Origin of the sequence: Streptacidiphilus albus JL83, assembly GCF_000744705.1 — a bacterium.
Classification (GTDB): Bacteria; Actinomycetota; Actinomycetes; order Streptomycetales; family Streptomycetaceae; genus Streptacidiphilus; species Streptacidiphilus albus.
Window position 1 is genome coordinate 8,628,835 of record NZ_JQML01000001.1, and the last position, 56,464, is coordinate 8,685,298.

Sequence of the window (56,464 nt, forward strand, 5' to 3'; positions counted from 1 at the left end):
GCGTGGAGGTGTCCACCGACGGGACCGACTTCACCACGGTGTACTCCGGGACCGGTACCTCCTCCCCGGAGACCGCCACCTTCGCCGCGCAGACGGCGCAGTACATCCGGGTGGTGCTGACCGCGGCGAGCACCACCAGCTGGTGGTCGATCGACGAGTTCACCGTCTACTCCAACGGCTCCGGCGGCAGCACCACCCCGCCCCCGGCGACCGGCGGCAGCCTCGGCTCCAACGTCTACGTCTTCAACACCGGCATGTCCGAGGCGTCGATCCAGAGCCAGCTCAACACCATCGCCAACGCCCAGGTCTCCAACCAGTTCGGGACCCAGCGCTACTCCATCCTGTTCGACCCCGGAACCTACGGGACCGCCGCCGACCCGCTGGACTTCCAGGTCGGCTTCTACACCAGCGTCGCCGGGCTGGGGCAGAACCCCGGCCAGGTCGTCATCAACGGCTCCATCAACTCCTACAACCAGTGCAGCGGCACCACCTGCAACGCGACCGACAACTTCTGGCGGTCGGTCTCCAACCTGACCATCAACGTGGCCGGGAACACCGGCTGCGGGGCCGGTGAGGACTTCTGGGCCGCCTCGCAGGAGTCCCCGCTGCGCCGGGTGCAGGTCAACGGCAACCTCTCGCTGATGGACTACTGCGTCGGCGGTCCCGGCTACGCCAGCGGCGGCTTCATCTCCGACTCGGTCTTCAGCGGCGGCACCGTCACCAACGGCTCGCAGCAGCAGTACATCGCCCGCAACAGCACCATCGACAGCTGGAGCAACGCGGTCTGGAACCAGGTCTTCTGCGGCGACAACGGCGCTCCGGCGCAGAGCTTCGCCTCGAACTCCGGCGACAGCGGCGGCCCCAACTCCTACACCACCCTGGCCACCTGCCCGCAGACGCAGGAGGAGCCGTACCTCTACGTCGACTCCTCGGGCAACTACAACGTCTTCGTGCCCTCCGAGCAGACCAACTCCAGCGGTCCGACCTGGACCAACGGCAACACCCCCGGCACCTCCCTGCCGTTCAGCTCCTTCTACGTGGTCAACTCGGCCAGCACGGTGGCACAGATCAACGCGGCGCTCGCGGCCGGCGACAACCTGCTGGTCACTCCGGGCGTCTACAACGTCCCGTCGACCATCAGCGTCACCCACCCCGACACCAAGATCGTCGGTCTCGGCTTCCCCACCCTCATCCCCACCAACGGCAACGTCACCATGAACGTGGCCGACGTCAGCGGCGTCAACGTGTCCGGTCTGATCTTCGACGCCGGCTCGACCAGCTCCCCGGCGCTGCTGCAGCTCGGCACCCAGGGCTCCACGGTCAGCCACGCCGGTGACCCGGTCAGCGTCGACGACGTCACCTTCCGGGTCGGCGGCGCCGAGGCCGGCACCGCGAACACGGCCTTCGTCGACGACAGCAACAACTCGCTGATCGACGACGTCTGGGCCTGGCGCGCGGACCACGGCGCCGGCGCCGGCTCCTGGACCTCGGACCAGGGCAACACCGGCGCCGTCGTCAACGGCAACAACGTCACCGCCTACGGCCTCGCGGTCGAGCACTTCCAGCAGTACGAGACGGAGTGGAACGGCCAGGGCGGCACGGTCGTCTTCTTCCAGAACGAGAACCCCTACGAGGTGCCCAACCAGGCGGCCTGGATGGCCAGCTCCACCCAGGACGGCTACCCCGCGTTCTACATCCCCAACAGCGTCACCTCGTTCCAGGGCTACGGCATGGGCAGCTACTCCTACTTCAACCAGGGAGTGAACATCCAGAACGCCATGGCCTTCCAGGCGCCGCAGACCTCCGGCGTCCAGTTCCACGACCTGCTGACCGTCTGGCTCAACGGCTCGGGCAGCATCAACTCGGTGATCAACGGCACCGGAGCGGCGGTGAGCTCGACCAACGGCGGACCCAGCGACGTGGTCTCCTACCAGTGAACCGACCTGCCGGGGGCAGCGGCACCGTGAGCTGACCCACCGCGCACCGGCCGCGCCGATCCGCCCCATCCGGGCGGGTCGGCGCGGTCGCGTCCGGGCAGGTCCCGGAGGCGGCACCCACCGCACGGGTAATACGGTATGTCCGAGAACGTCTACTTTCCGCACGCGCTCCGAGGGAGTCCCGGCGCGGTCCGCACACCGTCGAGCGGGAGGGGCAGGCCGATGGGAAACCAGGACGACAGCACCACCGCGCCGCTCCGCGCGGACGAGGTGCTGGGCGCCGTCGGCATCGGCGTCTGGCGCTGGAACCGCCCCGAGGAGGTCCTTGAGGTGGACGAGGTCTGCGGGCGGCTGTTCGGGGCCGAGGCCGAAGGGGGCCGCCTGCTCAGCCGGCAGATACGGGCCCTGGTCGACCCCGAGGACTTCGTCCGGGTGCGCGCCACGGCGCTGCTCGCCATGACCGAGCAGCGACCCATGGAGGCCCGGATCCGGGTGGTCGGCGCCGACGGCCGACTGCGCCGGGTGCTGCGGCTCCAGCTCGTCCCGGCCGCCCCGGCCGGGCCGTACCCGCTCCAGGGCACGGCCCTGGAGGGCCACTGGACGGACGACTGCAGCACCGGCCCCGACCACCCCGGGGCGGACCGGCTGCTCGGCGAGGCCCCGCCGAGCGAGCCGCTGGACGGGCTGGCCGCCGAACTCCTGCAGATCGAGCAGCTGAACCGGGCCCCGAGCAGCCTCGGCTCCCGCCCCCCGGCGCACCGGCCGCCCGCCCACCGGCCGCCGGCGCCGCCCGCGCCGCCCGACCTGCGCCGCTCGCGCGAGGCGTTCCTGCTGGACGCCGGGCGCGCGCTGGCCGAGGCCGGTACCACCAGCGAGGTGCTGCGGGTGGTCGCCTCGCTGTCCATGCCCGGCTTCTCGCCCGACGGGCTGGCCGTCTTCGGCTTCGAGGGCGGCGTCCTCACCGTGGTCGGCCAGCACGGGCACCGGGAGGGCGACGAGAACCCCTTCCGGATGCCGCTGGACACCGCCTACCCGGGCGCCGAGGTGGTGCGCACCGGCCGGGCGGTCTACCTCTCCAGCCCGGAGGAGTACCAGCGCCGGTTCCCGGAGACCTGGCCGCTGGCGGCCGGCTTCGGCCGGCACTCCTGGGCCTTCCTGCCGCTGGTCACCGCCGGGCGGACGACCGGCGCGTGGCTGGCGGCCTTCCGCACCCCGGTGCGGTTCAGCCCCGAGGAGCGCGCGGTGCTCTCCACCGTCGCCCGGATGCTCGCCCACGCCCTGGAGCGGGCCCACACCAACGAGGCCGAACGGGCCCTCTCCCGGGGCCTGCGCCGCAGCATGGGCGTCGGCGCGCCCAGCCTCGCCGGAATGACCCTGGCCACCCGCTACGTGCCGACCGGCGGCGGGCTGATGGTCGGCGGCGACTGGTACGACGTGATCGACCTGCCCGGGGGCCGGGTGGCCCTGGTGATCGGCGACGTCCAGGGGCACGACGTGCACGCCGCGAGCATCATGGCCCAGCTGCGCACGGCGGTGCACGCCTACGCGGCGGAGGGGCACCGCCCGGACGCGGTACTGGCCCGGGCCTCGCACTTCCTGGCCGGCCTCGACGACGACCGCTTCGCCACCTGCGTCTACCTGGAGGCCGACCCGGAGCGCGGCGTCCTGTCGATCGCCCGGGCCGGGCATCCGCACCCGGTCGTCCGGATGCCCGACGGCACCTGCCTGATCCGGCACGTGGCCGGCGGGCTGCCGCTGGGGCTGATGCCGGAGGAGGAGGACTACCCGGTGACCGACGTGGTGCTGCAGCCCGGCGAGGTGATGCTGCTCTGCACCGACGGGCTGATCGAGACCGGCGGGCACGACATGTTCAGCGGCTGGGTCCGGGTCCGCGACACCATGTCGCCGGGACCCGCCGACGACCTGGAGGAGATGGCGGACAACCTGATCCGCGCGGTCCACGGCCCGGCCTCGCACAGCGGCCCCGGCCACCTCGCGGACCGGCGCGAGGACGACATCGCCCTGCTGCTGGTGCGGCGGGACCAGGACGGGCACCGACCCGCCCCGCCCGCGCGGCAGCTGGTGCTCACCGTGGCCCAGGACCAGCCGGAACGGATCTCCGGCGCCCGCGAGGAGCTGCGGGCGATCCTGCACGACTGGGCGGCGGCCGACCATGTGGACGCCGCCGAGCTGCTGGCCTCGGAGCTGCTGGCGAACGTCCTGGTCCACACCGAGCAGGCGGCCACCCTGGTCGCGGTGGTGACCGGGACGCCCGGCAGCCGCACGCTGCGGCTGGAGGTCGCCGACTCCAGCGACGAGCTGCCGCACCGCCGGACGCCGGGGGAGATGGCCTCCTCCGGGCGCGGCCTGGTCCTGCTGGACCTGCTCGCCGACCGCTGGGGCGTCCAGCCGCGCGGCCACGGCAAGGTGATCTGGTTCGTCCTGGAGGAGCGCCACGGCCACTGAGCGCAGCCGGGCCGCAGCCGGACCTCGGCCAGGCAGTAGGCTGCCGCGCGACCGCGTCCGCTCCCCGGCGGGCGCACCGCACAGCACGAACGGGAGTCCGCCATGGAACTCGGCGAAGAACTGCTCACCCTGCTCCGGCAGCCCAGCACCTGCTACCTGGCCACCACGATGGCCGACGGCTCGCCGCAGGTGACCCAGACCTGGGTCGACACCGACGGCGAGCACGTGCTGATCAACAGCGTCGAGGGCCATCTGAAGACCCGGAACATCGCCCGCGACCCCCGGGTTGCGCTCACCGTCTCCAGCCCGCAGAACCCCTCGCGCTACTTCCAGGTGCGCGGCCGGGTGCTCAAGGCGACCACGGACGGCGCGGTGGAGCACATCGAGGAGCTGGCGCAGAAGTACCTGGGCAAGCCGTACCCCTGGTACGGCGGCCGGGACCAGGTGCGGGTGCTCTTCGTGATCGAGCCGGAGCGGATCAGCAGCCAGGGCTGAGCGGCCCGATCGGGCCTCGGTCGGCCCGGGTGAAGGCCAGCGAGACGTTGTGGCCGCCGAAGCCGAAGGAGTTGGCCAGGGCCGCGTCCCAACTCCCGCTCCTGGCGGTGCCGGAGACCACGTCCAGGCCGACCCCCGGGTCGAGCCGGTCGAGGTTCCTGGTCGGCGGCAGCGAGCCGTCGCGCAGCGCCAGCAGGGCCACGATCGCGCCCAACGCGCCCGAAGCGCCCAGCAGATGGCCGGTCATCGACTTGCTCGCGGTGACCGCGGGACCGGTGCCGACGGCCTCGGCCACGGCCTGCGCCTCGGCCAGGTCCCCCTGCGGGGTGGAGGTGGCGTGGGCGTGCACCACGCCGATGTCCGCCGGAGCCAGTCCGCCGGACTCCAGCGCCAGCCGCATCGCCCGGCTCTGGCCCGCCGGGTCCGAGGCGGTGATGTGGAGGGCGCTGGAGGTCACGCCGGTGCCGGCCAGTCGGGCGTGGGCGCGGGCACCGCGCGCCCGGGCGAAATCGGCGCGCTCCAGCACCACCACGGCGGCGCCCTCGCCCAGCACGAAGCCGTCGCGGTCCGCGTCGAACGGACGCGAGGCCGCGCCGGGGTCGTCCTGCCGGGTGGACAGCGCGGTCATCTGCGCGAAGGCGGTCAGCGGCAGCCCGCGCAGACAGGCCTCGGTACCGCCGGCGACGACCACGTCCGCCCGGCCGAGGCGGATCAGGTCGAGCCCGAGGGCGATCGCCTCGGCCCCGGACGAACAGGCGCTGACGGGGGTGTGCGCGCCGCCCCGCGCGCCGAGTTCGATGCTGACCCAGGCGGCCGGGCCGTTGGGCATCAGCATGGTGACGGTGTGCGGGGAGACCTTGCGCGGCCCCGAGCGCTCCAGCACGTCGTCCTGGTCCAGCAGCGAGCGCACCCCGCCCACGCCGGTGCCGATCACCACGGCCACCCGCTCCGGGTCGGCCTCCGGCCGGCCTGCGTCCGCCCACGCCTCCCGGGCGGCGACCAGCGCGGCCTGCTCGCAGCGGTCCAGCCGGCGGGCGAGCGGCCGGGGCAGCTCGGTCGCCGGATCCACCCGCATCGGCGCGGCCAGCCGCACCGGCAGCCCCTCGGTCCAGTCGTCGTCCAGCAGCACGACGCCGTTCTCGCCCGCGAGCAGCGCGGACCAGGTCGTCGGCAGGTCGCCGCCCAGGGGCGTGGTCGCCCCGAGCCCGGTGACCCAGGCACCGCTGTCGGTCATCACGCTGTCAGTCGTCACGCTTCCAGTCATCACGGCAACGCCCTGCTTCCGGTGGTGCTGTCCGGCGACCGCGGGAGTGGCGGCGGTCGCTGCTTCCGCTGCCGAAGCTAGTCAACCAACCAGTTGGTTGGCTATGTAGGATCGCCCCATGAGAAGCGGGGGAACATTGGTGGGGACCCGTGCCCGGCTGCTGGCCGCGGCGCGCGCGGAGTTCGCCGCCCACGGCATGGGCGGGGCCCGGGTCGGCCGGATCGCCGAGCAGGCCGGCGTCAACAAGGAGCGGATCTACGGCTACTTCGGCAGCAAGGAGCAGCTCTTCGCGGCCGTGGTCGCCGAGGCGCTGACCGAGCACGCCGAGCTGCTGGGCCTGCCGGAGGGCGATCCCGGCGAGTACGCCGGCCGGATCTACGACCTGCACCGGGGCAACCCGCAGCTGCTGCGGCTGATGATGTGGGAGTCGCTGCACTACGGCACCGGCGGGCTGCCCAACGCCCGGCAGCGGGCTGAGCGCTACCGGGCGACCGTCGACGCCCTGGCCGCGGCCCGGGGGAGCGGGTCGGAGGAGACCACCGGGTCGCCGGCCACCCTGCTCGCGCTGATCGGCATCGCCGTGCTGCCGGCGGCCTTTCCGCAGCTCACCCGGCTGGTCCTGGGCCTGCCGGAGCCCGGGGCGGGGTCGGCGGCGGGGTCGGCGGCGGAGGCCGGAGCGGACGCCGAGGGCTGGGACGACGCGGAGCTGCGGGCCGGGATCGTCACGCTGGCCCGGCGGATGACCGCCCACCCGTAGCGCCGACCGTCCCAGCGGGCGGGTACCTCCCCCTTTGGGTACATTCGTGAGCAGTCTGCGCCAGCGCCAAGGGCCGTGACGGGAACCAGGAAAGACGGCACGCCACCTTCGGAAAGGGTCTCCATGTCCCCCGCTCTCAGCAATGCCACTCTTGCCGGGCTCCGCCGGCCGCGCCCCTACCCCGCCGTGTCGATCCTGATGCCGACCCACCGGCGCGACCGCGACAACGCCCAGGACCCGATCCGGCTGCGCAACCTGGTGACCGAGGCGAAGGACCGGATCCAGGCCGACCCCGCCGTCTCCCGGGCCGACCGGATCGACCTCTTCGGCCAGCTCGACCAGGCCGTCGAGCAGATCGACCCGTACTACGCCGAGGAGGGGCTGGCGCTGTTCGTCGCGACCGGCGAGCACCAGTTGTGGACCCTCGACCGGCCGGTGCCCTCCCGGGTGGTCATCTCGGACACCTTCCTGACCCGCAACCTGGTCGCGATGCAGGCGGCGGACCAGCGCTACTGGGTGCTGGTCGTCTCGGCCGACCACGTCACCCTGTGGAACGGCGAACGGGAGCGCGCGGTCCAGGAGAAGAGCGGCGCCTTCCCGCTGGGCCGCAGCCTGGAGGACCCGGACTCGGAGCGCAAGGAGCGGATCGGCGACCTGCCGAGCACCTTCACCGACGAGCTGACCCGGCAGTTCCTGCGCGAGGCCGACACAGCGCTGGCGGCCGTGCTCGCCACCGAGCCCCGTCCGGTGTACGTGGTCGGCGAGGCGCAGGCGCTCGCCCTGCTCGACGACGTCGGCACGGCGGTCAAGGGCGCGGTCGCCCGGGTGACCCTGGGCGGCCTGGCCCAGGGGCCGGCCGAGGCGGTGTGGCACGCGGTCCAGCCGGCCCTGGCCGCCCACGCTGCCGCGGAGGTCGCGGCGGTGGAGCAGGAGTTGGAGAAGGCGATCGGCCGGAAGGACTTCGCCGCCGGGATCGACGAGGTCTGGCAGAAGGTCACCACCGGGCGGATCGCGCTGCTCGCGGTCGAGGACGACTACCGGACCACCGTCCGCGACGACGGCGACCACCTGGTCCCGGCCGAGTCCGGCGAGGAGGGCGCCCGGGACGACATCGTCGACGAGGTCGTTGAGCGCGCCCTGGACACCGGTGCCCGGGTGCGCTTCGTCCCCAACGACACCCTGGCCGGGTCCGGCCGGATCGCCGCCGTCCTGCGCTACTGACCGACCGCACCTCCTTCACCGGGCCCGGCCGACGGTCACTCCGACCGCGGCCGGGCCCGGACGTCGCGGACATGGGCGCGCTCGCCCTGGCGGCCGAAGAGGCAGAGGAACTCGACCGGCTCGCCGTCCGCGCCGCCGAACCAGTGCGGGGGGCCGGCACGGACTTGGGGGATGCCTTTTGGACGGCGTCTTGGTGCGCCTTGCGGTCGGCCTCGGCCTTCTGCACGCGGGGACGGGGTACCGCCTGCTGGGTATGGCGCTGCGCCGCTGGGACGAGGGGCGGAAGACGTGGGTGCGCGACGGGGAGGACTTCGCCGAAGGGCACTAGGCCAACCCGGACCGCTTCGCCATCGCCACCAGCTCGGGCCTGGAACGCTGGTGCATGACCATCAAGACCCGCACGACCTCGCGCGCCATGGGGTGCACTTCGGCCATCTGCGGTGCCACCCGGAACGCTTCCTTCAGGGCCTCTTCGGCTCCGCTCAGGTTGTCCAGGGCGAGCCGGGCACGGGCGGTGTCGATGTAGAGCCGCCCCGTCCGGTTGGGCGTCAGCCCGGCCGGAGGCTTGCGCAGCAGCGGGGTTGCCAGGTCGTCAGCCTCTTGCGGGTTGCCCAGCTCGATATGGGCGGCGAGCTGGTACAGGACGGTGTTCCCCGCACCGAACGTCAGGTTATGCCGCAGCACGTCCTTCGGTGCATTGAGCCGGCGGGCAAGCTCCGCCGCGTGGGTAGCGTGCGCCTCAGTTGCGAGCTTGTCCTTCGCACGGGAGGCCAAGACCACCCCACGAAGGTGTAGAGACCCCAGAGGCACTAGCTTCTCCGGCCCCATCTCTTCACCGCGTGAAGCCGACTCGAACTGCACGATGGCCCGGTCTACAACCGCCAGGCCGTCCCCGTAGTCCCCAGCGCTCTGGTAGGTCCCGGCCTCGTTCCACGCCGTTGCGGCCTCGGCCTCAGGGTTCCACGTCTGGTGGGAAGCCCAGGCTTGCCGGGACACGACCATCTCCGCGAGGTCCGGCTGCCCGAGGCGGTGCGCAACGGCGTAGGCGCACCCGTAGGCGTCGGCCACCTGTCCCCACGCGACCGCATCGCCGTCCGAGGCGTAGGCAGTGGCCGTCGCCTCACCCAGCAGCCTCGGGAGCACACGCAGCATCTCCGAGTAATGCGTTCCCGTCCGCAGCTCAGCCAACTTAGCCAGGCTCGCGGCCAGTTGATCCGGGGCGGGCACGTCGAACTTCGGCAGGTTGTACCGGCGGACAGCTCCGCGCAGGTTTTCCAGGTGGGCCCCCTGCTCATTGGGGGCCGCGAAGGGCTGACCATAGATCCGCGCAGTAGACACCCGCAGCGCCTTCGCGGCAGCAGCCACTATCGGCGGGGTCGCGGGGCGCAGTCCCACCTCGATCTTGCTGAGGTAGGACACGGTGATGCCCATCTCTCGGGCAAGACGAGCCTGGCTGAGATCCCGGGCCTTCCGCAGGACCGCGATGTTCTCACCAGCGGTCGGCTCTGTGCTTTCCATATGATCAGCGTTCCACTTCTGGTGTGTCACCCGTGTGAACCCGGCCGAGGCCGTTACGCGTTGTGCAAGCTTTGTGTGAACTGATCTTGCTGGGCTGTCGTTGACTGGTTGTCAGGCAAAGAGAACGGAGAGTGGCTATGGCAACGAGCACCAACGGCCCGCAGGCCAAGGATAAGGGCAGGTCGGCCCGCGCGCAGTTAGCTAAGGCTGCCCTGGCGGGGCAGCGGGAAACCATCGCGGAAGTCGGGTGGTCGCTGTGATGCGGCTCCGCGTGTACGTGATCAACCGCGAGACGGGCGCAACGCGGGAGCTGCGTGTCATGGAGTACGAGCCCACGGGCTTCGTGAACCTGTTCGGGTCAGAGGCGCTTCTCCCCTGCCACTGCCCGACGTGCCAGCCGGCCCGCCCCATCGACGCCCGCGCCGAACGCCGAGCCCTTGAGGCGAGGGCGTCGTGACAACCACCGTGGGCCTGCCCCGCTGGCAGCGGGCTGAGCGCATCCGGATCGGGATGCAGACTAACCGCGAGTACGCCAGAGCGCTCAAGGCCCGGTGCGCGCGGGCCGAGGCCGATCACCGGTCCCGGCTCGCCGAGTGGGTGAGCGCATGAGCTGGCTTGAACGGGAGACTGGTGGTCAGCAGGACATTGTGACACGTGGTCAGTGCTTTCTCTGTGACCGGTACTACGGCGCGCGGGACCTGGCCATCTGCCTCGGCGACGTCCACGAGCTGGCGTCGGCGCAGAAGCGGATCGCCATCCACATGTCGGCCGTGTACCACCTGGACGCCCCCAGCCTCGCCTGGTGAGTCCCCACCGACTCGCGCCACCCGGTCGTGGTCCCCCCACGGCGCGGCCGGGGGCGGGACACCAAGACTCCACGATCGAACTGGGAACACGGGGCATGGACGACCAGACCGAATACAGCACCAAGGCGCGCCCGCAGGCGGCGACAGACCGGACCTACGTGGCGCGGCTGGACTTCCTCACCGCCATGCATCTACTCCGTCTGGAGGCGGCTGACGCTGCCGTCGTGGTGAACTCCGTTGGAGAGGACCACATCCGAATCGGAATCGTGACTGTCCCTGTTCCGGAGACGGTCACGGAGGCGCTGAAGCTGCTTCACAAGGCCCGCGCAACCGGCCGGGATAGGAACCACGGCGGATGATCTCTATCGATCTAGGTGTACAGCAGCGAAGCGTGGCCGAGGAGGATGCCCGACTCTGGGGCACGAACTTCTGCTGGTTCTGCCTCGAATGGCTGCCGGTCCGATACCTCGGCCCGATCCATACGCCGGGTGGCACGGCCCCCGTCTCCGGGTGCGCGCCCTGCTTGGAGCCCCGTCTCCAGATGGCTGCGGACTACGCCGCTCAACCCGACGTCGCCGTACTCAACTACCCGGAGCACGCGCGGAGGGAACAGCAGGTATGAGAGACCCTGACAAGCGCCGTATCCCGCAGGCGATTTGGGACGCGACCAAGACCGCATGCGGAGGCCCCCGCCCGGCGTCTCTGTCCTGGCCGGCCGAGGCTGCACCACCCACCTACCATCCGAAAGGCGCGAACCAATGTGCGGAACCTGCGGAAAGCCCTGCTTCATTGGCCCTGATGGGCAGCGCTGGTGTCCAACCCACGGCCCGCAGTAGCCCCATGATCGGCCCCGGCTGTCCGCCTCCCCCGTGGCGGATTGGCTGGGGGCTCCCCAGGAATCCTGCACCGGCCACGCGGCTGTCCACCGTGGACCGGGGCGGGCACCAACTCCGGCGGGCGATCCCGCCGGGGCACGACGTCGCCCGACGTACCCATAGGGGTTCGAGGCGACCAAGCACCCCCCGGTACGCAACCGCGCGCCGGGACGACCAGCACGGAGGTAGAGAAGATGGACGGCGGCGGACACGGCGGCGGCTCGGGCGACGGCAAGGGCGGCGGCCAGCAGGACGACAGCAACAGCGGCGCGGGCCACGGCGGCGGCTCCGACGAGGGTGGCAACACGAGCGACGGCCAGGGCCCGGCGACCGGTAGATGACCGAGACGCATGAGGAGGCGGGCCCCCAGGGGCTCGCCTCCGCGCTGGTGGCCAGCGGCGCGCTTTCATCGGACTGGCTCCCGACCTTCAACGCCGTACCGCGTGAGCTGTTCGTGCCGGATCGCATCTGGCCGGGCATCGCGGATGGCACCAAGCAGAACCCAGTAGTCGATCGGTGGGAGGACGCGGCGGCCTGGCGAGGGGCGGTCTACTCGGACATCCCGCTCACCACTCAGTGGGACGACGGCGACCACGACGGGGACGGCCTCGGCACGACGCCGAGTTCGTCCAACTCCCTGCCGAGCATGGTGTTCACCATGCTGCAAGACCTGGACGTCCGGCCCGGTGACCGGGTGTTGGAGATTGGAACCGGGACGGGGTGGAACGCGGCCCTTCTGGCTCACCGGGTCGGGGACGCCAACGTGGTGTCGGTCGAGTTCGACGCTGAGGTTGCCCGGGGCGCGAAGGCGAACCTCGGCAGGGCACGGCGAGACCCGGCCGTGGTTGTGGCAGACGGCCGGGCGGGGTGGGTCATGCGCTCGCCGTACGATCGCCTGATCGCGACATGCTCTGTGCTGGAGATTCCTCCGGCCTGGCTGGAGCAGATGGCCCCGGGCGGGGTGATCGTCGCCCCGTTCGGTACCGAGTACGGCGGCGAGCACATCGTGCAGCTGACAGTCAGCGGCGACGGGACCGAGGCACGCGGAAGGTTCACCCGTAGCTCTGCATTCATGAGGATCCGTCAACAGCGCACGGAGCGGCCACTCTTCGCGGAGTACCTTCACGGCGCGAAGTGGCCGGCCGGGGCGACCCGGACCACGACCAAGCTCCGCCCCCCGGACACCGGCGGATGGCTCGCTCAGTTCGTCATCGGGGCCGGGGTGCCCGCCGCGTTTTGGCGGCGGGAGCAGTACGAGAACGGCGCGTACACGCTCTGGCTCTACAGCCGGGACACGCTCTCATGGGCTACCGCCGACCACATACCTGACCGCACCGAGTACGAGGTGTACCAGTCCGGCCCGCGCAAGCTGTGGGACGAAGTGGAAGCCGCCTACCACTGGTGGGCCGAGCGGGACCGACCCAGCTACGAGCGGTTCGGGCTGACAGTCAGCCCGGACGGGCAACAGCTCTGGCTCGACACGCCGGACAACCCCGTCCCTCAGCAGCACTGAGCAAGTCCGCACGACCAGGAGTCACCATCCACGACACCGTGCTCCGCGCCCGCCGCCGCGCCTGACACCGGGCCTGACGCGAAAATCGCGGGCGACGCCGGGCCCGCTGTGGCAGGGTACGGCTCGGTCGGGACCGGCCGATCCCATCCGTCCCAGGAGCGTTCGATGGCAACACCCGCACGGCTGATCCCGCTGCTGCAGCAGTACGACTTCGCGGTGCAGCGGCTGGTGGACCGGCTGTCCGGTCCGGTGCTGGACAGCGGCAACGGCGTGGGCGTCCCCGTCGGAGCGCTCACCGACGAGGAGTACCGCTGGGAGCCGGTGCCGGGCTGCTGGTCGATCCGCCGCCGCGCGGACGGGCCCGGTCCCCGGGCCACCCTGCTGATCGGCGCCGGTGAGTGGGGGCGGGACTCGGCCGGGAGCCCGCACCCGGTGCCGCCGCCGTTCACCACCCTCGCCTGGCGGATGGGCCACCTCAGCGAGATGCTGACGCTCCGTGCCGACCACACCGACGGCAGCCGCTCCCGCAGCCGGGACGACCACCGCTTCGCCGGTGACGCCCTGGGCGCGGTCGCCGACCTCGTCGCCGCAGCCGCCGCCTGGCGCGCGGCGCTGCTCGCCGCCGACGACGCGGCCCTCGACACCGTCGGCCACAGCGGCTACCCCTACGGCAGCGACCCGGAGGACCCCTTCCTGGAGACGGTCTGGTGGGTGAACCAGGAGGTGCTGCACCACGGGGCCGAGATCGCCCTGCTCCGCGACCTCTACCGGGACCGGCCGTGAACCGGCGAACGAAGGGATGAGCGCGGTTCGGGCCTCCGCCGGAAGGTGTGGACCCGACAGGAGATCGTCGTCCGGGCGGTCGTGGGGATGACGACCCCGCGTGTGCCGTGCGAGCCTGGTCGGGTTGCGGCGGAAACCTTCCGAGGGGATGCGGCGGTCCGAGATGGCAGTGAGGCGTCCTCCGGCGATCGCTCTCCTGGTCCCGCTCAGCGCGGCGCTGGTGGTGCTGGCCTTCGCGACCGTGCCCGCGCTGCGCTACAGCCTCACCACCTTCGCCCACCTCAACTGGGCCTGGCTGCCGCTCGCCCTGCTCGCCGAGTCCGGCTCGATGGCCGCCTTCGCCAGGAACCAGCAGCACCTGCTGCGGGTCAGCGGCAGCCGGATCACGCTGCGCTCGTCCCTGGCGATCGCCTACGCCAGCAACGCGCTCTCGCTCAGCCTGCCGGTGGTCGGCACCGGGCTCGGCACCGCCTTCGCCTACCGGCAGTTCCGCCGCCGGGGTGCCGACCACGCCTCGGTGGGCTGGGCGCTGACCGTCTCCGGCATCGTCTCCTCGCTCGCCTTCGCCCTGCTGATGTTCGTCGGGGCACTGCTCAGCAACAGCACCGGCGCCACCGCGCTCGGCTTCGGCGCCGCCGCCGCCACCGCGCTGCCGATGGTCGCGATCCTCGCGGCGCTGCGCTTCGGCGCCGTCAACCGGCTGATCAACCGGCTGGTCGGGCAGGCGGTCGGGCTCTCCCGCCGGTTCTTCCACCACCCGCGACCCGAGGCGGCGTCGGCCTTCGCGGAACTGCTGACCCGGATCGGCCGACTGCGGGCCACCCCGCTCCAGTACGCCTACGCCTTCTCCCACGCGCTGCGCAACTGGGGCGGGGACTGCCTCTGCCTGGTCTGCGCCATCGCGGCGGCGGGCGGACCGGTCCCCTGGCACGGGGTCCTGCTCGCCTACTGTCTCGGCGTCACCGCCGGCAGCGTCGGACTCACCCCCGGCGGGATCGGCGTGGTCGAGGCCGCGATGACGGCCGGACTGGTCAACGCGGGCCTGCCGGCCTCCAGGGCGGTGCCGGCCGTGCTGCTCTACCGGCTGGTCAGCCTGTGGCTGGTGATCGCGATCGGCGGCCTGGTGGCCGCCGTCTCCGCCCGCCGCCGGCCCCCCGAACCGAGCGGGGACGCACCCGCCGCCACCCGTCCGGTCCGGGTGCCGGACCACGACGGGGACCACGGGCTCGACCACGCCCCGGACCACGGTCCGGGCGCGGTGCGCTGAGGCGGGCGGAGAGACCGGCGCGGCCGCCGGCGGCAACTGACCCGCCGCCGTGCAACACCGGCGTCCCGGGTCTGCCGTTCTCTCGCGATCTGCGCGACAGTGGCCCCGGTACGGACCACGGCGGCAGCAGCAGGACGAAGGAGTCGACAATGACCGTGCCAGCCAGGACCCCGGCGGACAAGCCCGCACTGCCGGAGTTCTCGACCGTCCTGGTCGAACTCGGGGCGGACCGGGTGCTCACGGTGACGCTGAACCGCCCGGCGCGGCTCAACTCCTTCAACCAGCCGATGCTGGACGACTTCGCCGCGCTCTGGCGCTACGCCGCGCAGGACGACGAGGTCCATGCGATCGTCCTCCGGGCCGAGGGCGAGCGCGCCTTCTGCACCGGCATGGACGTGGTCGAGGGCATCGACCGCGCCGGGAACCTGTTCCACGAGACCGACCCCGGTGCCAGCCTCTCGCCCAAGCAGAACCGCTGCTGGAAGCCGCTGCTCTGCGCCGTCCACGGGATGGTCGCCGGGGGAGCGCTGTACTGGCTGAACGAGGCCGACCTGATCATCGCGGCCGAGGACGCCACCTTCTTCGACCCGCACACCAGCTACGGCATGGTGGCCGCGCTGGAGCCGATCGGGCTGGCCCACCGGATCCCGCTCGGCGAGGTGCTGCGGATGGTGCTGCTCGGGAACGACGAGCGGATGTCCGCCCGCCGGGCGCTGGAGATCGGCTTCGTCAGCGAGGTCGTGCCCGGCGAGCAACTGCGCGAGCGCGCCCACGAGCTGGCGGCGCGGATCGCGGCCAAGCCGCCGGCCGCGATCCAGGGCAGCGTCCGGGCGATCTGGGAGTCGCTGGACACCGGCCGCAGCCAGGCCCTGGCCACCGGCCTGGCCTACGCCCAGCTGGGCAACCCGCTCGGCACCGCCGAGGTGGACCGCGCCGCGCACAAGGGCCGTTCCTTCGAAGTTCGCTGACGATAACTCAGCAGTGCTGGTGGGGCCGCGCCTTGGCTGTGCGGCCCCCGTCGCGCAGCTGTCCGGTCAGCCTGCGTGGACGTCGAACTCCCAGAGCGAGTAGCCCCACTGGGTGGCGCGGGTGGTGCCGTACATCCGGATGTAGCGGCCGCTGCCGGTGACGTTCAGGGTCTGGTCGCCGCCGGTGCCGTCGGTGGTGGAGTAGACGGTGGTCCAGGTGGAGTTGTCGTTGGAGGTCTGGATCTGGAAGGCGGTGGCGTAGGCGGTCTCCCAGTCGAGGGTGACCTGGCAGATCTGCTGCGTCGAGCCGAGGTCGACCTCCAGCCACTGCGGGTCGCTGAAGGCGCTGGACCAGCGGGTGCCGAGGTTGCCGTCGGTGGCGTCCTGGGGCGGGAAGCTGGAGTTCTGTTCGGAGGAGGCGGTGGTGGGCTGGTCGAGGGCGATGTCGGCGGTTCCGCAGCCGGTGGCGGCGGCGTCGACGGTCCAGCTGAAGCCGGTGGAGCCGGTCGCCCCGGTGGTGTCGGTGGCGGTCACCGTGACGTTGGAGGTGCCGGCCGCGGTCGGGGTGCCGGAGACCAGCCCGGTGGCGGAGTTGATGCTCAGTCCGGCGGGCAGCCCGGTGGCGCTGTAGCTGAGGGTCTGCCCGGAGGCCGAGTCGCTCGCCGCGACCTGCAGGCTGCTCGCCGTGCCGACGGTCGAGGTCTGGTTGCCGGGTGCGGTGACCGTCACCGTGTCGGCCGCAGTGCCGCCGGTGGGCAGCTTCCACTGCTGGTCGGCGCTGTCGGCGCAGGTCTCGATGTCGAGCCGGGAGCCGGTGTTGCCGCTCGGATCGGTCAGGCAGAGACCGGAGTTGGGATTGACCAGCTCGCCGTTGCCCTGGGCGGTCCAGCCCTGGGCGTTGGTGCCGTTGCAGGCGTACCAGTCGACGTCGGTGCCGCTGGTCGTGCCGGCGCTCACCACGTCCAGGCAGCCGCCCTGGGTCCGGACGGTGCCGTCGCTGTACGGCGACCAGACCTCGCCCGCGCTGCCGTTGCAGGCGGCGACACCGATCGGGTTGCCCTCGGTGTCGAGCGAGTTCTGGTTGGCCAGGCAGAGCCCGTCGAGCCCGCCGACCGCGCCGGTGGCGGTGGCGGCCCCGGTCGGGGTCGAGTTGCCGCCCTCCTCGTACACGGCGACGTACGCGACGCTCATCGACGCGCCGGAGCTGGTGGCGGCGGTCGGGGTGGTGGAGCCGTACACCCCGTCCGGGTAGTTCCCGCCCATGGCCAGGTCCCAGATGATGAAGAAGCCGTGGTCGACGGCCTCCTGCCAGGCCGTGGTGCCCACCGAGGCCTCGGTGACGGTGCTCTCGACGGTGCCGTCCATCAGGAATTCCATGGTCTCGGCACTGGTGTCGGTCCGGTTCACGATCACCGAGTAGGTGTGGTAGCCGGTCTGGCAGCCGGAGCTGGTGTCCGGGCAGGGGATCAGCGCGTGGCCGCTGCTGCCGGCCGCGTCGTGGAGCGTCTGCGAGCCCTCGTTCAGGCCGTTGACGTCCTCCATCATGTCGATCTCGCCGGAGGTCGGCCAGCCGCCGCCGGCCCGCATCGGGGAGCCCAGGGCCCAGAAGGCGGGCCAGTAGCCGAGACCGTTCGCCGGGTTCGGCTGCTCGATCGAGGCGGTCATCTCCAGTTCGCCGCCGGCCGGGGCCTGGAAGTCGTCGCGGGTGCTCTCCAGCCGGGCGGAGGTCCAGGTGCCGCCGTTGTCGATGGCCTTCAGCACCAGGTGGCCGTTGCCGTCGAGGTAGGCGTTGCTGGTCGAATCGGTGGTCTGCTCGGTCTCACCGGTTCCGTAGCCGGTGCCGATGTCGTAGAACCAGTTGGCGGACGAGGGGGCGGAGCCGGCCGGGCCGGCGAAGTCGTCGCCGAACACGGTGTTCCAGCCGGCCGGGGCGGCCGGTACGCCGTCGGCCATCGCGGCGGGGGCGGCGGCCACGGTCACCGTCACGGCCCCGCCGAGGCAGGCGGCCAGCAGCGCGACCGTGCTGAGCAGCGAGCGCCCCCGCAGCGACCTCCGCCGCCGAGCGGCCCCCCGGCCGACTTGCGATCTGTCGAACATGTTGCCTTCCCTTCAGCGCACCGGGCGCTGTAGCGGAATGCTGACGAGCGGGTGGTCGGCGGCAGCCCGAAGGCAGCACAACTCGACCGCACACGACGCCAGTTATCGGGTGGGTGGGGTGAGAGAGCGCTCTCTAGCAGTTGATGTGTACGGGCCTATTGCGGGCGTGTCAAGACTTTGCGCGAGGCTGCCGGGGATCCCGGCAGCCGCTGCTGCGGCGCTCCGGGGCGGTCCCGGCATCGCCCGACCGGCCGTTGTGCCTGGTCGCGGCGGCCGACTACGGTTGGCCGATGACCACTGGAACACGTGGCGCATCCGTCCGCGTGGCGGAGCCCGCAGACATCGACGCCATCGTCGCCACTCTCACCACCGCGTTCTTCGACGACCCGCTCTGGGGTCCGGCCTTCCCCGACCCCGGTCGGCGCGCCGAGCAGGCGGCGGTGATGTGGCGGATGTCGGCGATCTCGGCGCTGCGCTACCGGTGGACGCTGGTGACCGGCAAGGTCGAGGCCGCCGCCATCCTGATCCCGCCGGGCGGCACGGAGTTGACGCACGAGGAGGAGAACGAGCTGGCGGCGCTGCTGGTGCGGACGGCCGGGCAGCGGACGGCCGAGGGGGTCCTGGAGATCTACGCCCAGCTGGAGGGGGCCCACCCGAGCGAGCCGCACTTCTACCTGACCCTGCTCGGCACCCACGCCGACCACCGGGGCCGGGGGCTCGGAATGGCGCTGCTCAGGGAGGCCCTGGCGCGGATCGACGACCTCGGCGAGCCGGTGTACCTGGAGTCCTCCAACCCGGCGAACGACGCCCGTTACCGGAGCGTCGGCTTCCTCCCGCACAGCCGGATCACGACCGGCTCCGGCCAGGTGGTCACCACGATGTGGCGCCCGGCGGCCCGTCCCTGAAGGCGTCGGGCCCCGGTCCTCCGGCTCCGTTCCCCGCTCGCCCGAGCGGTCCCTGCTGCTCAGCGCGCGGCTGATACTCATTTCTGCTCTGTATGGCGAAAGAACGAGCAGAAAGTGTCAGCCGCCTCATTGTGCGTGCGTGGCGTTGGTCCTACTGTCTGTCATGCACGCAGCGCCCTCGATGCCGCTACCGGACCGGTGGGCACGCTGCCGACGTGTGCCATCCCGTCAACGCAGTAGGCGCGTTCCGCCACAGCCCGGCACGATCGTCACGTCCACCACCAAGGAGACGCACCCCCATGCCTGGATCTCCCAAGTTCCGTTCAATGTTCGGCAGCAGACGACTCGTCACCTCGGCCGTCGCGGTCGGCGCGGTGCTCGCGGCGCTGGGCGGCTTCGCGCCCGCCGCCAGCGCCTCCGAGACCGCGACCTCCGGCGACGGGGCCGCGCTCGCGGTCACCCCGCCGATGGGGTGGAACGACTGGGCGCACTACCAGTGCGGCTACAACGAGGCCACCATCCTGGCCAACGCCAACGCCCTGGTCTCGACCGGGCTGGCGGCCAAGGGCTACAACACCGTCACCATCGACGACTGCTGGATGAACACCAGCCGCGACGCCGCCGGCAACCTGGTCGCCAACCCGACGCTCTTCCCGGACGGCATGGCCTACGTCGGCACCTACCTGCACAAGCTGGGGCTGAAGTTCGGCATCTACGAGGATGCCGGAACCTCCACCTGCGGTGGCTACGCGGGCAGTTGGAACCACTGGACGCAGGACGCCGACCTCTTCGCCTCCTGGGGCGTGGACTACCTCAAGCTCGACGGCTGCAACCTGCCCTCGGTCAGCGGGCAGACTGGCGAGCAGACCTACCAGTCCGCCTACGCGGCCATGGGAGCCGCGCTGAAGGCGTCCGGGCGCGACATCGTCTTCTCGGAGTCCGCGCCGGCCTACTTCCAGGGCACCACCGACTGGGACACGGTGCTCGGCTGGACCGGCCAGTACGGTCAACTCTGGCGCGAGGGCAGCGACATCGCGACCTACAGCGCGTCCAGCCCGAACACCAGCCGCTGGGCCAGCGTGCTGAACAACTACGGCTACAACAACCCGATCCACCGCTACGAGAGCCCCGGCAACTGGAACGACCCGGACTTCATCATCGCCGGTGACGGCGGACTGACCGCGGACGAGTCCCGCAGCCAGCTCTCGCTCTGGGCGGAGATGGGCTCGCCGCTGATCCTCAGCGACAACGTCAGCGCCCTCTCGGCGTCCTCCGTCGCGGACCTCGGCAACAGTGCCGTCATCGCCGTCGACCAGGACTCGCTGGGCTCACCGGGCTACGTGGTCTCCCAGAACGGCACGCTGGACGTGCTCACCAGGCCGCTGGCCAACGGCGACCGGGCAGTGGCCATCCTCAACCGCTCCTCCTCGTCGGTCAGCGCGAGCACCACGGCCGCGGCGGCGGGATTCGTCGGCGGCAGCGGCTGCAGCTACTCGGTGCACGACCTGTGGGCCGGGACCACCTCGACCACCAGCGGGGCGATCTCCACGACCATCGCCGCACACGGCACCGCCCTGCTGCGGATCACTCCGAGCAGCGGCTGCGGCGCCACCACGACGACGGGCCAGATCACCGAGAACAGCGGCCAGTGCGTGGACGACTCCGGCAGCGGCACGGCCAACGGCAACCCGATCATCCTCTACGGGTGCACCGGCAACGCCAACCAGCAGTGGACGCAGCCCGGTGACGGCACCGTCCGGACCCTCGGCGAGTGCCTGGACGTCCCCTCCTCGGCCACGGCCGCCGGGACCTACGTGGACCTGGCCGCCTGCAACGGTTCGGCCGGTCAGCAGTGGACCTACCAGACCGACGGCAACCTGGTGAACCCCGACTCCGGTGACTGCCTGGACGCCTACGGCGGCTCCACGGCCAACCTGACCAAGCTGGACATCTGGCCCTGCGGTGACAACCAGGCCAACCAGACCTGGTCCCTGCCGTAGCGCCGACCGCACGGTAGCGCCGACCGCACCCGCAGGCGCGGCGCCCGGAGCCCCCCGGCCCCGGGTGCCGCGCCGTGCGCGGGACTGCTGGCTGAACCCGGGGCGTGCGGAAGCGCCCGTCACCTCGACCTCAGGTGACGGGCGCCCAGATCCTGCTGCTCAGTCCCAGGACGTGTCCCGCTTGCTCACGATGCCCCCTCGGTCGACGTCGATGCGCTCATACATGTAGAACGCATCCAGCCGGGTCGGATGTTGCACCTTGCCGATCATTTCCGCTCCAGGGCGTCGTTCCCGACGCCGAGGGCGCCCCCTGGGGGCGGGAGTGGGGGAGAATGCTGCACATGACGACTTGAAGAGCACCGGCCGGGCGGGAGCGCTGGCTCAGGGTCTCGGCCTGGGCGACGGTGCAGAACGGCGATCGACGAATGTGTGCTGCTTGCGGGTCGGGCGTCCGCTCCTACGAGTACCGCTTCCATCCACCCGAGTCCTGGATGTTCGAGCGGTGCGTGGGCTTCGCGTGGTGCTCCGGTTGCCGGATCTACTCCGGCGGGATGGTGAACGTGCCCCGGTCGCGCGTACTCGTCGACGCCCTGGCGTCGCTTCCCGAGGATCAGCGGGAACCCCTGCGTCACAGAGAGGCAGCGCTGATCGAGTACCTGGACCGTCAGGCCGGCGGTCGGTAGCCGACGGCGCCGGTGTCGAGGCGCTGCGCTGGGAAGCCCCCCGGCCCCCCAGTGCAGCGCCTGGTCTGGTTCGGCTCGGGTCAGTCCGCCAGTGGGAGGTAGACCCGGTTGCCGTTGGCTGCGAACTCCTCGGACTTGGCCTTCATCCCCGCTTCGGCCTCATCGTCGCCGGTCACGGCCAAGCCGTCGCCGTAGGTGTCCATGATGTTCTTGCTGATCTTCATCGAGCAGAATTTGGGCCCGCACATCGAGCAGAAGTGCGCGGTCTTCGCCGGTTCGGCGGGCAGCGTCTCGTCGTGGAAGGAACGCGCCGTCTCCGGGTCGAGGGCCAGGTTGAACTGGTCCTCCCAGCGGAACTCGAAGCGGGCGTCGGACAGGGCGTCGTCCCAGTCCTGCGCGCCCGGATGACCCTTGGCCAGGTCCGCGGCATGGGCGGCGATCTTGTAGGTGATCACGCCGGTCTTCACGTCGTCCCGGTTCGGCAGCCCCAGGTGCTCCTTGGGAGTGACGTAGCACAGCATCGCGGTGCCGTAGGTGGCGATCATGGCGGCGCCGATACCGGAGGTGATGTGGTCGTAGCCAGGGGCCACGTCCGTGGTCAGCGGGCCGAGGGTGTAGAAGGGCGCGTCGTCGCACAGCTCCTTCTGCAGGTCCATGTTCTCCTTGATCAGGTGCATCGGCACATGACCCGGGCCCTCGATCATCACCTGGACGTCCAACGACCGCGCCACCCGCCCCAGTTCGCCCAGCGTCCGGAGTTCGGCCAGCTGCGCCTCGTCGTTGGCGTCGGAGATGGAGCCAGGACGCAGCCCGTCCCCGAGCGAGTAGGTGACGTCGTAGGCCCGCAGGATGTCGCACAGCTCCTCGAAGTTGCTGTACAGGAAGTTCTCCTGATGGTGCGCCAGGCACCAGGCCGCCATGATCGAGCCGCCGCGCGAGACGATGCCGGTCCGCCGGCGCGCAGTCAGCGGCACGTACCGCAGCAACACGCCCGCGTGCACGGTCATGTAGTCGACGCCCTGCTCGCACTGCTCGATCACGGTGTCCCGGTAGACCTCCCAGGACAGCTCCTCGGCCCGGCCGTCCACCTTCTCCAGCGCCTGGTAGAGCGGCACCGTCCCGATCGGCACGGGGGAGTTGCGCAGCACCCACTCGCGGGTGGTGTGGATGTTGCGCCCGGTGGACAGGTCCATCACCGTGTCGGCGCCCCAGCGGGTGGCCCAGGACATCTTCTCGACCTCCTCCTCGATCGAGGAGGTCACCGCAGAGTTGCCGATATTGGCGTTGATCTTGACCAGGAAGCGGGAGCCGATCACCATCGGCTCCGCCTCCGGGTGGTTCACGTTCACCGGGACCACGGCCCGGCCGGCGGCGACCTCCTCGCGGACGGTCTCCGGGGCCACCCCCTCCCGCAGGGCTGCGAACTCCATCTCCTCGGTGACGAGTCCCCGGCGCGCGTAGGCGAGCTGGGTGACCGCAGCGCCCCCGGCCGCCCGCAGCGGGCGCTCCGCGCGCGGCGGGGCGAACCCCTCGGGCCAGGGACGTTCGCTCCCGTCCCCGGTTCGGCCGGGGAAGACCGCGTCCAGCCCGGCCAACTCCCTTTCCCGGTCGGCGGTGCCGCGGCGCAGCCCGTCGTCCTCGGGTCGGGCGCGGCGGCCGAGGTAGCCCTCGACGTCGCCGCGTCCGGCGATCCAGTCCGCGCGCAGCGCGGGCAGGCCGAGCCTGACATCGGGTGCGTAGGCCGGGTCGGTGTACGGCCCGGAGGTGTCGTAGAGCGGGACGGTGCGGCCGTTGCTCAGCACGACCTCCCGGTAGGGCGCGCGCAGCCCCGGCCTACCGCCGGCGCGGTAGGCCTTCCGCCAGGCAGGGGCGGGGTAGCCGGTGGTGGTGCTGGAGACAGACTGCTGCTGTGCATCGTGCTCGGTCATCGGACCTGCTTCTCCCTACGCCGGCATTACCCGGTCAGGTTCCTGCGGTCGGCGCAAGCAGTCGTCGCACATGGTGGTGTGCGGCGGTCAGCGCCCTCTCAGCCCGGTGCTCCGAGCTCCCGCGTCTTCAATCAGATGTCAGCACCGTAGCGGCTCCGCCTCCGGTTTGACCAGAGTGCCCTGGCTCACTCGCCGCACCCGCCCGGCTCCGGGCCGTCAACGCCCGCCGTTCCGGGGGCGGGTGCGGAGCAGCGGACACACCGGTGGCGCCACCTGGTTGGCACCCCCGGTGCGGTGGCACGGTAGCGTGACCGGCATGGAGATCAACGGGGAAGCCCAGCAGCGCGGGCACATACTCCTGATCGGCGGCGCACCCGGCGGTCGCCGTCGTCAGCCGGTACGCCCTGAGGCCAGCCTCACGCTGTTGGCGACCCTGCCGACGTCGGCGCTGCTCGGCAGCGCGGTCCCCGCCGACACGGTCCAACTCGCCGACCCGGCCGACCCCCAGCTGGTCCTGGCCCATCTGCGGCGCGCCGCCGCGACCCCGGGTCCGCTGGTGCTGGTGCTGGTCGGCTGTCTGACGGTGGATCACCGGCACCACGAGCCGCATCTGGCGCTGGCGCGCAGCCGTCCGGAGAACGCCAGGTACACCGCGCTGCCCTGGGCCTGGCTGGCCCACGAGTTCCGCGACCGCCCGCCCGGCAGCACCCGGGTCCTGGCCGACCTGGTCGCCGACAAGGACGCCTGGGCACTGCTGGCGTCGGCGGGCCCGGCCGTGCTGACCGGCCCGCTGCCGGTCTGGGGCCAGGTCAGCCCGCCGGAGACGGTCGGCGAGACCCTGGCCACGCCGTACGTCCACGCGCTGGTCGAACTGCTCCGCCATGTCGGTGACCGTCCGCTCTTCGACGTCCACCGGCAGGCCGTCGCCTCGGCCGGCCTGCCCGCCGGAGCGCTGCCGCTCGGCACCGACCCGGCCGACGCGCCGGTACCGGTCCGGTCGGCGCAGCCGGTCGCGGTGCGCCCGGTCGTGACCGCCCCGGCGATGGGAGTCCCGGTGGCAGCGGCCCCGGCCCCGGCCCCGGTCCCGGTCCCGGCCCAGGCGGTCGCCGCTGTCCCGCCCATGCCCTGCGCGCCGCCCCCGACTGCCGTGCCGCCCACCGTCTCAGTGCCGGCGCTCGCCGCCGCGCCGCCCACCGTCTCCGTGCCGGAGCCCGCCGCCGCGGACGATCCGCTCGCGGCGATCGGCGCGGCTCTCGGCAGCGGTGACCTGGAGCAGGCCAAGGCGCTGGCGCTGGCCGCGGAGGAGCAGGCCGTGCGTACCGCCGGACCCCGCTCGCCCCGCGCGATCCAGGCCCGTGAGGCCCGCGCCCACCTGGCGCACCTCTCCCACGACGAGTCCCTCGCAGCGGAACTGTGGCGGGACTCGGCCGAGGACCGGCTCACCTTCCAGGGCCCGGACGACGCCGAGGTGCGGGCGGCGGTGGACAACGCCCACGCCTGCTGGAGCCGGGTCCAGGAGCGGCGCAGCTCCATCGAGCTGGCCCCGGGCATCCTGGCCCTGCGCCGCAAGGTGCCCGGCGCGGGGAGCAGCGGCCTGCGCGCCGCCGAGCGCCGCCTCCAGCGGATCTACGAGGCGGCGGTCCAGACGGAGGGCTGAGTCGGGGAGGTCAGGACTTCTCGGCCAGCACCGGTGCGACCACCTGTGCCAGCTCCGCCTGGGTCATCGAGTCCAGCACCCGTGCCGCTATCCGGCCCTGACGGTCGATCACCAGTGTCGAGGGGGTGGCCTGCGGGGCGACGCTGCCGACCGGGAACTGCAGCAGCACCGAGCCGCCCGGGTCGTAGAAGTCCGGGTAGGTGAGCCCCTCTGCCTTCACGAACTGCTGTGCGGGTGGCAGTTGGAGGTCGCGGGTGTCGATGCCCAGGAACTGCACGCCCTGGCTCCGGTCGGACCGGTAGACCGCCTCGAAGCCGGCCGCCTCGGCCCGGCACGGCGCGCACCCGGAGTTCCAGACATTGACCACCACGACCTTGCCCCGGTAGGAGGCCAGGCTGAGCGGCTTGCCGTCGAGGTCCTTGCCCACCAGGTCGACCGGGTCGCCACGGTGGCCGACCGCCATGGTGGTGACCTCGCCGAAGCCCGGGATCTGTTGGTCGACGGCCACGACGGCGTTGCCGGAGGAGGAGCCGGAGCACCCGCTCAGTACCAGCCCGAGCGCCAGCGCCCCCACCGCGACCGCCGCCCGAACGCCCGTCCCACCAGGTCGGGGCGGGTGTGCGAGGGTAGAACGGAGGTGCACGGATCGAGTCATGCCGGGAGTCTGCCACGACGATGATCGTTCGCGGACAGTGGGTCTCCGCAGTGGGTCTTCGCAGTGGGTCTCCGCGTCAGCGCTCGGCGCAGCCGACCCGGCCGGGTTCGCCGCCCGCCTCGGCCGACTGCCCCCGCCCCCGGCGGGCCGGGACGTGACCGGCGACCGGGAGCGTCGGGCGGCCTGCGCCGCCGCCTCCGCGACGGTCCAGCAGCCCGGCGGCGGCGGCGACCAGCAGGCCGCAGCCGGCCAGGGCGGCGGCGACCGCGTTGGGCGCGGCATAGCCGAGGCCGGCCGCGATCACCAGGCCACCGAGCCAGGCGCCCAGCGCGTTGGCCACGTTGAAGGCGGCCTGGATCGCGGCCGAGGCGATGTTCGGCGCTCCGTCGGCCTGGGTGATGATCCGGGTCTGCAGCACCGGCACCAGGGCGAAGGTGGTCGCGGCGAAGACGAACAGGGTGACGGCGGCGGCGATCCGGTTGTGCAGGGTGAGCAGGAAGACCGCCGCTACGACGCCCTCCAGCACCAGGAAGGTGTAGAGCGAGGGCATCAGCACCCGGTCCGCGAGCCTGGCGCCGAGGTAGTTGCCGGCCGTCATGCCGAGGCCGAAGACCACCAGCAGCCAGGTGACGCCGCCCGGGGCGAAGCCGGTCACCCGGGTCAACATCGGCACGATGTAGCTGTAGGTGGTGAACAGCGTCGCTCCGCCGAGGGTCGCGACCAGGAGGGCGAGCCAGACCTGCGGTCGGCCTATCGCCCGCAGTTCGGCGCGCAGGTCGAGTCCGGCCTCCTGCTGGGACTCCCTGGGCAGGGCCAGCAGCACCGACACCGAGGCGACGGCCCCCACGACACCGACCCCGGCGAAGACCACCCGCCAGCCGAGGTGCTGGCCGGCCAGGGTGGACAGCGGTACGCCGATCACATTGGCGATGGTGAGTCCGGCGAACATGGACGCCGTCGCCCGGGCGCGCCGGGAGGGCTCGACCAGCCCGCCGGCCACCACCGCGCCCACGCCGAAGTACGCGCCGTGCGGCAGCCCGGCGAGGAAGCGGGCGGCCAGCAGCCAGTGGTAGCCGGGCGCCACTGCCGACAGTCCGTTGCCCACGGCGAACGCGCCCATCAGCACGATCAGCGTGGTCCGCCGGGACAGCCTGGTCGAGAGCGCGACCAGGACCGGCGCGCCGACGACCACGCCCAGGGCGTAGGCGGAGATCAGATGTCCGGCGGCCGGGATGCTGACCGAGAGGTTGGTGGCGATGCCGGGCAGGATGCCCATCACCGCGAACTCGCCGGTCCCGATCGCGAAGGCCCCGACGGCCAGCGCCATCAGTGCCGCGCCGGCTCGTGGATGTCGACCGGTGGTCATTCCCGTCCTGTTCCGTGGGGTCGGTGCGCAGCAGACGGACCCTGCGGAGGGGACTCTCCCATGGACGCCACGCCCGCCGGGCCGGGCAGCCCGGCAGCCTGGCGGCATGGGCAACATAGTACTTACGTTCTATAACGCCCATGTTTCCGCGCCCCGATCGGCAGCAGCAGCCGACACCCGGGCTGAGCGGTGCGGCGCGGGACTTCTGACGGGTGGTCGCTGACCGCTGGGCCGACGGCCCGCCGCTCAGTAGGGCAGCAGGCCGCCCAGGCGGCCTTCGAGGACGACCAGCAGTCGGCTCAGCCCCTCCGAGAGCTCGTCCTGCTGTTTGGCGTCGACCCCGGAGAGGAGGGCCGCCTCGTAGCCGAGCTGTTCCGGCAGCAGTCGGTCGATCAGCTCCAGCCCGGCGTCGCTGAGCGAGAGGTGGACGACGCGGCGGTCCCGGCCGTCCGGTCGGCGCTCGATCAGCCCCCGTTCGGCGAGCAGCCGCACCCGCTTGGTGATCGCCGCGCCGGAGGCGAAGGTCTCCCGGGCGAGCTGGCTCGGCGTCAGGTCGCGGTCGACCCGGCGCAGGGTGCCGAGGATGTCGAACTCCGGCCGGGTCAGCCCCGCCGCGATCAGCGGCGCGTCCGCCGCCTGCTGGAGCAGCGCGGAGCAGCGGTTGAGCCTGCCGATGAGCGCCATCGGGGCGGTGTCGAGATCGGGTCGCAGCTGCTGCCACTGGCGGAGTACCGCTGCCACCACGTCTTCCACGCCGTCTCCTCACGTCCGGCTGCGATCCTACGTGGTCGCCGGGCGTCCGCCGGTCAGGCCGCGACGGGCGGCTGCTCGTCCGCGCGCTCCAGGTGCCGGTGGAGCTCGGCCAGCAGCCGGTGGCCCTGCTGCTCGGCGGCGGAGATCTGCCGGACCGGGAGGGGGCGCTGCCACCATTCGCCGTCGGCGGTGTCGGTGGCCTCGCGCAGCTCGGCCAGGGCGCCGGACAGCTTTCGCCGGGTCCGGTGCAGCTCGTCGGCCGGGGCCTGCGCCGGGAGGACGGACGCCGCTTCGGACGCCGCTTCGGGTGTCGGCGCGGGCGTCAGCAGCTTGGCGGCGTGGGCGCCGACCTCGACCGCGGCGGCCAGGGCGCGCTCCGCGCGGTCGGCCGCGCGCCGGTTGGTGATCAGGAAGCAGCAGGCCAGGCCGACCGCCGCGCCGACGCCGGTGTCCAGCGCCCGGTCGGCGATCAGCCGTCCGGCCGGCTGCGCATGGGCGAACTGCGGCATCAGCAGCGACATCTGGGTGACGCAGACGGCGGCCAGCCAGTAGCCCCGGGTGATCGTCGCCTCCGCCCCGAACTGGAACAGCAGGGTGACCAGGACGAGGGCGAGCGCGCCGGTGCGGGTCAGCGGCAGCAGCGCGGCGAACAGGACGAGCCCGACCAGGCTGCCGAGCACCCGGTGCAGGGCGCGACTCCAGGTCAGCGTGGTGTTGGCCTGGAAGACGGCGGCGGCGGTGACCACCGCCCAGTAGGGGCGGCCGACCCCGAGGCCCATGGAGGCCCAGCCGGCCAGGGCGCAGCCGATGGCGACCCGGGCCCCGACCGGCAGCAGCGGCGAGCCGGGACGCAGCGCCTCGCGCAGCGCGCCGAAGCACGGGGTGAGCGGGCCCGTCGCCCGCGCGGTCGCGGTCCGGGGCGCCGGAGTCCGCGCCCGGAGCAGCAGCGGCGCCATGCAGACCAGCCAGGCGAAGGCACCGGCCAGCAGCAGCAGGCCCAGGTGGGCCGGTACCTCGACGAGTCGCTGCGGCAGGAAGGCGGAGCTCGCCGCGATGAAGGTGAAGATCACGCTTCCGGGCGGGCCGACCCGGGTGGCGTCGCAGACCACCTTCTGCACGGCCGCGAGCAGCGCGGCGACCGCGACCCGGACGGCGGTGGAGTCGGTGGTGGCGGCGGTGGTGAGCGCGATCCCGGTGCTCGCCGCCATCCCCAGCACCACCCAGCCGAGGGTGCGGGCGCGGACCTCCTGCGGCAGTCGGTGGGCGTACAGGGCGCACATCGCGCCGGCGGCCGTGTACGCGGCGAGGTCGAGCCGGCCGAGGGCGAGCAGCAGCAGGTTGGGCACGCCCATGGCGACCAGGATGCTCAGCGCGGGCCGGTGCCAGCCCGCGAGCGCCCGCTGCGGGCGCAGCACTCCGCGCACCGGCAGGGGGCGGGTCCGGACGGGTCGGGGTGTCTCCTGGAGCAGGGGTGTCGAGGTCGCCATGGAGATAAGCTTAGCAAGTGTTTTACTCGTAAATGAAAAGCGCGGGACGATCAGGCATGGTCACACCGCGTCCTCCGGGTAGACCGCGTCCAGCAGGTTGCGGACGAAGCGGTCGGGGTCGTCCAGGCCGGCCGCAGTCAGGGTGCTGGTGCCGTCGGCCAGGAGGTTGAGGACGGCGCCGTGCAGGGCGAGGGTGACGGCGGCGGCCCGCTGCGGGGTGACGGGCAGTCCGGCGGCGCGCTGGGCCAGCTCGAAGCCGGTGAAGTCGGCGGCGGCGATCTGGTCGAGGATCGCCGACAGCCAGGCCTTGCGGGCCGCCTCGGCCTGCAGCTCCAGATAGGCGAGCATCCGTACCCGGCCCGGCCCGGCGACGTTCGCCAGCAGCCCCCGGAGCATGGCCACCAGGCCCTCGCGGTCGGTGGGGCCCGAACCGGCGGCCGTGAGCCGCGCCGTGATCTCGCGGTACTGCTCCACGCATCGCTCGGCCACCGCGCGCAGCAGGGCGTCCCGGGTCGGGAAGTAGTTCTTCGCGGTGCCCGGCGGCACCCCTGCCGCCGCGTCGACGGCCCGGTGCGTCAGGCCGCGTCCGCCCGTGTCGGCCAGCACCTCGATGGCCGAGTCGCGCAGTAGGTCCCGGCGGTCCTGATTCACCGTCAGTGCTCCTCGTTCCTCGGGGTCTTGCTCACACTACCGCAACCGTGGTACCACATCTGTGGTAGTTCGATGGCCAACGGGGCAGGACGACTGGGGGACGCAATGACCGGTACTGCGGTTGTGGTCGGGGCGGGAGTCGGCGGGCTGGCGACGGCGATCGGGCTGCGCCGTGCGGGATGGAAGGTGTCCGTCCTGGAGCGCCGGGCGGAGCTGGAGCGGTACGGCACCGCCTTCGGCATCCACCCCACCGCGCAGGACGCCCTTGACCGGCTGGCGGTGGGTGAGGCGTTCCGGCGCCGGGCGGTGCCGTACTGGAGCGCCCGGATTCGCACCCCGGAGGGGCGGGTGATGGCGAGGCTCCCGCTGGAGCGCATCGAGCGGAAGCACGGCCGCCCCGAACTCCTCGTCTCCCGGCCCCATCTGATCGACGCCATGCTCGCGCAGCTGGAGGGCTTCGGGGACGTGTCGCTCGAACTCGGGGAGAACGTGAGCGACGTGGCTGCACTGGTGGCCGGACACGACCTGGTGGTCGGCGCCGACGGCATCCGCAGTGCGGTGCGGGCCGCGTGCTTCGGTCCGCGCAGCGCCCCACGGCGGGTGGGGACGGTCGCCTGGGTCGGCATCGCGGACTTCGAGACCGGCGTGTACGGCGAGACCTGGGGCAGGGGCCGGTTCTTCGGCACCACCCCGGTCGAGCCGGGCCGCACCAACTGGTACGCCGTGGTGCCCGAGGCCACCGGCGCCGCGCAGCTGCGCGGACACTTCGAGGGCTGGCACGAGCCCGTGCCCCGGATCCTCGCCGGGACGGATCCCGCCACCTGGATCCGCTACGAGATGCGGCACCTGTTCCCCGCGCTGCCGACCTTCGTCCACGGCGGAAAGGTCGCGCTGGTCGGCGACGCGGCGCACGCCATGACCCCCAATCTGGGACAGGGCGCGTGCACGGCGATCCTGGACGCGGAAGCCCTGAGCCGGACCGTCGCCGAACACGGCCCCGACCAGCTGCCGGCCGCCCTCCGCGCCTACGACGCGGAGCGCCGGCGCAGCGCCCAGCGGGTCGCCTTCGGCTCCCGCAACCTGCACCGCTTCATGTCGAGCGAGCACACCGGGCTCCGCAACTCCGTGCTCCGGCTGCTGCCGAGCTGACCGACGGTCGGCGGCTGCGCTCTGCCCCCCGCCACGGCGGGGCCCGCCCGCGTGCCAGCCGAGCTCGGAACCTGCTCGGCCGGCACGGGGCGGGGTCCCTCGGGCTCAGTTGAAGCGCTGGAGCCAGCCGCTGACGAGGCCGTCCAACCGGTCGGCCCGCAACTGGTAGACGCGTTCGCGTCCCTGCAGCTTGACCTCGATCAGCCCGGCCTCTTCGAGGAGGCGGAGGTGTCGGCTGGTGGTCTGCCAGGTGTTGGTGAACAGGTTGGCGATGGCGCCCGAGGTCATCGCGCCGCCGTTGGTGTGGAGCACCAACAGGATCGCCCGGCGGGTCCGATGGGCGAGTGCGCTGAAGACCCGGTCGAGTTCCTCCAGCTCGACCAGGCCGCGCATCGGCTTGTCGGTCACTGGTCGAGGGTGACCGGACGGTAGGCCGGGAAGGTGATCCCGACCGGGTCGGTCGGCACGTCCCGGGGTTCGACCAGGCGCTTGATGGCCTCCCAGACCGGGATGACGTCGGGGTGCACGTGCGCCGGGTCCACCCCGCCCGGCTCCCAGGTGAGGACCTCCACGTACACCGGAGGCTCGGAGACGCTGCGGAGGACCAGGGGGCGGTCGTCCGTGACGAATCCCAGTGCGTTCAGCGTGGACCAGTTCCTGGCCAGCACCTGCTCGAACTCCGCCTCGGCCCCCGGGCGCACGAAGTAGGTGCCGAGGACGGTCTCGCGCTTGTCATTTTCATCAGCCATGTTGCTTAGATTAAGCGAGTCTGCTGATATTCACAAGCGCTTCCGCCCGCCGCTCCCGGAACGACGAAGGGCCCGACCGCGGTGCGGTCGGGCCCTTCGATCGGTGGTGGGGCGGAGCGCCGAGGACGCTCAGCGCCGGTCGAACGGCTCGAAGTCGTGGCTGAACTGCCAGTCGCTCTGCGCGACGCCGGAGCAGGTGAAGCTCCCGGCCGTGCCGACGCAGCCGCCGTTGTCCCGCTCCAGCGCCCAGAAGGAGAGTTCGGCGATGCCCTGCCGGGCGGCCCACTTCTCCACGAAGAGCGCGTCGGCGGGGGTGAGCACCTCCGGCGGGCCGTAGTCGTCGACGCCGATCATCTCGGTGACGCCGAGCATCTGCCAGAGCTGCGCCTGCGACTTGTGCGGGTAGACCGAGTGCAGTTGGCCGAGGACGGCCTCGGACGCCGTCACGGTGTCCTTGCCCATCTCGTGCGGCAGGCCGTCGTAGTAGTCGAAGGTCATGATGTTGACGATGTCGATCCGGGCGTGGTCGGCCACCGCGTTCTGCAGCACGCCGACGCCCTGCGGGGCGTCCAGGCCGGTCATGTTGGTGCTGAGGGTGTAGACGAACTGCACCGTCCGGTGCTGCCGCGCGGCCCACTGCTCGACCAGGTGGATGGCCTCGTTCCGGCGGTTGATCCCGGCCGGGTCGGTCTCCGAGTTGTCCTCGACGTCGAAGTCGAGCCGGCTGACGCCGTAGGTGGTGATGACCTGCTCGTAGTCGGCGGCGATCCTGGCGACGTCGGTGCAGCTGTCGGCGATCTCCTCCCCGGCGTGGTCGGCGTTGTAGCCGCCGAAGGAGGGGACCACGTCGCCGCCCCGCGCGCGGATCTTCGCGATGTCCGCCCCGAAGGTCGACCAGGCGATCGGCATGGAGGCGTTGCCGTTCCAGTCGAGGTCGCAGGAGCCGGCCGCCGGGGTCTGGATGAACGAAAGGGTGAGGTACTTGTCGCCGGAGGCGGCGGACAGGGCGGCCGGGCCGTTGGCGGTGTTGTCCTCGAAGTAGGGGGCGAAGATGTGCGCGGGCAGGGGGCGGGGAGCCCGGCCTTGGTGCTGCCCGTGGCTCCCGCCCCGGGCGGCGGCCGGCGCTGCGGAGGCGGGGCCGCGAAACCGGTGGCGATCAGCGCGGCTGCCGCGCACGCCGTGCCGACCGTACGAACGTTGATCAACGGTCCTCCAGGCGGCCGGGAGGCCGGGGAGCCGCCCTCAACCAGCCAGATAATTAGGAAAGGTTACTAACGTGGCCGCGACTCTAGGGCTGCCACCCGGGGGCGTCAAGGGGTGGCGAGGGCCGGGCAGGGCGGCGCTGACGACATGTCAAGGCGAGCTGTCGCCCGGTGGGGTGGTTCGTGCGGCCCTCGGCGTGTCAGGGCGGACGAATCATCATATTTGCGACGTAGGCTCTCCCTGTCCCCGACCATGAAGGAGATCCTCGGATGCCGAGTGTGCGGATGGTGCGGTGCGGTGCGGTCGTGGCTCTCGCTGCCTGTGCCCTGGTCCAGGGGCCGACGTCCGACGCGACCGACGCGGACCCCCAGGCGGACGCGACCGCGCTGGTCAGCCCGGGGACCGACCAGCCGATCACCACCGGGCTGCTGCCGGGGGACAGGTTCTACGTGCGGTACCGGCTCACCAGCCGTCAGCAGCACCCGATGCTGGTCGAGGGCGTCACATGGCGGGTCAGTACGTCCAACGAGGCCTGTGACAAGTACTTTCCGGTGGTGGCCCGGAGCGTGCGCGAGCAGTTCCCCAGCGTGGTCGCCCCGCGCGGGCAGTTCGACGCGGGCGACAACGCGACGTTCGAGTACTCCAGCGCGGCGGGCAGCGGCTGCCAGTCCATCGACATCTACGCCACGGCCACCGTCACCGCCGTCCGCGTCCCCAGCACGACCACGGTGACCGGCGGGGACGCGGGGCTCGGAGCGGCCGGACAGTTCACGGCGACCGTGGACAGCGCCTGGCGGCAGACGCCGGGCACGGTCCAGTTCGTCGTCGACGGCAGTGCCTACGGCGCACCGGCCCCGGTCCTGAACGGCAGGGCGGAGCTCGCGTCGGCCGGTCTCGCGGCCGGCACCCACGTGGTCCTCGCCCGCTACACGCCCACGGACGCGGGACCTGAGGGATCGGTCTCCCGTCCCGCCGCGTTCCATGTGACGACCGACGCCGCGACGGCCGCGCCGTCCCCGGAGCCGGCCCCCGCGCCGGTAGCGGTGCCAATGCCGGTGCCGGTGCCGGTGCCGGTGCCGGTGGCGGCGCCAATGCCGGTGCCGGTGCCGGTGCCGGTGCCGGTGGCGGCGCCAATGCCGGTGCCGGTGGCGGCGCCAATGCCGGTGCCGGTGGCGGCGCCCGCGCCGGTGACTGCGCCGGCGCCTCCGGCCCCCGTTCCGCTCCCCAGCACCCCGACACCGGCGCCCTCCCTGGTCCTCCCGGTGACCGTGCCTGCCCCCGCACCCCCGCGCATCCGCCCGTCCCCGCGCCGATCGCGCCCGTCCCCGCGCCGCCCGCGCCGATCGCGCCCGCGCCGCCCGTCCCCGCGCCGATCGCGCCCGCGCCCGCACCGGCCCCGATCGGCGCCCGTCCCGCGCCCGCGCCCGTGCCGGTCGTCAGGCCGAGCAGCGCGGCGGTCGCTCCGGTGGCGGTCGCTCCACAGCCCGCCGGTGCGCTCCCCGCCGCTGCCGCCTCCGTTGCCCGCCCGATGCCGGCGCCCGCGTCGTCCGGCATCCATACCGCGCCGATCAACCTTCCGGGCGGCGCCTCCGCGCTCGGCGTGCCGCCGTGGCGACGGCCCGACCCCCGTCGCGCGATCGGCTGAACCGGACACCGGTCGGGGTCGATCCGCTGTCCGCGAACTGCTGAACGATGGTGGGCCGGACCGGATCGGCTGGTCCGAACGGAGGCCGTCGAGCCGTTGCCGGAGCGGTATCGGATCGTAGGCGCAGCAGGCCGGGCGCTGCGGGCGCGCTCGCTGGAAAATGCCCGCGAATCGGCGGAATGACCTGAGGGCCACCGGGGTTGACCGAGCTGACGGCGTGGGGCAGATCGTGAACGTCCCTCGCACCGAACGAGGAAGGACCGGACTCCATGCAGATCGGCATCATCGGCGCAGGACACATCGGCGGCAACCTCACCCGACGGCTCACCGCGCTCGGGCACCAGGTGGCTGTCGCCAACTCACGCGGCCCGGAGACCCTGAGCGACCTGGTGGCGGAGACCGGGGCCACGGCGGTGACCGCGACCGAGGCGGCCCGCGGGGCGGAGATCGTGGTCGTCACGATCCCGCTGAAGAACGTCCCCGACCTTCCGGACGACCTCTTCGCCGAGGCGGCCGAGGGATTCGCGGTGATCGACACCGGTAACTACTACCCGCAGCAGCGCGACGGGCGGATCGCCGCGATCGAGGAGGGCCAGACCGAGAGCGGCTGGACCCAGCAGCACCTCGGGCACCCCGTGGTCAAGGCCTTCAACGGCACCTATGCGCAGGACATCCTGGACAAGCCGCAGCCGGCCGGTACGCCGGGCCGGGTGGCACTGCCGGTGGCCGGCGACGACGAGGCCGGCAAGCGGATCGTCCGGGACCTGATCGACGAGCTGGGCTTCGACACCGTCGACGCCGGCCGAATCGACGAGTCCTGGCGCCAGCAGCCCGGCACCCCCGTGTACGGGCTGGCCGCAGACGTGGAGGCGATCCGCAAGGCGCTGGCCGAGGCGAGCCCGGAGCGTCCGGCCGACTTCCGGGCCTGACCGCCAGGAGGTTCCGTCGGTCCTGACGAACGGTCAGGAGCAGTCCGGACGAAGGACGTCGGCCGCCCCGGGGCGGTCGGCGTCCGCTCCGCCGCGCCCGGGTCGCGCACAGTCAGCAGTAGTGGCCGGCCCGAACCGCGCCCGCGCCGTCGTCAGCCCTGCACCGCAACGGTGGGCCTCGGTGCCGGGTCCGGCAGCGTCGCCCCCTGCGGCCGTCCGGTGCGCAGCAGCCGCACGCCCTCCGGGACGAACGCGAGGCCGTAGCAGAGCGCGGCCACCGGCAGCAGGTTGAGCGAGGCCGCAGCGAGCACCGTGCCCGCGAGCACGGCCACCGGCACCCGCCAGGAGAGGCGCGGACGGGCCTGCGCGGCGGCGAGCAGCGAGAGGGCGAGCAGGCCGACGTAGAACAGCAGTGGACCGGTGCCGTAGACGGCCGCGTTCACCAGCGCGCTGCTCTGGATGCTGCCGTAGTGGAGGTCCATGGCCGCGCGGTCGGCGGAGACCGCGCCCACCCAGAGGTCGATGGTGATCTGCGCGAGGACGCAGAGCGCGCCGAGCAGGCCGACGGCCGTGAACAGTGAGGCTGCGATCCGGCGGCGGGAGGAGCGCCGCAGCTCGACCAGGATCAGGGCGTAGCCCAGTACGCCGATGTCGAAGAGCAGGTGGCCACTGGTCCAGCCGGGGCCCGGGCCGCGCTGCCCGTCGTTGAGCCGGATGATCCCGTAGCCGGCGGTGAGCACCGGTGCGGAGATCAGCGCGGTGGCGGTGAACCTGGTACGGGCGGTGGACGGTCGGTCTGATGCGGAGGTCGGTGTCATGGGGCAATCCTGCTGAGCGCGGCCCGCGACGTCAGTAGCAGCAGCTGCCCGATCATGGTGGTGCCGGCTCCAGTGCGCCGGTGGTGCCCGCTGCCACCGGCTCGCAGATCCGTCTTCAACAGACATGCTCTGAAACAGATATGATGCCGAGTCAGCGGTATTCCGCAGTCATCCTACCGTCGCCCTGCGTTCACGGGCGTAGTGTCGTGCCGCCATGGGCCACTTCTAGCATCCGGCCCATGACTACCTCCAAGATGACGCCGGAGCAGGCGGCACGCCTGACCATGGCGGAGCAGCACGACTGGTACCGGAGCGCGACCTCCCGCCGTTCCATGCTGCGCGGCGGTCTGGTGGGTGCGGCGGCCGTTGCCGCAGGCCCCACTCTGCTGGCGGTCCCGGCCCTGGCGGCCGGAACCCAGGCCCCGAGCGCGGCCACCGGCGGGACCGCTCCCGCCGGGGCCTCGCTGCTGGCCCGGGCCGAGCGCCCGGCCGGTTCCTCCGTCGTCCCCTTCGGTCGCCACGTCGCCTACGGCGCCGACCCGGCGACCTCGCTGTCCGTCACCTGGCAGGTGACGGCGCCGGTGGACAACCCCTTCGTCCGGATTGGCCACTCGCCGCTGGACCTGGGCGAGAAGATCCCGGCGTCGCTGTCCGTGCTCACCACGCCCTTCGCCGACGTCACTGCCGTCGACTCGGTGCCGCTGGTGAAGCCGACCACGGTCGAGCAGTACTACGTCCAGGCCCACGCCGAGCACCTGCTGCCCGGCCGGACCTACTACTACGTCGTCGGCCACGACGGCTGGGACCCCGCTGCCCACCCGCACCTCGACTCGGCCCGTGCCGTCACCACCGCGACCACCGCGCGGACCGACTTCACCTTCACCGCCTTCGGCGACCAGGGCGTCAGCTACGACGCCGTGGCCCTGGCCAACCTGATCCGGGCCGAGAACCCGGCCTTCCACCTCCACGCCGGCGACCTGTCCTACGCCAACGGCAGCGGGGACGGCCTGATCACCGACAGCTACGACCCCCGGGTCTGGGACCAGTTCCTGGCCCAGAACGAGCTGTTCGCCGGCTCCATCCCCTGGCAGGCCGTCGTCGGCAACCACGAGATGGAGCCCTGGTACTCGCCCGACGGCTACGGCGGCTTCTTCCAGCGCTTCGCCCAGCCGGTGCAGAACCAGGCCTACTACTCCTTCACCTACGGCAACGTCGCCTTCCTGGCTCTCGACGCCAACGACGTCTCCTACGAGTTCCCGGCCAACTTCGGCTACAGCGGCGGCGCGCAGACCAAGTGGCTGACCCGGCAGCTCGCCGCGTTCCGCGCGAACAAGAAGATCGACTTCATCGTCGTCTACTTCCACGAGTGCGCCTACTCCACCACCGACCAGCACGCCTCCGACGGCGGTGTCCGCCAGTACTGGACGCCGCTCTTCGACCAGTACTCGGTCGACCTGGTCATCAACGGCCACAACCACGTCTACGAGCGCACCGACCCGCTGCGCGCGGGCAAGGTCACCACGGCCGCGCCGATCGGCGCCACGGTCGACACCCCGCGCGACGGCACCACCTACGTGGTCGCCGGCAGCTCGGGCGAGAGCCTGTACCAGTTCCCGGCGACGGACAGCTACGAGGGCGACGTGGACAACCTCGCCTCGGTCACCACCTGGGTCCGCAACTCCTCCGGCGGCAAGACCCCGGAGACCGTGGACTGGTCGCGGGTCCGCTACACCGGCTACGCCCTGCTCAGCGTGGACAGCGAGCCCGGCCGCCATGGCCAGGCCCCGAAGCTGGTGCTGCGCGGCGTCAACGAGTACGGCACCGAGATCGACCGGCTGACGATCGTCCGCTCCAGCTGACGGTACGACAGCAGGGCCCGGCGGACGCCGTCCCGGCGCGGCGTCCGCCGACCCACTCGGCATTGAAGAACCGTCAGAAATCGAAGCCCACGTGGACATGGTCGTGGTGGGTGGCATCGGTGAAGAACTGGTCCGGCGCGCCACCGCTCAACTGCCAGGGGCCGCCCACGTTGTAGGAGCCGGCCGCAGCGGCGGCCCGCATCAGACCCTCGACCAGCGGGCGTGAGGTCGCCGGGTCCACGACGTCGTGGCCGTCGACGCTCCAGACGTCGAAGGCCCGGCCCCTGGGGTGGTCGCTGGGACGGTCGGTGCCGAACACGTCGATCGGATGGCCCGAGCGCACCACGCTCAGCTGCAGCCGGTAGCTCCGGGCCAGCGTCAGCAGCGCGTCCAGCGCGCTGGTGTGGACGTTCCCGCTGCGGATGTCGGCCTCCGCCGCCGGCGGCAGCGTGATCTCCGGCGAGGCCAGCACCTGCCGGGCGGCGGCGGGCAGGGCGGCCGCAGCTGCGCCCGGCTCCGCCGGATGCAGGGCGGTGACCGTCCAGCGCGGATCGGCCTGCGACAGCCGGACATCGACCGTCGTCCCGCCGGGGACCACCGTGCCGGCCGCGTCCTGGGTCCACTGCCTGCACACCACCAGCACGCTGGCGGTGCTGCTCAGGATGCCCCCGTACTGCGCCTCGGCCACCTGTACCACCGCGCGCGGCGCGCTGCTCAGCAGCGGCCCGGCCTGCGCGGCCAGCGCCGGATCGAGCCCCAGCGCGGCCACCCGGCCCCGCGCGGCCGCCAGGCCCTGCTGCCCGGTGGACCAGCTCCCCAGCGCCTCGATCAGCTGCACCGCCCGCAGCTTCACCAGCGGGTCGATGTCATTGCTGCTCGGTGCCCACGCCGTGGCCGCAGGCAGCGCGGCGGCCGAAGCCGACGCGGCCGACGCCGACGCGGACGACGCGGCTGCCGAGGGCGACCCCGCGCCTCCCGACCCGCGCCCCGACCCGCATCCGGCGAGCGCGCCCAGCACACCCGCCGCCGCACCCGCCACCACTGCCCGCCTGCCGAGGAACTCCATCCCCCCAGTCTGCGCGCCCCACCCCGCAGACCCCGGAGGGACGCGGCCCCACCCCACCGGCCCGACCCGTACAGGCCAACCCCGCCGCGTTCGCCGGGCGGACGCGCGGGATTCGGCGCAGCCGTGGAGGCCCCTGCCGCGGTCGACTACCGTGTGGCTGTGAACCTTGCCCGGGACTTGGCACTGCTGGCATTCGACGAGCGGTCGGCGGGCCTGTCCGGCGGTGCGCGACTGGACAACACGCTGGCAGGTGCGGAACTGGTCTCCCTGGTCCGGCTGGGCCGGGTGGCCGTCGACCGGGGCCGGGCGACCGTCGTCGACCGGACGCCCAGCCCGGACCCGCAACTGGAGTTCGGGTTCGCGACGCTCGCGGCCTCGGTGGAGCCGCAGTGGGTGCACGTCTGGTTGGCGCGCCGGGCGTTCGCCCTCGGTGCCCGCTATCTGGAGCGGCTGCAGGCGGAGGGCTCGGTCGAGCGTCGGCGGTCCCGTCGGTTGGGCGTGTTCCCGGTCCAGCAGTGGCGGCTGGCGTCCGGCAGTGACCGGGCCGACCTCGTCGACCGCGTCAGGTCGGCTGCCCTCGATACGGCGGGCGATCCGGGGGACCGGATCTTCGCGGCGCTGGTCCAGCTTGCCGGGCTGGCCCCGGGCGCGGAGCGCGACCGCCTGGCACGGCTCACCGCGACATTGGTCGGCACGGGCTCCGACGGCGAACCGCAGCCCGGCTCGACCGGCTCCGGGACGGTCGAACCGGTCACCACCGGGGAAGCCGAGCTCGCGGCGCTGCGGGCGACCGCCGGGCGGGTGCGGGGGCTGCCGAGGCCCGGGCGCGGGGGCTCGGGCCTCGACCCCGATGTCCAGCGGGCGATCGAACTCAACTGGAGTGCTCAGCACCACCAGTGACGGCGGCTCCGCGCGCTCGCGGAGTGGCGGGCCGCCGACGGACGGGGTGTCAGCCGATCGGGTGCGCCGTCAGGGCGGTGACCGTGACGGTGTCGTCGTCGATCGCCCCGGGGGCGAAGCGGATGGTCAGGTGGGTGGTCTCGTTCGGCGGGGTGACCTCCAGGAACGAGGGGGTCACCGACTTCACGCCGTAGGGGGCGTGCCAGGCGACGTCGGCGTAGGCCGACTGGCCGGGCTTGAGGGTGACGGTGTGCGGGCGGGGGTCGCCGGCGAAGTAGGTGGAGCCCCAGACGATCTTGATGGCCAGGTTGCCGTGGCGGGAGTTCTGCAGGCCGAGGCCGGGGTAGCCGTAGACGGTGCAGGTCTGGTGCGAGGTGTTGGTGAGCGCCAGGTCCTGGCCGAAGTTGCCCACGCCGTCCTGGTCGTCCGAGTGCAGGCTCGCCGCGAGGGCGGTGGTGTGGCAGCGCTGCGGGGCGCGGGCGGCCGGCGCGGCAGCGGCGGTGCCGGCCGTGCCCGCGACCAGCAGGGCGGCGGCGGCCGCGCTCAGGCCGGCGGCCTTCTTCAGACGTGTCTTCATACTGTCTTCCTTTCCGGCGGCACCGCCCGGGGGGCAGGAGGTGCCAGGTGGAACCGGCGGTCGACGGCGGTGCCCAGGGGCCCCGACGACCACGCACCGGTGTACGTACCTTCTGGGGACGCGGAATGAGTGTCAATCAGTTCCGGCTCCCAGAGCCGCTGTTCGATCATCGCTTGCCGAAATCGGATGACCACTAATTGATGACATGTCAAACTTCCCAGCATGGATTCCTTCGGCCCGACAGCGCGTCCCGAACCGCCGCCTCGGCCCGGACGGCCCGAGCAACCACCGTGGTCGTGGCCGGACGACGTCTCACCGGTGAGCCTACCGTTCGCCGTCTTCCTGGTCCGCACCCCGTGGCTGGTGGTCTTCGCCGACAGGCTGCGGGTCTTCCCCACGGGGTTCGAGTTCGCTCTGCACGTCCGTCGCGAGGTACGGCCGGCCGACATCGCCCGTGGCGACGCCTGCGACTGGCAGCCCCCCTTCGCCCAGGAGCACGACAGCGAGGAGCAGTTGCGCTTCGGCGTGATCTTCCCGGACGGCCGCCGGGCCCGCGCCCAGCAGGGCTGGTCGGTGGAGTGGCGCACCCCCGAGGGGCCGAGGCCGCCGGTGGTCTCCCCGCTGGACGGAGGGGGGTCGTGGGACCGCTGGGACCAGGGCTTCTGGGTCTGGGGCCTGCCCGAGGACGGTCCGGTGACCCTCTTCTGGTCCTGGCTCGACGAGGGGCTGCCGGAGGCCCGGGTCGAGCTGGACGGGGACGCCCTGCGTGCGGCGGCCGCCGAGGCCGTGGTGTTCTGGCCGGAGCCGGAGGGCGAGTGACCGGCCGACGGGCCGGGCGGGAGTGCGCAGCCCGGCCCGTCGCAGGATGGAGCGGTTGGAGCGGAAGGAGCGGAACGAGCCGTCAGCCCAGGGTCCAGGACTGGTTGGCGTTGCCGGTGCAGTCCCAGATCTGGACCTGGGTACCGGGGGTGGTGGACCAGCCGGTGTCGTCCAGGCACTTGCCGGACTGCGGGTTGTAGAGCGCGCCGTCGGACTGCGGCTGCCAGACCTGGGCGCCGGTGCCGTTGCAGGTGTAGAGGTCGACCAGGGTGCCGTCGGCGGTGCCCCCGCCGATGACGTCCAGGCAGTCGCCGTCCGCATGGACGGTGCTGTTCGGCTCCTCGGTCCACTGCTGGCCGTCGGTGCCGTTGCAGGTGTAGACGTCGACCTTGGTGCCGTTGGTGTTGCTGTCACTGGTCAGGTCGAGGCACAGGCCCTCGTAGCCGACCAGCGGCGCGGTCACCAGGCCGGACCCGCTCGGTGCGACGTCCCAGGTGAACGAGGTGGCGGCCTGGGAGCCGTCGGCGTCCTCGGCGGTCACGGTCACCGTGCTCGCACCGGCCGTGGTCGGGGTGCCGGTGATGGCGCCGGAGGCGGAGATGGCGGTCCCGGCCGGCAGGCCGGTGGCGCTGAAGGACGGGGTCTGGCCCGAGGTGGTGTCGGTGGCCTTGACCTGGACCGAGACGGCGGAGCCGGCGATGCCCTCCTGCGGCCCGGGGGAGCTGACGGTGACCGGCTGGCCCAGCTGGGCGGCGGTCACCGCGAGCGTGCCGGTGAGCGGCAGGTGGGCGTCCGAGTCGCCGACGGAGATGCCGTAGCTGCCGGTGCTGGTGGCCCAGGCGTTGCCGGTGGCGTTCCAGTACTGGAGGTTCCGCTGGGTCAGCGGGAAGCTCACCGTCTGGCTGGCGCCGGGCTGGAGGTTGACCCGGGCGAAGCCCTGGAGCTGCTTGGGCGGCTCGCCGGAGGAGGCGGGGTCGGTGACGTAGAGCTGGGCGACGTCCGCGCCGGCCCGGCTGCCGGTGTTGGTGACGGTGGCGCTGACGGTGGCCGCGCCGCCCGCCGGCAGGGCGCTGACCTTCAGGTTGCTGAAGGCGAAGCTGGTGTAGGAGAGGCCGTAGCCGAAGGGGAAGAGGGGAGTGAGGCTGTTGGCGTCGTACCAGCGGTAGCCGACGTCCACGCCCTCCGAGTACTGGACGGTGCCGTTGGTGCCGGGCCACTGCGCGGTGGTGCTCGCCGGGACCTGGGCCAGCGAGGTCGGGAAGGTGACGGTCAGGTGGCCGGAGGGGTCGGTGTTGCCGTAGAGCAGCGAGGCGATGGCGGTGCCGTCCTCCTGGCCCGGGTACCAGGCTTCGAGGACGCCCTTGACCGAGGAGAGCCAGGGCATGGTGACCGCCGAGCCGGTGTTCAGCACCACCACGGTGTTCGGGTTGGCGGCGGCGACCGCCGAGATCAGCGAGTTCTCCGCGCCGGACAGGTCGATGCTGCTCAGGTCGCTGCCCTCGGACTCGTCGTTGCCGACGAAGACCACCGCGACCGAGGAGGACGCGGCCAGCGAGGCGGCGGAGCTGTCGGAGGAGCCGTCGTTGTAGTTGACGGTGGTTCCGCTGCCGGCCCGGGCGGTGATCCCCTGCAGCGGGGTGACCGTGCCGCTGGAGTTCACCCCGGCGCTGCCGCCGCCGGCGGTCAGCGGGCTGCTCGACGCGTCGGCGCCGATCACCGCGACGGAGCCGGTGGAGGAGGACAGCGGCAGCACGTTGCCGCTGTCCTTCAGCAGGACGGTGCCCTCCTCGGCGAGGTTGAGCGCGGCCGAGGTGTCGGCGGAGTCGGTGGCGGTCTCGGCCGGTGAACCGGTCGGGGCCTTGTCGAACAGGCCGAAGCCGAACATCTCGGTGAGCAGCTGCGAGGTCAGGGTGTTGAGCGTGGCCTGGCTCACCGCGCCCGAGGCCACCGCGCTCTGCAGCGCGGAGCCGTAGTAGCCGTCGCTGCCCGGCATGTCCTGGTTGAGGCCGGCGTTGGCGGAGGCGGCGGTGGCGTGGGTGGCGCCCCAGTCGGAGGTGACGAACCCGCCGAAGCCGAACTGCTGGCGCAGCACCGTGGACAGCAGATAGGGGTTCTGGCAGGCGGCGGTGCCGTTGACCGTGCTGTAGGAGCACATCACCGAGGAGGCCGCGCCCTGTTGGACGGCGTCCTGGAAGGCCGGCAGGTAGATCTCCTGCATGGCCTTGGTGGAGACGACGGCGTCGTCGGCGCTGGTGTTCCGGTCGGTCTCCTGGTTGTACACGGCGAAGTGCTTGACCTGGGCCATCACCCCGGTCGACTGGACGCCCCGGATGTCGGCCGCGCCGAGGGCGCCGTTGAGGTAGGGGTCCTCGCCGATCGACTCGAAGGCCCGGCCCCAGCGCGGGTCGCGGACGATGTTGATGGTCGGGCCGAGATCGACGGTGGTGCCCTTGGCCGCCTGCTCCGCGCCGATCGCCTGGCCGTAGGCCTGCTCGGCGCCGGTGTCCCAGGTCGCCGCGACGTCGACCGGCGCGGGCAGTTGGGTGACACCGGTCATCCCGTCGCCGACGCCGGCCGGGCCGTCCTCCAGGTTCATCGCGGGAATGCAGAGCGAGCCGATGGCCGGAGTGAAGCCGACGTAGCTGGAGCCGGACGCGCCGGTGAGGAGGGTGACCTCCTGCGCGGTGGACATCCTGGCGAGCAGCTGGGCGACCCGGGTGGCGACCGGAGCGGTCGAGCCGACCCAGGGGCAGGCGGGCCCGGCCGTCGCGGCCGAGGCGGCGGGTGCGGCGGCGGGCGCGGCGGCGCGGGCCGCGCCGGGCACCAGGGCGGCGGCGAGCAGGCCGACGGACAGCACCGTCGCCAACTGCCCTGCCCGGCGCCCGGGCAGGGGATGCGTTCGGGGGATCAAGGGATGCACGCGACTTCTCCGATCGGGTGGTACGGGAAGTGCAGGAGTGGGCTACAGCACTCTGCAGCCCTGGCGTGTCCTGGTCAATAACATGAACAAAATGCAGGGGAGGGGCGCAAACCGCGTTCACCTGTTGAAGTGTGATCCCCCGGATCGCCGCTGATGGACGGGGATCCGCGCCCGCCCGTGCCGAATGCGGCCGCTCCGCTTGACTTCTCTCGGGCAAGGATCCAGGTTCATGTCTGACGATGCGTCAGAAATACTTCCGGCGGCGATGGAGGACTCGACCGATGGCCAGGACCGACAACGACCAGTGCCAGGACCCGGGTCAGGACGCGCCGCTCTCCCGGCCGCTGACCCGCCGGGCGCTGCTCGGCACCGCCGCCGGAGCGGTCGCGCTGAGCGCGCTCCAGTGGACCCCGCTCGGCCGGATCCCCGCCGCCCACGCGGCCTCCACCCTCGCCGCGCCGCCGGACTTCCCGGCCGGGATCAGCCTCTACCAGCAGACCTTCCAGAACTGGTCCGAGGAGGTGACCGTCGACGGCCTGTGGACCTGCGCCCCGGCCACGGCCGCCGACGTGGTCACCCTCGCCAACTGGGCCCACGCCCAGGGCTGGACGCTGCGCCCGCTCGGCGGGGCCTACAGCTGGTCGCCGGTGGTGACAGACGCCACCACGCCCACCAATGTGGTGCTGGTCGACTGCGCCACCAGCCTCACCGCCGTCACCGTCAACGCGGGCTCCCCGGCCTCGGTCACCGCGCAGCCGGGGGTCACCATGGACTCCTTCCTGGCCACCCTGAAGAGCGCAGGCTACGGGCTCACCGCCTTCCCGGTGATGGGCTACGCCACCCTCGGCGGCGTCCTGGCCACCGGCGGGCGCGGCACCGGCGTCCCCGCCGTCGGCGAGACGCCGCCGTCCGGCCACACCTACGGCTCCCTGGGCAACCTGGTCACCAGCCTGACCGCTGTGGTCTGGGACGCCGGCAGCTCCGGCTACGTGCTGCGCACCTTCCAGCGCACCGACCCGGAGATCCAGGCGCTGATCACCAATGTCGGCCGGGTCTTCGTCACCGAGGTCACCCTGCGGGTCGGCGCCGACCAGCGGCTGCGCTGCCAGAGCTGGTTCGACGTCAGCGCGGCCGACCTCTACGCCCCGCCCGCGACCGCCGGCTCCCAGTCGCTGGCCGGCTATGTCGCCTCCTCCGGGCGGGTGGTGAGCATCTGGTTCCCGTTCACCACCTCGCCCTGGCTGCGGGTGTTCACCCCCACCCCGAAGCAGCCGTGGACCAGCCGGGCCGTCAACAGCCCCTACAACTACCCCTTCAACGACATCGTCCCGCAGAGCGTCTCCAACCTGCTGTCCGAGATCGTGGCCGGGGACACCTCGATCACCCCGACCTTCACCGCCGCGCAGATGGACGCCATCAGCGCCGGGCTGATCGCCACCGACAGCTGGGACCTGTGGGGCTGGTCCAGCGACATGCTGGTCTACGTCCGGCCGACCACCCTGCGGATCACCTCGACCTGCTGGAACGTGGTCACCAGCCGGGCCAATGTGCAGCAGGTCGTCAGCGAGTTCTTCGCCCAGTACCAGGCGCAGCTGGCCGCCTACCAGGCGCAGGGCCTCTACCCGATGAACGGTCCGCTGGAGATCCGGGTCACCGGCCTGGACGACGCCGCCGACTGCGAGGTGCCCGGAGCGCTCGGGGCCCAGCTCTCGCCGCTGCGGACCCGCCCCGACCACCCGGAGTGGGACACCGCCGTCTGGTTCGACATGACCACCGTCCCGATCACCCCGGACGCGCACACCTTCACCGGCGAGATGGAGGCCTGGATCCGGGCGACCTACACCGGGGACTACGGCGCGGTGCACGCCGAGTGGTCGAAGGAGTGGGCCAACACCCCGGCCGGAGCCTGGACCGACACGGCCGTGATCGGCACCGACATCCCCGCCTCCTACACCGAGGGCCAGGCCGCCGGCGACGGCTGGGCCGCCGCCATGGCGACCTTCGCCGCACTGGACCCGGCCGGCGTCTTCAGCAGCGACTTCCTGAACCGGGTCTTCGGCTGAGCGGCGGGAAATTCTGAGCAGTGACCCCGCCGGTTCCGCCAGACTGCGCGGATGGACGACACCCGCACGGCCCCGGAACTGGTAGCAGAGGCACTGGCGCTGGCGCGCGCCGCCGTCGAGACGGAGGACCGGGGGGAGTGCGGGGCGCTGCTGTGGCAGGCGGCCAAGGACGGGGCGGCCGCCGCGCCGCTCGGCGTCGAGCTGATCGCCTCGGACGACCCGGTCGAGCGCGCGGTCGGCTGCGAGCTGCTCGGGGACGCCAGTGACCAGAACGAGTGGCTGCGCGACGACACCGCCGGGCGACTGGTCGCGCTCGCCGGGCGCGAGACCGACGTCGACGTGCTCAACCGCCTGGCCGCGGCGATCGAGCGGACCTACGACCCGCGCGGCGTCGCGGTGCTGGTCACCCTGGCCGGACACCCCGACGCCGAACTGCGCGAACAGGTGGCCAGGTCGTTCCCCGGGCTGCTCACCGGCCGGCCGGACGGCCCGGACATCCGCGCGCTGCTCACCCTGTGCAGCGACCCGGAGGACGAGGTCCGCAACTGGGCCACCTTCACCCTGGGGTTCCAGGCCGAGGTCGACAGCTCCGCGATCCGGGCCGCGCTCATGGAGCGGACCACCGACCCCTTTCCGGAGGTGCGGGAGGAGGCGGTGGCGGGCCTCGCCCGACGGCACGATCTGCGGGCCGTCCCGCTGCTGGTGGAACTCCTCGCGGACCCGGAGGGCACGCACAGCTTCACCGTCTCGGCGGCCACGATCATGGGGGTGCCCGAGCTGCTGCCTGCCTTGGCGGCCTACGAGCGCGAGGACTCCTGGCTGCCCGAGGCCATGGCCGCCTGCGATCCGGTCCGGCGGGCCGAGGCGGACGCGGTGGCCTGGGCGCTGGTCTCCGAGCTGCACCGGCTCAGTCCCGCGCTGGACGCCGCCGTCCACATGCCGCGCTTCGACCCCGGCATCGTGCTGACGGTCGGCGGCGGTGCCGAGGTGCTGCGCTACGACGTCGGGTCGCTGCTGGCCCGGGCGGACGGCGATTCCCGGCGCGCGGTCGAACTGGTGGCCTCCGACGCGGCGGGGAGCTGAGTCCGCTCTCTTTTGAACATGTTCAACTTCATGGGTTAGGCTCCGCCGAGAACAAGGGGGAGCCTGATGAAGATCGTCATACCCGGAGGAACCGGTCAGGTCGGCACGATCCTGAACCGGGCGCTGACCGCCGCCGGACATGAGGTGGTGGTGCTCACCAGAGCGCCCCGCCGCGCGGGCGAGGTGCACTGGGACGGCGAGAGCCGGGGCGCCTGGTTCGCCGAGATCGACGGTAGCGACGCCGTCGTCAACCTGGCCGGGCGCAGCGTCAGCTGCCGCTACACCGAGGCGAACCTGGCGGAGATGATGAACTCCCGGGTGCGCTCCGCCGAGATCGTCGGCGAGGCCGTCGCCGCTGCCGCCCGGCCGCCCCGGGTCTGGCTGCAGATGAGCACGGCCACGGTCTACGCGCACCGGTTCGACGCGGCCAACGACGAGGCCACCGGGTTGATCGGCGGTGCCGAGCCGGGGGTGCCCGGCTACTGGGGCTACAGCGTGGACATCGCCAGGGCCTGGGAGCGGGCGCAGCAGCAGGCCGCTACCCCGGACACCCGCCGGGTCGCGCTGCGGGCCGCGATGGTGATGAGCCCCGACCGCGGCGGGGTCTTCGACGTCCTCCAACGGCTGGCCCGGCTCGGCCTCGGCGGACCGGTCGCGGGTGGCAGGCAGTACGTGTCCTGGATCCACGACCGGGACTTCGTCCGCGCCGTGGAGTTCCTGATCGAGCGGGAGGACATCGCCGGACCGGTCAACCTCGCGGCCCCCGAGCCGCTGCCGCAGCGGACGTTGATGCGCGAACTGCGTGCGGCCCGGGGGATCCCGGTCGGCCTGCCGGCCACCGCCTGGATGGCCGAGCTGGGCGCCTTCGCCCTGCGCTCCGACACCGAGCTGCTGTTGAAGAGCCGCCGGGTGGTCCCGGGCCGACTGCTGGACGAGGGCTTCGCCTTCCGGTACACCGGCTGGCGGCCGGCGGTCGAGGACCTGGTGGCACGCTCCCGGGGGCGGACGGAGGGCTGAAGCCGCCCGCTCCGGAGGGCCCGGGAGGGGCGGAGGGCCCGGAAGGCCCGGAAGGCCTGGAAGGCCCGGAAGGCCCGGGAGGGTCGGGACCGGCGCCGGTCCCGACCCTCCGCTGCGCGCGGCGCTGCGCGGCCGCCGGCTGCGCAGCGGCTACTTGCGCGGCAGCTGCTCCAGGATCCACTCGCACAGCTCACGGGTGATCTCGGTGTGGCCGGTGTTGGCCGACGAGGCCCGGAAGGCGTCGAGCTCGATCCGGTCGGAGAGGTTGTTGGCCGGCAGGTCGAGGTCGGCCTGGACGCCGATGTCGGCGCCGTCCACGGCCAGCGCGCTGACGGTGGGGATGAAGTTGATGCTCGGGTGCGGGGCCTCGGTCGGCTGGTTGGCGCTGTTCAGCGCGTCGGCCGCGATGCCGAAGGAGTCCAGCGTCCCGCCCGGGGCGCTGTCCAGCTCGGGGTAGTTCTGGGTGTAGACCCGGGTGGCGTTGATGATCGGCGCCTTCAGGTAGGCCACCAGCCGGTCCGGGCCGTCGCCCTGGAGGTACAGCTCGGTGGTCTTGTAGATCCCGCCGGTCACCCGCAGCGCGACCTCGCCGGGCGGGAAGCCGTTGCCCTCACCGTCGCCGCGCCCGTTGGCGACGCCGATCTTGTACGGGCGCAGCGGCCACCAGCCGACCAGCTCCAGCTGCCGGAGGAACTCCCGCCGGTCCGGGTGCTCGGCCGGCGCCTGGTAGGGGCCGTTCTTCTGGCGCCAGAGCATCTGCCGGGCAGCCGGGCTCTTGATCAGCTGGACCAGGTTGCCGTTGGCGATCTCCACGTAGTAGGCGAAGGACTGGAGGCTGATCGGGATCCAGGCGCCCCGGTGCGGGGCGTCGTAGGAGATGTAGTGCGAGGTCTCGTGGTCGACGCCGTCGGACTCCAGCTTGGCCAGTGCGTAGCGGGTGACGATGCCGCCCATGCTGAAGCCGCCGACCACCAGCGGGGTGGAGCCCTCGCGCTCCTGGATGGCCCGCATGATGCACTCGGTCACCACCCTGGTGTTGTCCAGGATCGAGGCGGAACGGTCGCGGTAGCCGACGATGATGACGTCGAAGCCGCGCTGCTGGAGCTGGCTGATCAGGGCGTACTGGCCGAAGTTCAGGCCCTGGTAGAGCTCGACCCGGTCGCTCTCGCCGAGCGAGAAGCCGTCGGAGAGGATGATCGGGCGCCGGAGCGTGCCGTTGATCGCGCCGTCGGAGTAGTAGATCCAGCCCCACCCCCGGTCGCCGTCGAGGTTCCAGGTCTTCCCGGCCGGGGGCACTTCCGGCTGGTCGCCCACCGCGACCCGCTGGATCTGGCCGAACGGGGATACCGCAAATCCAGACATTCGTGATGTTCCTTCCCGAAGGTCTCACGTGCTTGCCTGGAATCGACCGTAGTCAGTTGGCGACGCATAGCAATCGAATGAATGCGAACAGTTGCGGTAAGGCTGGAAACGGCTGCGCCGGAGCCGCCCGCTCGCGGCGGCGCCGCGGTGCCGCTCGTGCCGGCTCCGACCGTGCCAACTGGGCTTATGCCAGCTGCATGTGCGGGACCGGCCACGGCGGAGGGCGGACGCCGGGGTGTGCGGGGCGGCGCCGACCGCCGGGAGCGCGGAGGGCCGGTCCGCGCCCGGCGGCGGCCCCGGCGCAGGTGAAGGGGTGCGTACACGGAGCAGGTCGCCCCGGAGCGGCTCGTCGGGATACGGCCAATCTACCGGGAGGCCGCTGCGGAGCCGTCAGTTTCTGCGCTAGGTTCGGTCTTTGGGGCAGCGCGGCGCGACGGTTCGGAACGCGGCGAGCGACGACGGGGAGGACGTCACTTGGCGATGCGGGCGCCGGACGTGGTGGCCGGGAAGGCCAGGCGCAGCAGCGCCGCGTCCGTGGGGCGGAGCCAGAAGACCTGCTTGGCGCTGCCCGACTTGAGCAGCACCGGTTCGCGGTAGCCGAAGCGCAGCGCCACCGGGTTGGTCACCGTGTCGCCGGCGGCGTCGCGGACCTGGTACGGGCCGTGGATCGGCAGGATCTCCATCCGGGAGCGGGTTCCGGTCCGGGAGACGTCGATCCGGCCGTCCGCGCCGGGCGTCAGCACCAGCGAGCAGAGCTGACCGCCCTGCTCCACCTTGCGGTAGGCGCGGACGAACACCGACCGCCCCTGGGCCAGCTCGGCGAGGTCGCCCTCGGGGGTGGCCGGCCGTCCGACCTTCGCCGCGACGACCAGCCGCTGGAGCGGCCCCTGGCGCTGCCCGGCGGACAGCTGCGCGCCGTTCAGCCCGGGCAGCAGGCGCGCCGGGAGCGCGGCCTTGATCAGCAGGTTGAGCAGCACCCCGACCGCCGTGCCGAGCAGGAACCCGACCGGCGTCTGGCTGACGGTGACCCCGCCCGCGATGCACACCACGGTGCAGGCGATGACGATGAGCTGAAATATCAAACCTTGCTTGCGCATCGCGCCCGCTCCTGATTCCGCCGAGGCTTTGGACCGCCCGTGGCGGATGGAAAGCGAATTCTAACGATCACCCGCGCCGACGGGAAGGGGCGTCCCTGCCCGGACCGGGCGTGGGTGCCCGGGTCGAGCGTACACAGGGGAGCGGAAAACCGGGGCGTACGGTAGGGGCCGCACCGGAGTCCCGACGCGCCCGCGTCCGGCCCGTCCGCAGCCCCGAGAGGAAGCAGCACGCACATGGGTGAGCCCAGCACCGCCGTCGGCACCGACCCGGCCGAGGAGACGGTGCTGCTGCACCGCGACGGACACGTGGGCCGGATCGTCCTGAACCGGCCCCGGGCGCTCAACGCGCTCGACCTCGGCATGGTCCGGGGCATCGACCGCGCCCTGGACGCCTGGGAGCACGACCCGGCGGTCCGCGCCGTGGTCATCAGCGGCGCGGGGGAGCGCGGGCTGTGCGCCGGCGGCGACGTCCGGGCCATCCGGGCGGACGTACTGGCCGGCGGCGGAGCGGCCAGCCGCACCTTCTGGCGCGAGGAGTACCGCCTCAACGCCCGGATCGCCCGGTTCGGACGCGAGGCGAAGCCGTATGTGGCACTGATGGACGGCATCGTCATGGGCGGCGGCGTCGGCATCTCCGCCCACGGCAGCGTGCGGGTGGTCACCGAGCGCTCGGCCGTGGCCATGCCGGAGACCACCATCGGCTTCGTCCCCGACGTCGGCGGGACCTACCTGCTCTCCCGCGCGCCGGGCGAACTCGGCACCCACCTCGCCCTCACCGCCGCTCCGGTCGGCGCGGCCGACGCGATCCTCTGCGGCCTGGCCGACGCCTTCGTCCCGGCCGAGGACCTGCCCGGACTCGCCGCCGCGCTGGCCGCGACGGAGGCCGCCGAGGCGGTGCGCGACCGCAGCGCGACCGCGCCGGAGGGCAGGCTGGCCGAGCAGCGCGAGTGGATCGACGGCTGCTACGCCGCCGACACGGTCGAGGAGATCGTCGAGCGGCTGCTCGCCAGCGGCGTCCAGGAGGCGAAGGAGGCGGCCGAGACCATCGCCGGAAAGTCGCCGACCTCGCTGAAGGTCACCCTCGCGGCGCTGCGCCGGGCCCGGGAGCTGCCGACGCTGGCGGCGGTGCTGGAGCAGGAGTTCCGGGTCTCCTGCGCGATGCTGGCCGGTCCCGACCTGGTCGAGGGCGTCCGCGCGCAGGTGGTGGACAAGGACCGGACGCCGCGCTGGTCGCCCTCGGCCCTGGCCGAGGTGGGCGCGGCCGAGGTGGAGCGGCACTTCGCGCCGACGGACCGTCGGCCGCTGTTCGGCTGACGGCCCGTCGGCGTCGCTGCGTGGGGATCAGGGCAGCTTCCACTGCTGGTTGGCGTTGCCGCTGCAGTCCCAGATCTGGAGCTGGGTGCCGGGGGTGGTGGACCAGTTGGTGTCGTCCAGGCACTTGCCGGAGTTGGGGTTGAGCAGGGCGCCGTCGGACTGGGGGACCCAGACCTGGGCGCCGGTGCCGTTGCAGTCGTAGAGGTCGACGGTGGTGCCGTCGGTGGTGCCGGCCGCGTCGACGTCCAGGCACTTGCCGAGGACCTGGAGGGTGTTGCCGGAGGCGACCGTCCACTGCTGGGCGGCGGTGCCGTTGCAGGTGTAGACCTGCACCGGGTTGAAGTCGGCGGTGGAGGCGGAGCGGTCGTCCACGCACAGCCCCTCGTAGCCGGTGATCGGCCCGGTGGTCGAACCGCCGCCGGAGCTGCCGCCGGTGATCTGGTTGAAGATCTTCGAGTAGGCGTAGCCGACCGGCTTGTCGTAGCCGTCCACCTCCCAGAAGGACAGCTCGGCGACGCCGTCGGCGGCGGCGAAGCTCTCCAGGGTGGAGGCGTTGGCCTGGGAGAAGACCTCGTTGTCGTCGTTCTGTCCGGCTATCGGGGTGAGCCCCATCCGGCCGTAGGCGGCGGAGGCGGAGATGCCGTAGAGGCTCTCCAACTGCCCGGCCGTGTCCTGGGCGGCGGACTCGGCGTCGGCCAGCGCGTTCTGGCCGTTGCCGAAGTCCATCGTCATCAGGTTCACCACGGTGACCTTGACGCCCTGGTTCTGGGCGTCCTGGAGCACCCCGAGCTCCTCGGAGGGCAGCCCGTTGGGCGCGACGGCCAGGGTGTAGTCCACCTGGACCGCCGGGTCCTCCGCCTGGAGCGCCGCGAGTGCCTGGTCGCGGCGGGTGTTGGAGGCCGAGTCGCCGAGGACGCCGCCCTCGATGTCGAAGTCCAGCCGGGTGACGCCGTAGGTGTTGACCACGTTCAGGTAGGCGGCGGTCAGCGCGGAGACCGAGGTGCAGGTCTGCGCCAGCTCGCCGCCGTCGGCGCCGCCGAAGGAGATGATGACATTGCCGCCGGCCGCCTGCAGCGCGCTGATCTGCGAGGAGAAGGCGCCGACCCCCGAGCCGTCGTCCTCCCACTCCGGGGTACAGCCGGACTGCGGGATCAGGAAGGCGAGGGTGTAGTCCTTGAGGCCGGTGGCGCTCATGTCCGCCGCCAGGTCCCCGGCGTCGCTGCCGGAGATCTGCAGGTAGGGCGCGGCGTAGTGGGCCGGGAACGCGGCGCCGGCCGCGTGGGCGGCGGTCGCGGTCCCGCCGAGGGAGAGGGCGAGGGCGGCCGCGGGGAGAAGTACGGCGGTCAGTGGCCGCTTCCAGCGTGGGGTGTGCTGCATGGCTGTCCTCCTGAAGGGGCGTCAGCGCCCGGTGGGGGTCGTTCAGGGGGTGTGTCGGCTGTGCCGGCCGCCGTTCGGCGGCGGATCGGGCGGCGGGTGGCGCCGTCCCACCCGCGACGGGGTGGACGCGGGGCGGGACGGCGCGGTTCCGGAGCGGAGCCGGCGCAGGTCACCGCCGTTGGGGTACGGCGGTGACGCGCCGGGCTGCCACCCGGCCTCGGGGATGCCCGGAGGTGCACGGTGGGCATCGTGAAGTCGTGGCTGTGTTCAAGAAGTTGAGCCCTACCTGGCTCCGGCACCCGCCTTTCTTCAAGACGTGATTGAAGTCCAAGTCCATGGGCACGTCAAGGGTCTGGACCAATGTTCGGAGTGCGGGCCTCCGGCGGCCCCGGCGGCCCGCGCTCCGTCAGGCCGGCGCCGGGGCCCAGAGCTCGGTGCTGCGCGCGGCGACCAGGCCGGCGATCCGGGCGAGCAGCTCGTCGGCCGGTAGCGGCTCCGGTCGGCGGCCGTCGCGCAGCCGCAGCGCGACGGTTCCGGCGGCGGCCTCCCTGGCGCCGATCACCGCCTGGTAGGGCGCCAGCCTGGCCTCCCGGATCCGTGCGCCCAGGGTGCCGCGCTCCGGTCCGCCCAGCTCCGCCCGCAGCCCGGCCCGGACGCAGCGGTCCACCAGCGCCTCGGCCTGCGGGAGTTCGTCCTCGGAGACCGGCAGCACGGCCAGCTGGGTCGGGGCCAGCCAGGCCGGGAAGGCGCCGCCGTGCTGCTCGATGAGGTGGGCGACGGCCCGCTCGACGCTGCCGATGATGCTGCGGTGGACCATCACCGGCCGGTGCTTGGCGCCGTCGGCCCCGATGTAGTGCAGGTCGAACTGCTCGGGCTGGTGGAAGTCGACCTGGACGGTCGACAGGGTCGACTCCCGTCCGCCGTGGTCGGTGACCTGGACGTCGATCTTGGGGCCGTAGAAGGCGGCCTCGCCCTCGGCCGCCTCGTAGGGCAGGCCGGAGCTGTCGAGCACCTCGGTCAGCAGGGCGGTCGAGCGCCGCCACAGCTCCGGGGCGGCGACGTACTTGCCGCCCGCTCCCGGCAGCGAGAGCCGGTAGCGGGTCGGCTCGATGCCGAGCGCCCGGTAGGCGCGCCCGATCAGCTCCAGGGCGGCCCCGGCCTCCGCCGCGACCTGGTCCAGGGTGCAGAAGATGTGCGCGTCGTTCAGTTGGATGGCCCGCACCCTGGTCAGCCCGCCCAGCACGCCGGAGAGTTCGGACCGGTACATGCCGCCCAGCTCGGCCATCCGCAGCGGCAGCTCGCGGTAGCTGTGGGCACGGGAGCGGTAGATCACCGCGTGGTGCGGGCAGAGGCTCGGCCGCAGGACGACCTGCTCGCCGCCCAGGTCCATCGGCGGGAACATGTCCTCGCTGTAGTGCGACCAGTGCCCGGAGATCTCGTAGAGCTCGCGCTTCCCGATGACCGGCGAGTAGACGTGCCGGTAGCCGGCCAGCCGCTCCACCTCGCGGATGTACTCCTCAAGGGTGTGCCGGACGACGGCGCCGTCCGGCAGCCAGTACGGCAGTCCGGCGCCGATCAGCGGGTCGGTGTCGAACAGGTTCAGCTCGCGTCCGAGTCTGCGGTGGTCGGGCATCGGGGTCTCCTCGCGGTCGTGGACGAGTGACCGCAAGCAGAAGCCCCGGGGCACTCGCCCCGGGGCTTCTGGCTAGGACATCGCTCAGCGCGCCGGGACACTCTCCGGCGTCGTCGTCATGCCGGCGCGCTTCATGGCGCAGACCGTAGCAGGGACCGCGTGCGGCCCGCACGCCCTTATTCCGCCCGGGCCGGGGCAGGCCGGCCGACCCGGGACGGGTGGGGCGGCGGGCGGGAAGCGGTGCGGGGAATCCGAATTTCCGCGCACCGCCCATCGCGTTCAGTGGCCCCGGAATTTCCTGCGGAAATTCTGTTCCTCGCTGCGCACCAGGGCCGGGGAGAGAAGTCCTGGGGGCGGCGGGAGAATTCCGTGGGAAATGGCGTCGGCAATCAGCACTGGATCCAGACGCTCTGCCAGCCGTACGGGGTGTCCTGCTGGGCGTCACCGGTGAACCGGAACGCCGCGACCCCCGACGCGTCGGGGTTGTTGTAGGCGTCGGCGGTCTGGCCGGTGTACTGGAAGACGTAGGAGCCGTTGTACCCGTGCGGAATGCGGTTGTAGCCGCAGGCGCTGAGGTCGATGGCCTGGCCGCTGTAGCCGGGACCGGGGTAGGCGATGAAGTCGCTGGCGAAGGCAGCCGCCTGCGAACCCATGACCACGGCGGCGGCGATCGCCCCGACGGCGAGCAGTCTCCGGTGCCCGAACATACGCATGGAGTCGTCCTTTCGTCATGCCGTCGGTATTCGCCTGAACAAGGATTCCCGAGCGGCCGTGAATTCGGTTCATTTGATCCGACGTGCACAGCCTATCCAGGCGGGAACAGTGCCCGGTT

General features: G+C 72.4%; 47 protein-coding genes (1 of these 47 cut by a window edge). 25 read left to right on the plus strand and 22 right to left on the minus strand.

Translation table 11 applies throughout. The annotated features are described in order from the left end of the window. The 3 genes from BS75_RS51735 to BS75_RS37535 all read left to right on the plus strand — a co-directional run. A protein-coding gene (locus BS75_RS51735) for a discoidin domain-containing protein (RefSeq protein WP_197091997.1) crosses the window boundary here: on the plus strand, window positions 1-1,937 show its 3' portion. The gene continues 805 nt to the left of window position 1, outside the view; 1,937 of the gene's 2,742 nt are visible here — the last part of the coding sequence; the start codon falls outside the window, past its left edge; its stop codon occupies window positions 1,935-1,937. 222 nt (window positions 1,938-2,159) lie between these two features. Beyond that, on the plus strand, window positions 2,160-4,403 hold the full coding sequence (locus BS75_RS37530; protein WP_034091418.1) for a SpoIIE family protein phosphatase: 2,244 nt from the start codon (window positions 2,160-2,162) through the stop codon (window positions 4,401-4,403). A 102-nt stretch (window positions 4,404-4,505) separates the two neighbouring features. Then, entirely contained in the window at window positions 4,506-4,898 is a 393-nt protein-coding gene (locus BS75_RS37535) for a PPOX class F420-dependent oxidoreductase (RefSeq protein ID WP_034091419.1), read from the plus strand. On the opposite strand, the gene BS75_RS37540 is transcribed toward BS75_RS37535, so the two are convergent. Then, the gene (locus BS75_RS37540; protein ID WP_042437834.1) at window positions 4,882-6,132 is read right to left on the minus strand and encodes a beta-ketoacyl-[acyl-carrier-protein] synthase family protein; all 1,251 of its coding nucleotides are present in this window, start codon (window positions 6,130-6,132) and stop codon (window positions 4,882-4,884) included. The genes BS75_RS37535 and BS75_RS37540 overlap by 17 nt on opposite strands. Window positions 6,133-6,280: 148 nt before the next feature. Here BS75_RS37540 and BS75_RS37545 point away from each other — a divergent pair, with 148 nt between their 5' ends. Beyond that, window positions 6,281-6,919, plus strand: coding sequence for a TetR family transcriptional regulator (locus BS75_RS37545; RefSeq protein ID WP_034091420.1), 639 nt, complete (start codon window positions 6,281-6,283; stop codon window positions 6,917-6,919). Window positions 6,920-7,042: 123 nt separating this feature from the next. Continuing rightward, window positions 7,043-8,140: a baeRF3 domain-containing protein gene (locus tag BS75_RS37550; RefSeq protein ID WP_034091421.1), complete on the plus strand. Its 1,098-nt coding sequence runs from the start codon at window positions 7,043-7,045 to the stop codon at window positions 8,138-8,140. Between the two features lie 324 nt (window positions 8,141-8,464). On the opposite strand, the gene BS75_RS37555 is transcribed toward BS75_RS37550, so the two are convergent. After that, the gene (locus tag BS75_RS37555) at window positions 8,465-9,658 is read right to left on the minus strand and encodes a helix-turn-helix domain-containing protein (protein WP_034091422.1); all 1,194 of its coding nucleotides are present in this window, start codon (window positions 9,656-9,658) and stop codon (window positions 8,465-8,467) included. Between the two features lie 647 nt (window positions 9,659-10,305). On the opposite strand from BS75_RS37555, the gene BS75_RS37565 reads away from it, so the two are divergent. The 7 genes from BS75_RS37565 to BS75_RS37595 all read left to right on the plus strand — a co-directional run bounded on the left by BS75_RS37565 (window position 10,306) and on the right by BS75_RS37595 (window position 15,870). Continuing rightward, window positions 10,306-10,464, plus strand: a complete 159-nt coding sequence (locus BS75_RS37565) for a hypothetical protein (RefSeq protein ID WP_156164327.1) — start codon at window positions 10,306-10,308, stop codon at window positions 10,462-10,464. 95 nt (window positions 10,465-10,559) lie between these two features. Further along, window positions 10,560-10,823, plus strand: coding sequence for a hypothetical protein (locus BS75_RS37570; protein WP_034091425.1), 264 nt, complete (start codon window positions 10,560-10,562; stop codon window positions 10,821-10,823). Window positions 10,824-11,533: 710 nt separating this feature from the next. Next, the gene (locus tag BS75_RS49665) at window positions 11,534-11,680 is read left to right on the plus strand and encodes a hypothetical protein (RefSeq protein ID WP_169790781.1); all 147 of its coding nucleotides are present in this window, start codon (window positions 11,534-11,536) and stop codon (window positions 11,678-11,680) included. Window positions 11,681-11,727: 47 nt separating this feature from the next. Continuing rightward, window positions 11,728-12,852 carry a methyltransferase domain-containing protein gene (locus BS75_RS37580; protein WP_034094567.1) on the plus strand — a complete coding sequence of 375 codons (1,125 nt, stop codon included), beginning with the start codon at window positions 11,728-11,730 and terminating at the stop codon, window positions 12,850-12,852. Between the two features lie 165 nt (window positions 12,853-13,017). Further along, the gene (locus BS75_RS37585) at window positions 13,018-13,635 is read left to right on the plus strand and encodes a DinB family protein (RefSeq protein ID WP_034091427.1); all 618 of its coding nucleotides are present in this window, start codon (window positions 13,018-13,020) and stop codon (window positions 13,633-13,635) included. Window positions 13,636-13,798: 163 nt separating this feature from the next. Beyond that, window positions 13,799-14,902 carry a lysylphosphatidylglycerol synthase transmembrane domain-containing protein gene (locus tag BS75_RS37590; protein ID WP_160312255.1) on the plus strand — a complete coding sequence of 368 codons (1,104 nt, stop codon included), beginning with the start codon at window positions 13,799-13,801 and terminating at the stop codon, window positions 14,900-14,902. 149 nt (window positions 14,903-15,051) lie between these two features. Continuing rightward, window positions 15,052-15,870: an enoyl-CoA hydratase/isomerase family protein gene (locus BS75_RS37595; protein ID WP_042437833.1), complete on the plus strand. Its 819-nt coding sequence runs from the start codon at window positions 15,052-15,054 to the stop codon at window positions 15,868-15,870. 66 nt (window positions 15,871-15,936) lie between these two features. Here the strand turns inward: BS75_RS37595 and BS75_RS45225 are convergent, their stop codons facing one another. Beyond that, a complete protein-coding gene (locus BS75_RS45225; protein WP_052070188.1) occupies window positions 15,937-17,967 on the minus strand; it encodes a discoidin domain-containing protein in 2,031 nt (676 codons plus the stop codon). A 290-nt stretch (window positions 17,968-18,257) separates the two neighbouring features. On the opposite strand from BS75_RS45225, the gene BS75_RS37605 reads away from it, so the two are divergent. Next, the gene (locus tag BS75_RS37605) at window positions 18,258-18,872 is read left to right on the plus strand and encodes a GNAT family N-acetyltransferase (protein WP_034094570.1); all 615 of its coding nucleotides are present in this window, start codon (window positions 18,258-18,260) and stop codon (window positions 18,870-18,872) included. Window positions 18,873-19,171: 299 nt separating this feature from the next. Continuing rightward, a complete protein-coding gene (locus tag BS75_RS37610; protein WP_081983011.1) occupies window positions 19,172-20,872 on the plus strand; it encodes a glycoside hydrolase family 27 protein in 1,701 nt (566 codons plus the stop codon). Window positions 20,873-21,635: 763 nt separating this feature from the next. Here BS75_RS37610 and thiC read toward each other — a convergent pair. Further along, window positions 21,636-23,483: a phosphomethylpyrimidine synthase ThiC gene (gene thiC, locus BS75_RS37620; RefSeq protein WP_034091430.1), complete on the minus strand. Its 1,848-nt coding sequence runs from the start codon at window positions 23,481-23,483 to the stop codon at window positions 21,636-21,638. 316 nt (window positions 23,484-23,799) lie between these two features. Here thiC and BS75_RS43670 point away from each other — a divergent pair, with 316 nt between their 5' ends. Then, window positions 23,800-25,140 carry a hypothetical protein gene (locus BS75_RS43670; RefSeq protein WP_052070189.1) on the plus strand — a complete coding sequence of 447 codons (1,341 nt, stop codon included), beginning with the start codon at window positions 23,800-23,802 and terminating at the stop codon, window positions 25,138-25,140. Between the two features lie 10 nt (window positions 25,141-25,150). Here BS75_RS43670 and BS75_RS37630 read toward each other — a convergent pair whose 3' ends face one another. The 5 genes from BS75_RS37630 to BS75_RS37650 form a co-directional block, all read right to left on the minus strand. After that, window positions 25,151-25,783 (minus strand): TlpA family protein disulfide reductase, encoded by a 633-nt coding sequence (locus tag BS75_RS37630; protein WP_052070191.1) that lies wholly within the window; start codon window positions 25,781-25,783, stop codon window positions 25,151-25,153. A gap of 88 nt (window positions 25,784-25,871) precedes the next feature. Beyond that, window positions 25,872-27,161 carry an MFS transporter gene (locus BS75_RS37635; RefSeq protein WP_081983013.1) on the minus strand — a complete coding sequence of 430 codons (1,290 nt, stop codon included), beginning with the start codon at window positions 27,159-27,161 and terminating at the stop codon, window positions 25,872-25,874. Between the two features lie 246 nt (window positions 27,162-27,407). Further along, a complete protein-coding gene (locus tag BS75_RS37640; RefSeq protein ID WP_034091432.1) occupies window positions 27,408-27,914 on the minus strand; it encodes a MarR family winged helix-turn-helix transcriptional regulator in 507 nt (168 codons plus the stop codon). Between the two features lie 53 nt (window positions 27,915-27,967). Continuing rightward, on the minus strand, window positions 27,968-29,401 hold the full coding sequence (locus BS75_RS37645) for an FUSC family protein (protein ID WP_034091433.1): 1,434 nt from the start codon (window positions 29,399-29,401) through the stop codon (window positions 27,968-27,970). A gap of 60 nt (window positions 29,402-29,461) precedes the next feature. Further along, complete coding sequence (locus tag BS75_RS37650; protein ID WP_034091434.1) at window positions 29,462-30,052, minus strand: TetR/AcrR family transcriptional regulator; 591 nt, start codon at window positions 30,050-30,052, stop codon at window positions 29,462-29,464. A gap of 105 nt (window positions 30,053-30,157) precedes the next feature. Between BS75_RS37650 and BS75_RS37655 the strand changes: the two genes are divergently transcribed. Beyond that, complete coding sequence (locus BS75_RS37655; protein WP_034091435.1) at window positions 30,158-31,201, plus strand: FAD-dependent oxidoreductase; 1,044 nt, start codon at window positions 30,158-30,160, stop codon at window positions 31,199-31,201. A 105-nt stretch (window positions 31,202-31,306) separates the two neighbouring features. On the opposite strand, the gene BS75_RS37660 is transcribed toward BS75_RS37655, so the two are convergent. The 4 genes from BS75_RS37660 to BS75_RS51040 all read right to left on the minus strand — a co-directional run bounded on the left by BS75_RS37660 (window position 31,307) and on the right by BS75_RS51040 (window position 33,832). Next, complete coding sequence (locus BS75_RS37660) at window positions 31,307-31,609, minus strand: ArsR/SmtB family transcription factor (RefSeq protein ID WP_081983014.1); 303 nt, start codon at window positions 31,607-31,609, stop codon at window positions 31,307-31,309. After that, window positions 31,606-31,950, minus strand: a complete 345-nt coding sequence (locus BS75_RS37665; protein ID WP_034091436.1) for a hypothetical protein — start codon at window positions 31,948-31,950, stop codon at window positions 31,606-31,608. Before BS75_RS37665 ends, BS75_RS37660 begins: the two co-directional genes overlap by 4 nt. A gap of 129 nt (window positions 31,951-32,079) precedes the next feature. Further along, on the minus strand, window positions 32,080-33,126 hold the full coding sequence (locus tag BS75_RS37670) for a chitinase (protein WP_063776588.1): 1,047 nt from the start codon (window positions 33,124-33,126) through the stop codon (window positions 32,080-32,082). A 499-nt stretch (window positions 33,127-33,625) separates the two neighbouring features. Further along, complete coding sequence (locus tag BS75_RS51040; protein WP_034091437.1) at window positions 33,626-33,832, minus strand: hypothetical protein; 207 nt, start codon at window positions 33,830-33,832, stop codon at window positions 33,626-33,628. A 100-nt stretch (window positions 33,833-33,932) separates the two neighbouring features. On the opposite strand from BS75_RS51040, the gene BS75_RS52355 reads away from it, so the two are divergent. Both BS75_RS52355 and BS75_RS37685 read left to right on the plus strand, forming a co-directional pair. After that, on the plus strand, window positions 33,933-34,919 hold the full coding sequence (locus BS75_RS52355; RefSeq protein ID WP_408022607.1) for an Ig-like domain-containing protein: 987 nt from the start codon (window positions 33,933-33,935) through the stop codon (window positions 34,917-34,919). Window positions 34,920-35,067: 148 nt separating this feature from the next. Then, window positions 35,068-35,727 (plus strand): NADPH-dependent F420 reductase, encoded by a 660-nt coding sequence (locus tag BS75_RS37685; RefSeq protein WP_034091439.1) that lies wholly within the window; start codon window positions 35,068-35,070, stop codon window positions 35,725-35,727. Window positions 35,728-35,879: 152 nt separating this feature from the next. On the opposite strand, the gene BS75_RS37690 is transcribed toward BS75_RS37685, so the two are convergent. Next, window positions 35,880-36,545 (minus strand): hypothetical protein, encoded by a 666-nt coding sequence (locus tag BS75_RS37690; RefSeq protein ID WP_052070195.1) that lies wholly within the window; start codon window positions 36,543-36,545, stop codon window positions 35,880-35,882. A 239-nt stretch (window positions 36,546-36,784) separates the two neighbouring features. On the opposite strand from BS75_RS37690, the gene BS75_RS37695 reads away from it, so the two are divergent. Continuing rightward, on the plus strand, window positions 36,785-38,404 hold the full coding sequence (locus BS75_RS37695; protein ID WP_034091440.1) for a purple acid phosphatase family protein: 1,620 nt from the start codon (window positions 36,785-36,787) through the stop codon (window positions 38,402-38,404). Between the two features lie 73 nt (window positions 38,405-38,477). Here the strand turns inward: BS75_RS37695 and BS75_RS37700 are convergent, their stop codons facing one another. Beyond that, a complete protein-coding gene (locus BS75_RS37700) occupies window positions 38,478-39,470 on the minus strand; it encodes a hypothetical protein (RefSeq protein WP_042440887.1) in 993 nt (330 codons plus the stop codon). Between the two features lie 159 nt (window positions 39,471-39,629). On the opposite strand from BS75_RS37700, the gene BS75_RS45230 reads away from it, so the two are divergent. Next, on the plus strand, window positions 39,630-40,370 hold the full coding sequence (locus tag BS75_RS45230; RefSeq protein ID WP_160312340.1) for a GOLPH3/VPS74 family protein: 741 nt from the start codon (window positions 39,630-39,632) through the stop codon (window positions 40,368-40,370). Between the two features lie 49 nt (window positions 40,371-40,419). Here BS75_RS45230 and BS75_RS37715 read toward each other — a convergent pair whose 3' ends face one another. Beyond that, window positions 40,420-40,947 carry a DUF4232 domain-containing protein gene (locus BS75_RS37715; protein WP_042440885.1) on the minus strand — a complete coding sequence of 176 codons (528 nt, stop codon included), beginning with the start codon at window positions 40,945-40,947 and terminating at the stop codon, window positions 40,420-40,422. Between the two features lie 318 nt (window positions 40,948-41,265). Here BS75_RS37715 and BS75_RS45235 point away from each other — a divergent pair, with 318 nt between their 5' ends. Continuing rightward, window positions 41,266-41,766, plus strand: a complete 501-nt coding sequence (locus BS75_RS45235; protein WP_052070197.1) for a hypothetical protein — start codon at window positions 41,266-41,268, stop codon at window positions 41,764-41,766. Window positions 41,767-41,848: 82 nt separating this feature from the next. On the opposite strand, the gene BS75_RS37725 is transcribed toward BS75_RS45235, so the two are convergent. Then, entirely contained in the window at window positions 41,849-44,677 is a 2,829-nt protein-coding gene (locus BS75_RS37725; RefSeq protein ID WP_197091998.1) for a glycoside hydrolase family 3 C-terminal domain-containing protein, read from the minus strand. A 290-nt stretch (window positions 44,678-44,967) separates the two neighbouring features. Between BS75_RS37725 and BS75_RS37730 the strand changes: the two genes are divergently transcribed. From BS75_RS37730 to BS75_RS37740, 3 genes are all read left to right on the plus strand, one after another. Then, window positions 44,968-46,749, plus strand: coding sequence for a cholesterol oxidase substrate-binding domain-containing protein (locus tag BS75_RS37730; RefSeq protein ID WP_081983016.1), 1,782 nt, complete (start codon window positions 44,968-44,970; stop codon window positions 46,747-46,749). A gap of 51 nt (window positions 46,750-46,800) precedes the next feature. Continuing rightward, entirely contained in the window at window positions 46,801-47,832 is a 1,032-nt protein-coding gene (locus BS75_RS37735; protein WP_034091444.1) for a HEAT repeat domain-containing protein, read from the plus strand. A 66-nt stretch (window positions 47,833-47,898) separates the two neighbouring features. Continuing rightward, window positions 47,899-48,849 (plus strand): TIGR01777 family oxidoreductase, encoded by a 951-nt coding sequence (locus tag BS75_RS37740; protein WP_034091445.1) that lies wholly within the window; start codon window positions 47,899-47,901, stop codon window positions 48,847-48,849. Between the two features lie 150 nt (window positions 48,850-48,999). On the opposite strand, the gene BS75_RS37745 is transcribed toward BS75_RS37740, so the two are convergent. Next, window positions 49,000-50,211 carry an esterase/lipase family protein gene (locus BS75_RS37745; RefSeq protein WP_034091446.1) on the minus strand — a complete coding sequence of 404 codons (1,212 nt, stop codon included), beginning with the start codon at window positions 50,209-50,211 and terminating at the stop codon, window positions 49,000-49,002. A 470-nt stretch (window positions 50,212-50,681) separates the two neighbouring features. Then, on the minus strand, window positions 50,682-51,308 hold the full coding sequence (locus tag BS75_RS37750; protein WP_034091447.1) for a hypothetical protein: 627 nt from the start codon (window positions 51,306-51,308) through the stop codon (window positions 50,682-50,684). A 234-nt stretch (window positions 51,309-51,542) separates the two neighbouring features. Here BS75_RS37750 and BS75_RS37755 point away from each other — a divergent pair, with 234 nt between their 5' ends. Beyond that, window positions 51,543-52,622, plus strand: coding sequence for an enoyl-CoA hydratase/isomerase family protein (locus BS75_RS37755; RefSeq protein ID WP_042440883.1), 1,080 nt, complete (start codon window positions 51,543-51,545; stop codon window positions 52,620-52,622). 27 nt (window positions 52,623-52,649) lie between these two features. Here the strand turns inward: BS75_RS37755 and BS75_RS37760 are convergent, their stop codons facing one another. From BS75_RS37760 to BS75_RS37770, 3 genes are all read right to left on the minus strand, one after another. After that, window positions 52,650-53,999 (minus strand): ricin-type beta-trefoil lectin domain protein, encoded by a 1,350-nt coding sequence (locus tag BS75_RS37760; RefSeq protein ID WP_042440881.1) that lies wholly within the window; start codon window positions 53,997-53,999, stop codon window positions 52,650-52,652. Window positions 54,000-54,405: 406 nt separating this feature from the next. Further along, window positions 54,406-55,668 carry a threonine--tRNA ligase gene (gene thrS, locus BS75_RS37765; RefSeq protein ID WP_081983462.1) on the minus strand — a complete coding sequence of 421 codons (1,263 nt, stop codon included), beginning with the start codon at window positions 55,666-55,668 and terminating at the stop codon, window positions 54,406-54,408. A 353-nt stretch (window positions 55,669-56,021) separates the two neighbouring features. Further along, window positions 56,022-56,345 carry a MiAMP1 family antimicrobial peptide gene (locus BS75_RS37770; RefSeq protein ID WP_081983017.1) on the minus strand — a complete coding sequence of 108 codons (324 nt, stop codon included), beginning with the start codon at window positions 56,343-56,345 and terminating at the stop codon, window positions 56,022-56,024. Between the last annotated feature and the right edge of the window lie 119 nt (window positions 56,346-56,464).

Excerpts from the sequence above, each read along its gene's own strand:
- BS75_RS37760 (WP_042440881.1), bottom strand. The coding sequence starts at position 53,999 with ATGCAGCACACCCCACGCTGGAAGCGGCCACTGACCGCCGTACTTCTC.
- BS75_RS37605 (WP_034094570.1), top strand. The coding sequence starts at position 18,258 with ATGACCACTGGAACACGTGGCGCATCCGTCCGCGTGGCGGAGCCCGCA.
- BS75_RS37590 (WP_160312255.1), top strand. The coding sequence starts at position 13,799 with ATGGCAGTGAGGCGTCCTCCGGCGATCGCTCTCCTGGTCCCGCTCAGC.
- BS75_RS37585 (WP_034091427.1), top strand. The coding sequence starts at position 13,018 with ATGGCAACACCCGCACGGCTGATCCCGCTGCTGCAGCAGTACGACTTC.
- BS75_RS37535 (WP_034091419.1), top strand. The coding sequence starts at position 4,506 with ATGGAACTCGGCGAAGAACTGCTCACCCTGCTCCGGCAGCCCAGCACC.
- BS75_RS37745 (WP_034091446.1), bottom strand. The coding sequence starts at position 50,211 with ATGTCTGGATTTGCGGTATCCCCGTTCGGCCAGATCCAGCGGGTCGCG.
- BS75_RS37555 (WP_034091422.1), bottom strand. The coding sequence starts at position 9,658 with ATGGAAAGCACAGAGCCGACCGCTGGTGAGAACATCGCGGTCCTGCGG.
- BS75_RS37545 (WP_034091420.1), top strand. The coding sequence starts at position 6,281 with ATGAGAAGCGGGGGAACATTGGTGGGGACCCGTGCCCGGCTGCTGGCC.
- BS75_RS37540 (WP_042437834.1), bottom strand. The coding sequence starts at position 6,132 with ATGACCGACAGCGGTGCCTGGGTCACCGGGCTCGGGGCGACCACGCCC.
- BS75_RS37695 (WP_034091440.1), top strand. The coding sequence starts at position 36,785 with ATGACTACCTCCAAGATGACGCCGGAGCAGGCGGCACGCCTGACCATG.
- BS75_RS37665 (WP_034091436.1), bottom strand. The coding sequence starts at position 31,950 with ATGGCTGATGAAAATGACAAGCGCGAGACCGTCCTCGGCACCTACTTC.
- BS75_RS45225 (WP_052070188.1), bottom strand. The coding sequence starts at position 17,967 with ATGTTCGACAGATCGCAAGTCGGCCGGGGGGCCGCTCGGCGGCGGAGG.
- BS75_RS37610 (WP_081983011.1), top strand. The coding sequence starts at position 19,172 with ATGCCTGGATCTCCCAAGTTCCGTTCAATGTTCGGCAGCAGACGACTC.
- BS75_RS37715 (WP_042440885.1), bottom strand. The coding sequence starts at position 40,947 with ATGAAGACACGTCTGAAGAAGGCCGCCGGCCTGAGCGCGGCCGCCGCC.
- BS75_RS37570 (WP_034091425.1), top strand. The coding sequence starts at position 10,560 with ATGGACGACCAGACCGAATACAGCACCAAGGCGCGCCCGCAGGCGGCG.
- BS75_RS37730 (WP_081983016.1), top strand. The coding sequence starts at position 44,968 with ATGGCCAGGACCGACAACGACCAGTGCCAGGACCCGGGTCAGGACGCG.
- BS75_RS37635 (WP_081983013.1), bottom strand. The coding sequence starts at position 27,161 with ATGACCACCGGTCGACATCCACGAGCCGGCGCGGCACTGATGGCGCTG.
- BS75_RS37655 (WP_034091435.1), top strand. The coding sequence starts at position 30,158 with ATGACCGGTACTGCGGTTGTGGTCGGGGCGGGAGTCGGCGGGCTGGCG.
- BS75_RS37750 (WP_034091447.1), bottom strand. The coding sequence starts at position 51,308 with ATGCGCAAGCAAGGTTTGATATTTCAGCTCATCGTCATCGCCTGCACC.
- BS75_RS37700 (WP_042440887.1), bottom strand. The coding sequence starts at position 39,470 with ATGGAGTTCCTCGGCAGGCGGGCAGTGGTGGCGGGTGCGGCGGCGGGT.
- BS75_RS49665 (WP_169790781.1), top strand. The coding sequence starts at position 11,534 with ATGGACGGCGGCGGACACGGCGGCGGCTCGGGCGACGGCAAGGGCGGC.
- BS75_RS51040 (WP_034091437.1), bottom strand. The coding sequence starts at position 33,832 with ATGTCGATGGACTGGCAGCCGCTGCCCGCCGCGCTGGAGTACTCGAAC.
- BS75_RS37595 (WP_042437833.1), top strand. The coding sequence starts at position 15,052 with ATGACCGTGCCAGCCAGGACCCCGGCGGACAAGCCCGCACTGCCGGAG.
- BS75_RS37550 (WP_034091421.1), top strand. The coding sequence starts at position 7,043 with ATGTCCCCCGCTCTCAGCAATGCCACTCTTGCCGGGCTCCGCCGGCCG.
- BS75_RS37770 (WP_081983017.1), bottom strand. The coding sequence starts at position 56,345 with ATGCGTATGTTCGGGCACCGGAGACTGCTCGCCGTCGGGGCGATCGCC.
- BS75_RS37530 (WP_034091418.1), top strand. The coding sequence starts at position 2,160 with ATGGGAAACCAGGACGACAGCACCACCGCGCCGCTCCGCGCGGACGAG.
- BS75_RS37645 (WP_034091433.1), bottom strand. The coding sequence starts at position 29,401 with ATGGCGACCTCGACACCCCTGCTCCAGGAGACACCCCGACCCGTCCGG.
- BS75_RS37740 (WP_034091445.1), top strand. The coding sequence starts at position 47,899 with ATGAAGATCGTCATACCCGGAGGAACCGGTCAGGTCGGCACGATCCTG.
- BS75_RS37735 (WP_034091444.1), top strand. The coding sequence starts at position 46,801 with ATGGACGACACCCGCACGGCCCCGGAACTGGTAGCAGAGGCACTGGCG.
- BS75_RS37755 (WP_042440883.1), top strand. The coding sequence starts at position 51,543 with ATGGGTGAGCCCAGCACCGCCGTCGGCACCGACCCGGCCGAGGAGACG.
- BS75_RS37685 (WP_034091439.1), top strand. The coding sequence starts at position 35,068 with ATGCAGATCGGCATCATCGGCGCAGGACACATCGGCGGCAACCTCACC.
- BS75_RS37690 (WP_052070195.1), bottom strand. The coding sequence starts at position 36,545 with ATGACACCGACCTCCGCATCAGACCGACCGTCCACCGCCCGTACCAGG.
- BS75_RS43670 (WP_052070189.1), top strand. The coding sequence starts at position 23,800 with ATGGAGATCAACGGGGAAGCCCAGCAGCGCGGGCACATACTCCTGATC.
- thiC (WP_034091430.1), bottom strand. The coding sequence starts at position 23,483 with ATGACCGAGCACGATGCACAGCAGCAGTCTGTCTCCAGCACCACCACC.